Origin of the sequence: Nostoc sp., assembly GCF_041747015.1 — a bacterium.
In the GTDB taxonomy this organism is placed as follows: domain Bacteria; phylum Cyanobacteriota; class Cyanobacteriia; order Cyanobacteriales; family Nostocaceae; genus Nostoc.
Genome location: NZ_JBGTFY010000270.1, coordinates 1 through 57671 on the forward strand (window position 1 = coordinate 1; position 57671 = coordinate 57671).

Annotated in this window: 54 protein-coding genes and 3 pseudogenes (1 of these 57 running past the window's edge); 26 read left to right on the top strand and 31 right to left on the bottom strand. The window is 42.6% G+C overall.

Going from position 1 to position 57671, the window contains the following annotated elements; translation table 11 throughout:
- The 3 genes from ACEW80_RS22070 to ACEW80_RS22080 form a co-directional block, all read right to left on the bottom strand.
- On the bottom strand, positions 1-940 hold a 940-nt coding region (locus ACEW80_RS22070), incomplete at its 3' end, for a protein rep (protein WP_373528652.1).
- A gap of 172 nt (positions 941-1112) precedes the next feature.
- Positions 1113-1832 carry a response regulator transcription factor gene (locus tag ACEW80_RS22075; protein WP_373528722.1) on the bottom strand — a complete coding sequence of 240 codons (720 nt, stop codon included), beginning with the start codon at positions 1830-1832 and terminating at the stop codon, positions 1113-1115.
- 329 nt (positions 1833-2161) lie between these two features.
- Positions 2162-2302, bottom strand: a complete 141-nt coding sequence (locus tag ACEW80_RS22080) for a hypothetical protein (protein WP_373528653.1) — start codon at positions 2300-2302, stop codon at positions 2162-2164.
- A gap of 262 nt (positions 2303-2564) precedes the next feature.
- On the opposite strand from ACEW80_RS22080, the gene ACEW80_RS22085 reads away from it, so the two are divergent.
- From ACEW80_RS22085 to ACEW80_RS22095, 3 genes are all read left to right on the top strand, one after another.
- Positions 2565-3092 carry a CAP domain-containing protein gene (locus ACEW80_RS22085; protein ID WP_373528654.1) on the top strand — a complete coding sequence of 176 codons (528 nt, stop codon included), beginning with the start codon at positions 2565-2567 and terminating at the stop codon, positions 3090-3092.
- 303 nt (positions 3093-3395) lie between these two features.
- Positions 3396-3944 (top strand): CAP domain-containing protein, encoded by a 549-nt coding sequence (locus ACEW80_RS22090; RefSeq protein WP_373528655.1) that lies wholly within the window; start codon positions 3396-3398, stop codon positions 3942-3944.
- A gap of 89 nt (positions 3945-4033) precedes the next feature.
- Complete coding sequence (locus ACEW80_RS22095) at positions 4034-4663, top strand: ribonuclease H-like domain-containing protein (RefSeq protein ID WP_373528656.1); 630 nt, start codon at positions 4034-4036, stop codon at positions 4661-4663.
- Positions 4664-5126: 463 nt separating this feature from the next.
- On the opposite strand, the pseudogene ACEW80_RS22100 reads toward ACEW80_RS22095, so the two are convergent.
- Positions 5127-5567 (bottom strand): annotated as a pseudogene (locus ACEW80_RS22100) (rhodanese-like domain-containing protein); the annotation flags it as partial.
- Between the two features lie 365 nt (positions 5568-5932).
- On the opposite strand from ACEW80_RS22100, the gene ACEW80_RS22105 reads away from it, so the two are divergent.
- The 5 genes from ACEW80_RS22105 (at position 5933) to ACEW80_RS22125 (ending at position 8787) form a co-directional block, all read left to right on the top strand.
- Entirely contained in the window at positions 5933-6193 is a 261-nt protein-coding gene (locus ACEW80_RS22105; RefSeq protein ID WP_373528657.1) for a hypothetical protein, read from the top strand.
- A gap of 39 nt (positions 6194-6232) precedes the next feature.
- On the top strand, positions 6233-6550 hold the full coding sequence (locus tag ACEW80_RS22110) for a 2Fe-2S iron-sulfur cluster-binding protein (RefSeq protein WP_373528658.1): 318 nt from the start codon (positions 6233-6235) through the stop codon (positions 6548-6550).
- Positions 6551-6683: 133 nt separating this feature from the next.
- Positions 6684-6866: a hypothetical protein gene (locus ACEW80_RS22115; protein WP_373528659.1), complete on the top strand. Its 183-nt coding sequence runs from the start codon at positions 6684-6686 to the stop codon at positions 6864-6866.
- A gap of 205 nt (positions 6867-7071) precedes the next feature.
- Positions 7072-8136 carry a DUF3326 domain-containing protein gene (locus tag ACEW80_RS22120; protein WP_373528660.1) on the top strand — a complete coding sequence of 355 codons (1065 nt, stop codon included), beginning with the start codon at positions 7072-7074 and terminating at the stop codon, positions 8134-8136.
- 54 nt (positions 8137-8190) lie between these two features.
- On the top strand, positions 8191-8787 hold the full coding sequence (locus ACEW80_RS22125) for a CPBP family intramembrane glutamic endopeptidase (protein WP_373528661.1): 597 nt from the start codon (positions 8191-8193) through the stop codon (positions 8785-8787).
- Positions 8788-9222: 435 nt separating this feature from the next.
- On the opposite strand, the gene purN is transcribed toward ACEW80_RS22125, so the two are convergent.
- Positions 9223-9867 carry a phosphoribosylglycinamide formyltransferase gene (purN, locus tag ACEW80_RS22130; protein ID WP_373528662.1) on the bottom strand — a complete coding sequence of 215 codons (645 nt, stop codon included), beginning with the start codon at positions 9865-9867 and terminating at the stop codon, positions 9223-9225.
- 24 nt (positions 9868-9891) lie between these two features.
- On the opposite strand from purN, the gene ACEW80_RS22135 reads away from it, so the two are divergent.
- From ACEW80_RS22135 to ACEW80_RS22145, 3 genes are all read left to right on the top strand, one after another.
- A complete protein-coding gene (locus ACEW80_RS22135; RefSeq protein WP_373528663.1) occupies positions 9892-10773 on the top strand; it encodes a carbohydrate ABC transporter permease in 882 nt (293 codons plus the stop codon).
- A 241-nt stretch (positions 10774-11014) separates the two neighbouring features.
- On the top strand, positions 11015-13399 hold the full coding sequence (locus ACEW80_RS22140) for an SUMF1/EgtB/PvdO family nonheme iron enzyme (RefSeq protein ID WP_373528664.1): 2385 nt from the start codon (positions 11015-11017) through the stop codon (positions 13397-13399).
- Between the two features lie 641 nt (positions 13400-14040).
- Positions 14041-14250, top strand: coding sequence for a hypothetical protein (locus ACEW80_RS22145; RefSeq protein WP_373528665.1), 210 nt, complete (start codon positions 14041-14043; stop codon positions 14248-14250).
- A 145-nt stretch (positions 14251-14395) separates the two neighbouring features.
- Here the strand turns inward: ACEW80_RS22145 and ACEW80_RS22150 are convergent, their stop codons facing one another.
- Positions 14396-14671, bottom strand: coding sequence for a BrnA antitoxin family protein (locus tag ACEW80_RS22150; protein WP_373528666.1), 276 nt, complete (start codon positions 14669-14671; stop codon positions 14396-14398).
- A gap of 58 nt (positions 14672-14729) precedes the next feature.
- Positions 14730-16640 carry a DNA primase gene (gene dnaG, locus ACEW80_RS22155; protein WP_373528667.1) on the bottom strand — a complete coding sequence of 637 codons (1911 nt, stop codon included), beginning with the start codon at positions 16638-16640 and terminating at the stop codon, positions 14730-14732.
- A 158-nt stretch (positions 16641-16798) separates the two neighbouring features.
- Here dnaG and ACEW80_RS22160 point away from each other — a divergent pair, with 158 nt between their 5' ends.
- From ACEW80_RS22160 to ACEW80_RS22175, 4 genes are all read left to right on the top strand, one after another.
- Positions 16799-17125, top strand: a complete 327-nt coding sequence (locus tag ACEW80_RS22160) for a DUF433 domain-containing protein (RefSeq protein WP_373528668.1) — start codon at positions 16799-16801, stop codon at positions 17123-17125.
- 3 nt (positions 17126-17128) lie between these two features.
- Positions 17129-17470 carry a DUF5615 family PIN-like protein gene (locus ACEW80_RS22165; RefSeq protein ID WP_373528669.1) on the top strand — a complete coding sequence of 114 codons (342 nt, stop codon included), beginning with the start codon at positions 17129-17131 and terminating at the stop codon, positions 17468-17470.
- A gap of 258 nt (positions 17471-17728) precedes the next feature.
- Positions 17729-19078 (top strand): N-acetylmuramoyl-L-alanine amidase, encoded by a 1350-nt coding sequence (locus ACEW80_RS22170; protein WP_373528670.1) that lies wholly within the window; start codon positions 17729-17731, stop codon positions 19076-19078.
- A gap of 65 nt (positions 19079-19143) precedes the next feature.
- Positions 19144-21783, top strand: coding sequence for a BsuBI/PstI family type II restriction endonuclease (locus ACEW80_RS22175; RefSeq protein ID WP_373528671.1), 2640 nt, complete (start codon positions 19144-19146; stop codon positions 21781-21783).
- Positions 21784-21929: 146 nt separating this feature from the next.
- Here ACEW80_RS22175 and ACEW80_RS22180 read toward each other — a convergent pair whose 3' ends face one another.
- A complete protein-coding gene (locus tag ACEW80_RS22180; RefSeq protein WP_373528672.1) occupies positions 21930-22259 on the bottom strand; it encodes a hypothetical protein in 330 nt (109 codons plus the stop codon).
- Positions 22260-22406: 147 nt separating this feature from the next.
- Here ACEW80_RS22180 and ACEW80_RS22185 point away from each other — a divergent pair, with 147 nt between their 5' ends.
- On the top strand, positions 22407-23267 hold the full coding sequence (locus ACEW80_RS22185) for a DUF4394 domain-containing protein (RefSeq protein WP_373528673.1): 861 nt from the start codon (positions 22407-22409) through the stop codon (positions 23265-23267).
- A gap of 496 nt (positions 23268-23763) precedes the next feature.
- On the opposite strand, the gene ACEW80_RS22190 is transcribed toward ACEW80_RS22185, so the two are convergent.
- A complete protein-coding gene (locus ACEW80_RS22190; RefSeq protein ID WP_373528674.1) occupies positions 23764-25998 on the bottom strand; it encodes a glycoside hydrolase in 2235 nt (744 codons plus the stop codon).
- Positions 25999-26076: 78 nt separating this feature from the next.
- A complete protein-coding gene (locus ACEW80_RS22195; protein ID WP_196521529.1) occupies positions 26077-26307 on the bottom strand; it encodes a NifU family protein in 231 nt (76 codons plus the stop codon).
- A gap of 440 nt (positions 26308-26747) precedes the next feature.
- On the opposite strand from ACEW80_RS22195, the pseudogene ACEW80_RS22200 reads away from it, so the two are divergent.
- Positions 26748-26876 (top strand): annotated as a pseudogene (locus tag ACEW80_RS22200) (DUF2887 domain-containing protein); the annotation flags it as partial.
- Positions 26877-27036: 160 nt separating this feature from the next.
- Here ACEW80_RS22200 and ACEW80_RS22205 read toward each other — a convergent pair.
- Both ACEW80_RS22205 and ACEW80_RS22210 read right to left on the bottom strand, forming a co-directional pair.
- The gene (locus ACEW80_RS22205; protein WP_373528675.1) at positions 27037-28812 is read right to left on the bottom strand and encodes an ATP-binding protein; all 1776 of its coding nucleotides are present in this window, start codon (positions 28810-28812) and stop codon (positions 27037-27039) included.
- 149 nt (positions 28813-28961) lie between these two features.
- Complete coding sequence (locus tag ACEW80_RS22210) at positions 28962-29198, bottom strand: hypothetical protein (RefSeq protein ID WP_012408258.1); 237 nt, start codon at positions 29196-29198, stop codon at positions 28962-28964.
- 532 nt (positions 29199-29730) lie between these two features.
- Between ACEW80_RS22210 and lepA the strand changes: the two genes are divergently transcribed.
- Positions 29731-31542 (top strand): translation elongation factor 4, encoded by a 1812-nt coding sequence (gene lepA / locus ACEW80_RS22215; RefSeq protein WP_373528676.1) that lies wholly within the window; start codon positions 29731-29733, stop codon positions 31540-31542.
- A 268-nt stretch (positions 31543-31810) separates the two neighbouring features.
- Here lepA and ACEW80_RS22220 read toward each other — a convergent pair whose 3' ends face one another.
- From ACEW80_RS22220 to ACEW80_RS22235, 4 genes and pseudogenes are all read right to left on the bottom strand, one after another.
- Positions 31811-33097 (bottom strand): 2-dehydropantoate 2-reductase, encoded by a 1287-nt coding sequence (locus tag ACEW80_RS22220; protein ID WP_373528677.1) that lies wholly within the window; start codon positions 33095-33097, stop codon positions 31811-31813.
- 3 nt (positions 33098-33100) lie between these two features.
- Positions 33101-34648 (bottom strand): acyl--CoA ligase, encoded by a 1548-nt coding sequence (locus tag ACEW80_RS22225; RefSeq protein WP_373528678.1) that lies wholly within the window; start codon positions 34646-34648, stop codon positions 33101-33103.
- Between the two features lie 56 nt (positions 34649-34704).
- Positions 34705-34893, bottom strand: a pseudogene (locus tag ACEW80_RS22230) (transposase); the annotation flags it as partial.
- A 77-nt stretch (positions 34894-34970) separates the two neighbouring features.
- Positions 34971-35246 (bottom strand): hypothetical protein, encoded by a 276-nt coding sequence (locus ACEW80_RS22235; RefSeq protein WP_373528679.1) that lies wholly within the window; start codon positions 35244-35246, stop codon positions 34971-34973.
- A 453-nt stretch (positions 35247-35699) separates the two neighbouring features.
- Between ACEW80_RS22235 and ACEW80_RS22240 the strand changes: the two genes are divergently transcribed.
- Positions 35700-36710: an SDR family oxidoreductase gene (locus ACEW80_RS22240; RefSeq protein WP_373528680.1), complete on the top strand. Its 1011-nt coding sequence runs from the start codon at positions 35700-35702 to the stop codon at positions 36708-36710.
- Between the two features lie 28 nt (positions 36711-36738).
- On the opposite strand, the gene ACEW80_RS22245 is transcribed toward ACEW80_RS22240, so the two are convergent.
- The 3 genes from ACEW80_RS22245 to glsA all read right to left on the bottom strand — a co-directional run bounded on the left by ACEW80_RS22245 (position 36739) and on the right by glsA (position 41455).
- Positions 36739-38796 carry a protein kinase gene (locus ACEW80_RS22245; protein ID WP_373528681.1) on the bottom strand — a complete coding sequence of 686 codons (2058 nt, stop codon included), beginning with the start codon at positions 38794-38796 and terminating at the stop codon, positions 36739-36741.
- Between the two features lie 426 nt (positions 38797-39222).
- Positions 39223-40260: a protein kinase gene (locus ACEW80_RS22250; protein WP_373528682.1), complete on the bottom strand. Its 1038-nt coding sequence runs from the start codon at positions 40258-40260 to the stop codon at positions 39223-39225.
- 154 nt (positions 40261-40414) lie between these two features.
- On the bottom strand, positions 40415-41455 hold the full coding sequence (gene glsA, locus ACEW80_RS22255; RefSeq protein ID WP_373528683.1) for a glutaminase A: 1041 nt from the start codon (positions 41453-41455) through the stop codon (positions 40415-40417).
- A gap of 908 nt (positions 41456-42363) precedes the next feature.
- On the opposite strand from glsA, the gene ACEW80_RS22260 reads away from it, so the two are divergent.
- The 7 genes from ACEW80_RS22260 (at position 42364) to ACEW80_RS22290 (ending at position 51076) form a co-directional block, all read left to right on the top strand.
- Positions 42364-43470 carry a septal ring lytic transglycosylase RlpA family protein gene (locus ACEW80_RS22260; protein ID WP_373528684.1) on the top strand — a complete coding sequence of 369 codons (1107 nt, stop codon included), beginning with the start codon at positions 42364-42366 and terminating at the stop codon, positions 43468-43470.
- 177 nt (positions 43471-43647) lie between these two features.
- Positions 43648-45261 (top strand): bifunctional pantoate--beta-alanine ligase/(d)CMP kinase, encoded by a 1614-nt coding sequence (locus ACEW80_RS22265; protein ID WP_373528685.1) that lies wholly within the window; start codon positions 43648-43650, stop codon positions 45259-45261.
- A 323-nt stretch (positions 45262-45584) separates the two neighbouring features.
- Positions 45585-46187 carry a superoxide dismutase gene (locus ACEW80_RS22270; RefSeq protein ID WP_373528686.1) on the top strand — a complete coding sequence of 201 codons (603 nt, stop codon included), beginning with the start codon at positions 45585-45587 and terminating at the stop codon, positions 46185-46187.
- A gap of 338 nt (positions 46188-46525) precedes the next feature.
- Positions 46526-48622 carry a cytochrome-c peroxidase gene (locus ACEW80_RS22275; RefSeq protein ID WP_373528687.1) on the top strand — a complete coding sequence of 699 codons (2097 nt, stop codon included), beginning with the start codon at positions 46526-46528 and terminating at the stop codon, positions 48620-48622.
- A 135-nt stretch (positions 48623-48757) separates the two neighbouring features.
- The gene (locus ACEW80_RS22280) at positions 48758-48964 is read left to right on the top strand and encodes a hypothetical protein (protein WP_196520091.1); all 207 of its coding nucleotides are present in this window, start codon (positions 48758-48760) and stop codon (positions 48962-48964) included.
- 63 nt (positions 48965-49027) lie between these two features.
- Positions 49028-50056 (top strand): phosphoribosylformylglycinamidine cyclo-ligase, encoded by a 1029-nt coding sequence (gene purM, locus ACEW80_RS22285; protein WP_373528688.1) that lies wholly within the window; start codon positions 49028-49030, stop codon positions 50054-50056.
- 333 nt (positions 50057-50389) lie between these two features.
- Entirely contained in the window at positions 50390-51076 is a 687-nt protein-coding gene (locus ACEW80_RS22290) for a PHP domain-containing protein (RefSeq protein WP_373528689.1), read from the top strand.
- Positions 51077-51123: 47 nt separating this feature from the next.
- On the opposite strand, the gene arsH is transcribed toward ACEW80_RS22290, so the two are convergent.
- From arsH to cobG, 12 genes are all read right to left on the bottom strand, one after another.
- Entirely contained in the window at positions 51124-51759 is a 636-nt protein-coding gene (arsH, locus tag ACEW80_RS22295; RefSeq protein WP_373528690.1) for an arsenical resistance protein ArsH, read from the bottom strand.
- Positions 51756-52226: a dual specificity protein phosphatase family protein gene (locus tag ACEW80_RS22300; RefSeq protein ID WP_373528691.1), complete on the bottom strand. Its 471-nt coding sequence runs from the start codon at positions 52224-52226 to the stop codon at positions 51756-51758. Before ACEW80_RS22300 ends, arsH begins: the two co-directional genes overlap by 4 nt.
- A 56-nt stretch (positions 52227-52282) precedes the next feature.
- Positions 52283-52696, bottom strand: a complete 414-nt coding sequence (gene arsC, locus ACEW80_RS22305; protein WP_373528692.1) for an arsenate reductase, glutathione/glutaredoxin type — start codon at positions 52694-52696, stop codon at positions 52283-52285.
- Positions 52697-52730: 34 nt separating this feature from the next.
- Positions 52731-53792 carry an ACR3 family arsenite efflux transporter gene (arsB, locus tag ACEW80_RS22310; protein WP_373528693.1) on the bottom strand — a complete coding sequence of 354 codons (1062 nt, stop codon included), beginning with the start codon at positions 53790-53792 and terminating at the stop codon, positions 52731-52733.
- Between the two features lie 32 nt (positions 53793-53824).
- Positions 53825-54103 carry a hypothetical protein gene (locus ACEW80_RS22315; protein ID WP_373528694.1) on the bottom strand — a complete coding sequence of 93 codons (279 nt, stop codon included), beginning with the start codon at positions 54101-54103 and terminating at the stop codon, positions 53825-53827.
- Positions 54104-54222: 119 nt separating this feature from the next.
- Positions 54223-54549 carry an ArsR/SmtB family transcription factor gene (locus ACEW80_RS22320; protein WP_373528695.1) on the bottom strand — a complete coding sequence of 109 codons (327 nt, stop codon included), beginning with the start codon at positions 54547-54549 and terminating at the stop codon, positions 54223-54225.
- Between the two features lie 413 nt (positions 54550-54962).
- Positions 54963-55139: a bluetail domain-containing putative surface protein gene (locus tag ACEW80_RS22325; protein ID WP_373528696.1), complete on the bottom strand. Its 177-nt coding sequence runs from the start codon at positions 55137-55139 to the stop codon at positions 54963-54965.
- A gap of 84 nt (positions 55140-55223) precedes the next feature.
- The gene (locus ACEW80_RS22330) at positions 55224-55544 is read right to left on the bottom strand and encodes a type II toxin-antitoxin system HicB family antitoxin (protein ID WP_373528697.1); all 321 of its coding nucleotides are present in this window, start codon (positions 55542-55544) and stop codon (positions 55224-55226) included.
- Entirely contained in the window at positions 55534-55818 is a 285-nt protein-coding gene (locus ACEW80_RS22335) for a type II toxin-antitoxin system HicA family toxin (RefSeq protein ID WP_373528698.1), read from the bottom strand. The genes ACEW80_RS22330 and ACEW80_RS22335 overlap by 11 nt, the downstream gene beginning before the upstream one ends.
- 100 nt (positions 55819-55918) lie before the next feature.
- On the bottom strand, positions 55919-56623 hold the full coding sequence (locus tag ACEW80_RS22340) for a precorrin-2 C(20)-methyltransferase (protein WP_373528723.1): 705 nt from the start codon (positions 56621-56623) through the stop codon (positions 55919-55921).
- A 2-nt stretch (positions 56624-56625) separates the two neighbouring features.
- A complete protein-coding gene (locus ACEW80_RS22345; RefSeq protein WP_373528699.1) occupies positions 56626-57252 on the bottom strand; it encodes a precorrin-8X methylmutase in 627 nt (208 codons plus the stop codon).
- Between the two features lie 13 nt (positions 57253-57265).
- Positions 57266-57671: the end of a precorrin-3B synthase gene (gene cobG, locus ACEW80_RS22350; RefSeq protein ID WP_373528700.1), read on the bottom strand. Its footprint extends 1073 nt past the window's final position; 406 of the gene's 1479 nt are visible here — the last part of the coding sequence; the start codon falls outside the window, past its right edge; the stop codon is at positions 57266-57268.

Below are 57671 nucleotides of genomic sequence, written 5' to 3' on the forward strand. Positions count from 1 at the left end.
AACTTTCTCCATCCACCTCGTCTGTCTCTTCATTTTCATCAATGAGGTCTTGGTTTTTCTCCTCTAATTCGCGCATATACTGCCTGAGTATACCCCCAACAGCGATCGCTCTACTTTTATGCAGTTGACGGGTTAACTCTAGAAACCATTCTCTATCACCCACTAAATCTGACTCTTTCACCTGATACTTGAGAATTTCAGGGATGAGTAGTGAAGGATTATGATATTTTGCGATCGCGCTAGTATGAATAATTGGCTGGTAATCAATCCGTAAACACTGCTGCCACAACGTTACCCATTTGGTATGAGAAAGATAGCCATGACTGAAATATGAAGGCGGCACCATTACCAAAATATGTAAATGTGGGTGTGCTGAGACTCCATCTCTACCTTTAGTCACTTCTATGGATTTCACCCAGCCTTTCGCAGGCCATACTTTCAATTCAGTGAATCGCTTAAAAGCCTTATTCATCGAATCCAAGTTTTCCCTAAGTTCCTCAATCTGGCAATTCTTTACAGTCAAGGTAACAAATAGCCAACGGTGCTTGGGGTAATCAGTGACAACCTGTGGGAGAATTTTGTAAGCTCTTGCTTTCCACATGAGCGAGCGTCGCCACTGACAAACCGGACAATGACGAACCCTACAAAATCGCGCATCTAATAATTTTAACTTGAGAATACCTTCCGATTCGTCTGGCACTAATTGAAACTTCAGCAACTCGGAACACATTCTCATCCGCCAAGCATACTGCTGAAAATAATCTTCGTCTGCTTTAGCGTAATAATGCAAGACTTGATCAGTATTAGCTCTGTGCTTGTCCCAAATTTTACCTATAGGCGAAACTTCGGATAAACTCTGTACATTTAGATTTTGTTGAAACTTATCTTGAGACGATATATTAAAAGCAATAAGGTTACTGTCTGAGGCTTGAGCAGACACGAAATTACCAAATCAGTTTGTATTAACGTCCCAAATTAACGCAAGTTATACTGTCAAGCCTCAGTAAAAGTATTTAGGTAAATCAGATGTGATGATAATTCATAATTATTACCCCATCCCTAAATGAGATTTTTTGTCTCCATTAATAAACAACGATGCAAGTACTCATTAATTACGAATTAGTATTCTCGTCAGGCACTTCAAACTTATAACCATAGCCCCGCACAGTTTTAATAAACTCCGGTATGCTGGTATCAACTTCCATCTTCTTACGTAACTGACCAATATGCACATCAACCACCCGTCCATCTCCTGCATAGTCGCAACCCCAGATTTTTTGGATTAGCTGTGGGCGACTCCAAGCCTGATTAGGATGACTTGCCAAAAAATGTAAGATATTAAATTCCAATGCTGTTAATATCAGAGGCTTATCGTTAAGTGTTACCTCCCGACCTTCTGGGTTAATTGCTAGCTGCTTGAAGACAATACGTTGTGTTGGCGAGGGATTAATGTAGCGTATCCGCCTCAAAAGAGCTTCTACTCTCACTTCAACTTCTGCAAGACTAAATGGTTTAGTCATGAAATCGTCAGCACCTGCACCTAAGATTTTAATTTTATCAGCTTCGTCAGTCCTACTAGTTAGTATCAGCACTAAAACATTATTACGACTCTGCATTTCTTGGCAGAGGCTATAGCCATTAACATCCGGCAAATTCCAATCCAGAATCACTAAAGCTGGGTTGAATTGCTCAAACAACGATAAAGCAGTCTTACCATCTGCTGCCGACTCGATTTGATATTTCCGACTCAAAAAACGATAGACGAGATTTCGCACGCCGAAGTCATCGTCAACGATCAGAATTTTGGGAGTAGTAGCAGTAACCATGACCATAATGTTGCCTATTGTAGATTGGGCGATTCGCTGTTGCACCAATTTTGCTTTACGTGTTTCTGTTGAAAGTGTATTCACGCGCGTCTCTGCTGAGTGCGATCGCTACTGTAGTACTTGTATACAATTAATTTTCCATGAAGTTTATGAAAACTTCAGCCTTCATAACGCCGATAAAATGTATGAGTATTGTATGATTTTCATATCATTTTAGATTTTTACGATATATTTTTAAACTTACACATTTAAAGTCGAATCGCGCTACCAATTTTGTGAGAAATCCGGGTAGCGAGACTGGTAATATAAAATTGGACTTCATCGGTAGTTTTATTTTAATGCTGAATCGAACGCACTACCATTACTGCTGTTATCAGACCTGCCCACTGGTATTGTTGATGAAGTGCTGGTAGTTGTGACACTGAAACAGTATAACAGGTGCGGTTTTCTTTTTCTAACCGTTGACTAATACTCATGTCAATACCTTTAAATCCAAAGGACTATACTAAATCTTAGTCTTAGAGCGTGCAAATTGCGTAAGTACTGATAAAAAAATCATACTAATGGGAGAAGACAATTATCTATAGAGAACACAATTTCTCTGCAAAATTGAGAATTTAAAGGTTTGGTGGTAGTTTTTAAATAAAAAACGGCATAAACAGAGGTATATAGACTTATAACCAATTTGTCATATTGATATTAGTCTGGTAAAACTGTCTGGAACTTCACATTGAACAAATGATTAGAACAACAATTTCCAGTGTTGCTTTAGGCACTATCGTTCTCAGCAGTGCATCGATCGCTACACCTGCAACAAATCCAACTTTTACGCCGATATCTTCACATATATCAAGTCATACCGTTCAGATTGCACAATCTAGTATTAACACTGCTGCTCTAGAACAGTCGGTTTTCAACCAAATTAATAACTACAGAGTTTCCCAAAGACTACTAGCGCTGACTCGTAATTCTGCCATCGATAATCAAGCCAGGAATCATAGTCAGAACATGGCTAACGGTACAGTTGCCTTTGGACATACTGGATTTTCAGAACGTGTTAGAGCAACCGGTATTTCTTTTAGAACAGCTGGTGAAAATGTCGCTTACAACCGGGGATATAGTGACCCTGCCACAATAGCTGTTCAAGGCTGGCTCAACAGTTCAGGGCATCTTAACAATATTAGAGGTAATTATAATTTGACGGGAATCGGTGTCGCTGTCACCAGTACAGGCAGAGTTTACTTCACACAAATTTTTATTCGTTGACAAGTTTAGCAAAATTTAGGTTTTTCCTCGTTAGCTAATCTTTTGTCAAACGTTAAATAATGTAGTTTAAATGACATTTGTCTATTGAATACTACATTATTTTTTTAGTAATTCCGGAAAATTTTAAATTCTCAGCAAAAACAACCTGAATTATCGACAATTGAAAATGATTGTTTGGGTTCTTTGTAAGTGATATAGCCAAATTGCCGAAATTCATCAATCCTTAATAGTATCGTGGTATATATCGTCGGAACTATAAGGTAGAGTAGAAGTCTTATATCTCTACACATTACGCAATTCTCCATGTTCCGACAAACTGCTTTTGGCATCGCTTTAAGTGCGCTTGTCCTTGCTAGTGGATTAACGACTGTCCCGATACCAAATCATACTTCTACGAATACATCCACCCGTAATAAGCTGTTGTCGCTTTTTTCCAGTCAGGTTGCAATATCGACTCCTACTTTTAAAAATACTGAGTTAGAAAAATCAGTTTTTGACCAAATTAATCGATATCGGGCTTCTAAAGGGCTGCCAAAGTTGACCATAAATGCAAATATAACTCGACAGGCAAGAATTCACAGCCAAAACATGGCTAAAGGTAAAACCCCATTTAGCCATCAGGGATTTGAAGGGCGAGTCAAAGCTATCCCTATTCGCTACAACAGTGCAGCGGAAAATGTTGCTTTCAATTGGGGATATAGCAACCCCGTGGATGAAGCTGTTACTGGTTGGATCAAAAGTCCCGGACATCTAAAGAATCTTAAAGGAAATTACAACCTAACTGGAATTGGCGTTGCGACTAATAATCAAGGCGAAGTCTACCTTACACAAATGTTTTTTCGCACTAGGTAAATTTAATTTCTGATTTTTTTGCACAATAATAATGTAGTGTCTGACAAGACTTTTATCTGCTGGACACTGCTATTATTTTTGAACGTCTCATGATATTACAAGATTTTCAGGTGAGCGATCGCGACCTTAGTGACGCAGCCCTTGAACAGTATTTAGAATCTACAGCGATCGCAGTTGATACCGAAACGATGGGATTATTGCCCCTGCGCGATCGGTTGTGCCTTGTCCAGCTGTGTAACCCAGAGGGCAAAGTGACTGCAATCCGCATAGCCAAAGGACAAGTCGAATCGCCAAACTTAAAAAAACTCTTGGAAGCAGCGAATGTCCTAAAAGTGTTTCACTTTGCTCGTTTTGACCTTGCAACTTTGCGATCTAATCTAGGGATTCAGGTTAGCCCTGTTTTCTGCACCAAAATTGCCAGTAAGTTAGCCCGTACTTACACCAATCGCCACGGACTCAAAGATGTGGTGCAAGAGTTAGAACAAGTAGAGATGGATAAAAGCGCTCAAAGTTCTGATTGGGGTAATGCTACTAACTTATCTGAAGCTCAATTGAGTTATGCTGCCAATGATGTGCGCTACTTACTTAGTGTCCAGCAGAAGCTAACAGAAATGCTTAAACGAGAAGAACGTTGGGAACTTGCTTTAGAATGCTTCAATTTTTTACCAACAATAGTTTCTTTAGATTTGTTACAATTCAAGGATTTGTTTGAACATTGATAAAATATTGAAGAAGAATTCAGAATCAAGATATCGGGGACTACCCGTAGGGCACGGTATGCCGTGCCCCTACACCTTGGGATATAACGTTGTACCGCATCTGAATGGGAACCGCTATATCCATTCTGAATTCTGACTCCTGAATTCTGTTTTGATAAACCTCTTGCAAAATTTTATAATCTGGAGGACAAACTCCGAAAAGCTAGAATAGCTTGTCTCTTCAATTCTGGCTTTTATCCTGATCAGAAATCGATATTTTGCAAGAAGTCTATTAATGATTTTTTAGATTATTTCTGGACTAAGACCTATCGTCTGGATTTTTCAATTCGTTAATGCCTTCCTTGAGGTTGCTGGCTCCCTCTTGAATGCTCTCCTTAACATTACTAGCTCCCTCTTGAATGCCTTCTTTCAGGTTACTGGCTCCCTTTTTAATAGCTTCTACCGCGTTACCGCCTCCCTGTGGCTGATTTTCTTGGTGATCCTTTAACCGATCTACAACGTTATAATCACCTGCACCTGGGGGAGTTTTTGATTCAACAATGCCTTCTGTTGGCCCACCGATCGCCTTCCATGCAGCAAGACCACCTTTGAGTTGAGAGACATGCTCAAATCCATTAGAGCGCAGTTGTTGTGCGGCTTGGGCAGTTTCTTCTTCATTAGTACCGTAAACGTAAATATCACGGCTCTTATTCAAAGAAGATGCTGCACGCTCTACCAATTCATCTGCTGGCATCGGCATCGCTCCCATAATGTGACCTTGGTTGTAGGTCATGCGATCGCGCACATCCAATATTGTAAAAGCTGGTTCACCCCATTCCAGCCGGGACTTCAAAACATGAACATCAGATTGTGCTTCTATTGGTGGTTGTGGGGGAATGATACCGCCGACTAAATTATTATCCATATTTATTCCTTAACTGACGTAATCAATAGTAATTTACCAAAGCACACACATTTAATTGCTCTTTCTCTGGTGTGAATATTCTTAAACTCTCTCTTCCGATAGACTGTCTTAATCAAATAATTATTAGTAATTAGTAAAAATATAAAAATATAATAAAGTTTATATAAATTCATTTAATTGCTTAACTTTTCTTTGTTTAGGAAAAAAATACATACTTTCAAAACCGAGAATTAATATCAATTAAATATAAAGATGCACCACAATTAAAGTTCCCTGCAAGCTTTCTTTAAAACCTCGCAAAGAAATGCTATGAGATATTTACAGAAAGCTCTTGAATCATTTGAGAAATCAACCTTTTTATAGATATGACAACATCTAAAAATATTGCTAAATCCAAATTTTTAGGTTCTGTTACGAATGACGATCCTCTATCTAAGCTCGTTTTTTTTGAGTTTTGGACTGATCAGCGTCGGGCGATCGCTCTTTGGTGTAGGATAATATACGGTAACTTTTCGGTTGTCATGATGGCTTTCCAAAAAAGATATGAGGTAATTTGCAGTTTTACCCTTGGCAATAGCCAGCAAAAAACCATGCTGAATTTGGTTAGCCGCCTATTTATAAGATAATATAATTTATTTGACCGTAGTCACACACCTCTTTTGTATATGTCCAAAACTTACACCGTAGAAATTCATCACCAGGGCAAAATTCATACCTTGCAAGTTCCTGAAGATGAAACAATTTTATCAGTTGCCGATGTTGGTGGTTTGGATTTGCCAAGTTCTTGTCATGCAGGCGTTTGCACAACTTGCGCCGGTCAAATAACTGAGGGAACTGTCGATCAAACTGATGGTATGGGCGTTAGTCCAGATTTGCAAAAGCAGGGTTACGTATTGCTTTGTGTTGCCAAACCCCTTTCTGATTTGAAAATTCAAACGGAAAAAGAAGAAGTAGTCTATCAGTTGCAATTTGGTAAAGACTAATAAAATCAACAGTTATCAGTATCCAGTTTGATTATTGATAACTGCCACGCTCAAAGCTAATAAATAATATGAGTATTTTGTTGTACCTCAGATCAGCTATTATAGAAACTATAAATCAACAGGATTTACAACGATGACGACTCATTTCATTACCGCAGAAATTGATTTACAAGAAACTCCCGCAGAGTTACTAAAGGCAATTGAAACAGAGTTGAACAAACAGGGTGAACCCCTTCGTTGGGCAATTACCTCTGTGAACGTTGACCAAGAAAAAGCTACTGTTGAAGCTGTTGTTACAAAGAGTGCACAGTTATGAGTGCACAGTGATGAGTTGGGAGTTAACGCGCTGTGCGACTTATTATTGGAATACTTCTCCAAACCTCTCCCCCAAAGAGAAAAGAGAGGCTTTGATTCTTGCTCCTCTTTCTACAAGAGAAGGGGTTGGGGTTAGATTTGAGAGAAAGTCTTACACAGCGTGAGTTAGTATTTGATGGTTTCTGCTTCATAACTCAGGACTCAATATGCGTCCATACACTGTTGTCTTAATTATACCAACTGGCATTGGTGCTGCCATTGGGGGTTATGCTGGAGATGCTTTGCCTGTTGCCAAAGTTATCGCACAGGTTTGCGATCGCTTAATTACTCACCCCAATGTCCTTAATGGCGCTTCTTTATACTGGAATCTCCCAAACGCTTTTTATGTTGAAGGTTATGGACTTGACAAATTTGCTGCTGGATGCTGGGGTTTGCGTCCAGTCCGAACTAACAAAGTAGGTTTGCTTTTAGATCAAGGCATTGAGCCAGAGTTGAGACTACGACATATACAAGCAGCAGATGCAGTCAGAGCAACTTTGGGATTGACTTTAACAGATTATGTAATTACTGATGCACCGTTAAATGTGGAATTACAGACTGCATTATCGGGTTCTAGTTGGGGGACAATTGGTAATCCAGATAGCTTGTTACGGGCAGCTGAGATATTAATTAAAAAGGCGGGGGCAGAAGCGATCGCAGTTGTTGCCCGTTTCCCCGATAATCTGGATGAGGAAGCAGTACAGAAATACCGCCACGGTGAAGGCGTTGATCCTTTAGCGGGTGCAGAAGCCGTAATTAGCCATTTGCTAGTGCGAACTTTTCAAATTCCTTGCGCCCATTCTCCCGCCCTTTTGAGCGAATCCCCAGATCCTAATTTATCTCCACGTTCCGCCGCTGAAGAATTGGGTTATACCTTTTTGCCGTGCGTCCTTGTCGGTTTGAGTCGTGCCCCACAATTTATAGTGGAGAAAAAACGGGTAGCATCACAGCAAGAAGATATTTGGGCAGATCAAGTGGATGCTGCGATCGCACCTGCAACTGCTTGTGGTAGCAGTGCCTTACTTAGTTTAAGCCAAAAACGATGCCAAATAATTACAGTCGAAGAAAATAAAACTCTTATAAAAGTTCCTCCCCAACCCTTAGGGATCAAAGCTATAGAGGTAAACTCATATTTAGAAGCAGTGGGTGTATTAGCAGCACACAAAGCAGGCATCAATCCATCTGCTCTCCGTCTTAAATTATTGTCTTTGCAGTCAGTAGCTAGTAATTAAGAGTTAGGAGTTAGAACTTATTTCTCCCCCCACTCCCCACTCCCTTAAAAACCCGTGGTTGAACAACAAAAGCAAAAACCAGAAATTCCCTACCTGACACGCATCCAAGTACTTGGAGCGATGGGAGCGACTGCAATCATTTTATTGATAGTCGCTAAACTATCGCTGTACTTTGGCAACTTTTCCCTATTTTCCTGGAAGTTGAACCAAAGAGAGTTGCTGTTGGGTGTAGGGTTGGGGTTCGTCATCACCGCGTTAAGTGGCTTGGCTTATCGCCTTTGGACTGCCTACCGTAAAAGTGCAGATTATTATCTAGAAGTAGTACTAAAGCCCTTAGCTTTACCAGATTTAATTTGGCTGGGGTTACTACCGGGGTTAAGTGAAGAATTATTATTTAGAGGTGTGATATTGCCAGCTTTAGGTTCTGATCATCTGGCTGTCATTGTATCGAGTCTTTGCTTTGGTGTATTGCATTTTAGCGGTTCCCAACAATGGCCTTATGTAATTTGGGCAACGATTGTCGGAATGATCCTAGCATATAGCGCCTTGATTACTGGCAACTTATTAGTGCCGATTGTCGCCCACATCGTGACAAATTGGATTTCTAGTTATATGTGGAAAATGTGGCAATTGTCTGCAACTAAAAGTTAAAAATCTTTTTGTAGGGTGCGTTACGGCTTTAACTTAAGGCACCATGTTATGTAGCGGTGCTAGGCGATCATGTAATGTTTTTTGTGACAAATCATTTTAAAATATGCGCCTAATACACCTACAGTAATTTTACTTTTATTTGAGCAATGACTTTTTAGCGATCGCACACTATTGCCCACTATTAACCATAGATGAAGCTGTAATAACCACAGGTTCTATTTTGCTTATCACAACTGGTAAAGTATAAATATAAGACTTACGCATTGACAATAAATACCAAGCATGAGTAAAGGTAAAAACCACATCTTTCGTAGGGGTTTAGCATACTAAACCCCTACAGCATGGTCTAATTACGATCAAAAGATAATTAATAAAAGCCTGAAACAACCTAGTTCATGAATTGCCCCTAGAGCGTGTGGTTTTGCCTAAGTCCTATTACTTTGACAAGTTGGCTGCTAAAGCGATCGCCTGTGGTAAAATTCGATGTTCTTGAATTTGAATCCTGGCGTGGAGTGTTTCTGGTGTATCATCCGCCAGCACTGGGACTGCGGCTTGCATCAATATTGGGCCACTGTCCATTTCTAAACAAGCTATATGCACAGTACAGCCGGTGATTTTTACCCCAGATGCCAAAGCTTGCTCTACGGCATGAATTCCCTTGAAACTAGGTAACAAACTAGGATGTATATTGATAATTCTGTCAGCAAAAGCATCAATTAATACTGATGTTACCAGTCGCATCCAACCTGCCATAATTACCCATCCTACATTGTAATCTTGCAATGTCTGCACAACTTTCTCGTCAAACTCTTCGCGGCTTTCATAGTTGCGGTGATTTAACAAAACAGCTTCTACACCTCTATTAGCTGCTTTTACGGCTGCTTGAGCCGAGGGGTTATTGTAAATTAAAACTTGAATTTGGGCATTTAGCTGTCCATCTTGGATAGCTTGGGCAACTATATCAAAATTGCTGCCATTCCCAGAAGCCATAATGCCCAGTTTTAAAGGAGCGACTTGTGGGCAGACATTGCTAATACTAGGAGAAACCAAGCTAGGGGTAGAATCAGGACGGAGGGTCATAACAGCAAAAAGGGAAAATTATAAATGCCAAAAATATATACTAAATCATGGTTGGATAATGATACAGTAGCAGCCTGGATTTTTCTCACACCAGCACTGATTTTACTTGGTATTTTTATCATTTGGCCGATCGCCTATTTGCTTTACCTCAGTTTTACGGCTGGTAGTTTTACTTTAAAAGGTATTTATTGGGTCGGCTTAAAAAATTATTGGCGGTTGCTACTTAACCCAGACTTTTGGCAAGTTCTGGGTAACACCTTTTATTTTACTGCTGCTACGATCATTCCCAGTTTAGTCATACCTTTGGGATTAGCAGTGCTATTAAACCGCTCCATTCCCTTGCGGGGCGTCCTGCGAAGTGCTTATTTTCTACCTTCAATTATCTCAGTTGTAGCGGCTGGTTTGGGATTTCGCTGGCTGTTTCAAACATCGGGGCCAGTTAACGGACTTTTAGATTTTTTTGGGATTCCAGCTATACCCTGGCTAGGAGAAACATTTTGGGCTATGCCAGTGCTGATTTTAATGAGTATTTGGAAACAACTGGGTTTCAATATGGTGGTGTTTTTAGCGGGGTTGCAAGCAATTCCTTCCAGTCGTTACGAAGCCGCAGATTTAGATGGGGCAAATGCTTGGCAACAATTTTGGTATATTACTCTGCCCGGATTACGTCCTACTATTATATTTGCAACAATTACTACGGCGATTTTTACGTTGCGGAGTTTTGAGCAAGTTTATGTGATGACTGGTGGTGGTCCGCTGAATTCGACTAATTTATTGGTTTACTATATTTATCAAGAGGCATTTGGTCAATTTGATTTTGGTTATGCAGCGGCGGCGGCGACAATGCTGTTAGCAGGGACGTTGGTATTGGTGTATTTGCAGTTGCAAACTTGGGGGGAGGAGTAGGGGGGTTTGTTGATGATATTTTTCACGCAGAGGCGCAGAGGCGCAGAGAGAATAAGGAGTTTTACGTTTGATTAATGTCTGCTTCTATGTTGCGATGTCTACGACGGGCTACGCCTACGCTTGATGAAGTTTTGCTGTAAAGATTTAAACATCGTCCAATGGATATAGGTGATATTCTAAAACAGGGAAGAATACGGAGATTAAAGCCGCAGAGGATTTGATTGCAGCACAGGTGAGTTAAATGGCGAAGGTAGCGTTGCTGGTTGGGGTGAGTGAGTATGAGCCAGGGCTGAATCCGTTGCCCAGTGCGGTTAGAGATGTGGAAGCAGTGTACGAGGTACTGCTGCATCCAGAGATGGGCGGGTTTGCTGTGTCAGATATTATCTTGCTCAAAAATCCTGAACGACAAGTTGTGGAAATGGCGATCGAAACGCTGTTTTCCGGGCGGCACAAGGATGATTTGCTGCTGCTGTACTTTTCGGGACACGGTATCAAAGACGATCGCGGTAGGCTGTATCTGGCAACTCGCAATACCAGTAAGACGCAGCAGGGTGAATTGATTCGCTCAACGTCGGTGTCTGCAAATTTTATTCACGATCGCATGAGCGAAAGTCGCTCTCGGCGGCAGGTGGTGATTCTGGATAGCTGCTTTAGTGGCGCGTTTGCTGAGGGGATGTCTGCTAAAGATGACGGCACAATTGACATCCGGGAGCAGTTGGGCGGTGAAGGACGAGCTGTGTTGACTTCTTCTACTTCGACTCAATATTCTTTTGAGGAGCAGGGGCAAGATTTATCAATTTATACTCGTTTTTTGATTGAAGGTATCAAGTCGGGAGAAGCCGATCGCGATCAAGATGAGTTTATCTCTATTGATGAACTTCATGAATACGCCAGTCAGAAGGTGCGAGAACTTCAGCCGGCAATGAAGCCGGAAATCTATGCAATTCGAGAAGGCTTTAAGATTCGACTGACAAAGGTGGCTCCGGGTGATCCTAGACAGCGATACCGTAAAGAGGTAGCGCGATTTATTCATCGAGGCGAAATTTCCTTTGTCGGTCGTCGTACATTAGATGTACTGAGGACTCGCTTGGGATTGGAGACAACTGAGGCGAAGGCGATCGAAGATCAGGTGTTGGAACCCTACCGCAATAAGTTCCGCGAAAAGCTTCAACAGTATCAGCAGGTGTTCACCGAACTACTGGAGCGAGACGAGACAATTACCGATGGCGATCGCCACGATCTGCAAAATCTCCAGCAAATTTTGGGGCTGCGGAATGAAGACACGATGCCGATTGAGGCACTAGTGACTGCACGGTTTAAAACGCATCAGCAAAACCTGCAAACTTATGAACAGGCGTTTACAACGGCACTGCGACAGGAGTTTCCTTTGAGTGCAGCCAGCCGCGATCGCTTACGGCAAACCCAGCAGCAATTAGAGCTTGCAAATGGGGATATTGCGGCAATTGAATCTGAGATTACGGCTGAGGTGGAGGCATATCACCAGAAACTCCATGATTACGAACGGCTGTTTTCTACTACCATGCAGCAGGAATATCCTTTCAGCGAGGCAACCCGGAATGATTTACGTCAACAGCAGCAGCGCTTGGGACTGACGGATGTGGATGTTGCACCAATAAAAGCGCAAATTACAACACAGATTGAAAGTTATCATCAAAAACTCCAGCAGTATGAGCAAGCGTTTGTGAAGGCGACGCAACGCCAGCATTATCCAGATGAGGTGACGCGGAAGCAGTTGCAGCAAACTTGGCAGACGTTGGGGTTGAGTGAAGGGGATGTGGGAGCGATCGAGCGGCGGATTAATAGGGAGATTGAAACATATCAAGCAAACTTGCGGCAATATGAGCAGGAGTTTACAGAAGGTGTTCAGCAAGAATATCCGCTTAGTGCTTTCAAACGCTCTCAACTAACGCAACGTCATCAAGGGTTGAATCTGACTGCTGAGGATGTGACTGCGATTGAAAATCAAATTGTGGTGGCGATCGAGGAACATCGGCAAAAGCTTCAGCAGTATGAAGAGGTGTTTAGAGAGTCGATGCAGTTTGAATATCCTCTTAGTGATGCTACTCGTGAAGAACTTCAACGTTTTCAACGAATTTTAGAACTAAATGATGCGGAAACATCTGCGATCGAAGCAATTATTATTCAATCATCTTCAGAAGGTGAATACCGGAAAGAACAAGAGAGAATCAGACAGCAACAAGAAGAAACAGTACGATTAACGACACCATTTCACTTTGGCGAGACGATTACGACTGAGTTAGCCAACTATGATGGGAGTTACACCTACGCTTCTGCACCAAAAGGAAAATCTCGTCAAGAAACAACAGAAGTAGGAAGTTTTCCACCCAACGCCTTTGGATTATACGATATGCACGGGAATGTGTGGGAGTGGTGTCAAGATACTTGGCATGACAACTATAAAGGAGCGCCTAGTGATGGAAGTGCATGGATAAATAATGATAGTCAATATCAAGTGGTGCGGGGCGGTTCCTGGTACAGCTTTCCTGGACCCTGCCGTTCCGCGTCCCGCTACGGCAGCACGCGCGACTTCCACACCTCCTATATTGGTTTTCGTATTGTTTGCGGCGTTGGGAGGACTCTTTAGCCCTTTATACTTTAGCTCTTTTGCCCTCTGCCCTTCTTTCCTTTACCCTTTTTGAGTGTAGCGGAGCGGAACGATCTAATTTTTTTTAGCGTTGCTGATTAGATGTATGAATCTTAGTGTAGAGACGCGTTAGCGTTCCCGTAGCGTCTCTAAGAGTTGCGGGACGTTAGCGTAACGGGGGCGTACCCCTGCTCTTACAGCTATTTTCAGGTAAATAGACCACGCGGTAAGGGTACAGAAAAAGCTCATTGGTGTCAACTTCAGCTCAAATGCATGGCTCACAGGCGTTTTACCCCCCTTAATCCCCCCTTTCTAAGGGGGGAAAAAGAAATGCAGTTCCCTCCCCTTTGCAAGGGGAGGGTTAGGGTGGGGTGACGCGGATCGTGGAAGCCACAGAACATTGATGCTCTCCACGTTGCTTGTGCCGAAACTTCTCAAAGTGATTATTTTATCACTCGTGATAAAAGATTAAATAATTCGTAATTCGTAATTAAGTTTTGTAATGGGGATTTAACCCCAACACAAAACTTGCTTTTTTATTGAACCGGGGGACTTAAACCCACGGAACTTGTTAATCAATCCCTGTCAAGGCTTAACACTCAAAGCAATCAACCCGACTGATTTTATTTTGGAGATGGAAGATGACAATTAAAGTTATTAACGAACAGCAAAATTTACAAGAAGTAATGCAGGTACTTTTCACACATTTAGAGCCATCCAAGGTGATGAAATTTTGGGCAGCTTGTAAATTAGGCGAAGGTGATTATTTACAACTAAAAGAAAAACTATTTGCTCAAGAGAACGTTGATAGTTTGTATGAAAAAATCCAAGCCTATGAAGACATAGACTGAAACTTGAAGAGGAATTCAGAAGTCAGAATGAGCTAAACGCTCCGCCTCCGGTCAGAATCAAGCCAACTAAAGATAATTATGAACCAAGAGCTTACCCAAGCGATCGCCTCAAAAGTTCAGCTATTCCACAGCATCGCTTTACTGGCTATCGATGAGCTTCCATATATGCTCGCAGTAAGGTATTGATCTGCGTTTGATAACCCCGTCCTTGCGACTTAAACCACTCTAATACATCGCTGTCAATGCGTAACGTCACCTGTGCTTTATTTTTTGCCGCAGGTAAACCCCGTCGAACTGTAGCCTTGGCAAAGAGTTCTGGTGTAATTTCCGGGGAATCTGATAAATCAATGTCTTCATCGCTCATCGCATCTAGCCGTTGCCAATCAGTCTGAGAATTGCTCGAAATAGATTCGTTGCTCATATTTGGTTGCCTTTCTTGCAGAAATAATGCGCTTAAATCGGCGATCGCAAATGACAAGTTACAACAACTCTGTAATGGAAAATAACCGTTGTCGGTCTATTTTCTGAAGCTTGATTTTTGCAGCGTAGAAAGCCTGATAATAAAATTGATATTTCTCTGGTTCAGCTTCGGGATCGGTTTGCTGCCATAGTTCTAAAAAGTGACGATAGCGTTTTTCAAGCATTACCAAGTCCATGCAAGCGATCGCAGCTTGAACCACTTGCGGAGTCCGAGGTATTTCTATCTTCCATTTCTCGTTCAAATGAAACAGATGCGACACTAATTCCAAGTCTTCTGATAATTCTAAATATATGTTTTCCAGAGTTGAAATTAAATCTACCTGTTCCACTGCTGTATCTAAAATCTGTTGCCATAAAAATCGGTGGTGGGAAAGGCTAAATTGCAAATCTCGTTCTTCTAGTTCGTGAATAATCGCTTGACGCTGTTCAGGACAATGCAAGTAAATCCTTAGTAACAAGCCTTCTGCGTGTTCTAAAAGACTGCGATCTATGGGGGGTGGGGAAAGTTTATTATCTCCCCATGCTTTCTTTGCTGACACTGGCTTAGAATATGTAGCCGCAGCCGGAGCAATTTGAGTTAACAGATTTTCGACTCGTAGAGGTATAAGTCTGGTATCTCCCAAGCTGAGTATTTCCGCACAATAAGAAACATAATAATTTCGTGTATCGCTGTTAACTATATTTTTAAGTAATTTGACTAATTGCTGAGTTGCTTGCTGAAAATCAGTAGCCTGTCTCAAGTCGCGGTTTTGAATAGTTTGCTGAATCTGCCAATCTAACCAAAGCGGTGCATTCGCTAGCAGTTCTCCATACTCTTCTGATGTGTGAGTATACAAATATTCATCAGCATCTTTGCCATCGGGTAAATTAAGAATTTTTAACTGGACTTCGCCCTTGTATGCCAGTTCGGCAATTTCACCGATCGCACGTTCTGCGGCATTCGTTCCGGCTTTATCAGCATCAAAGTTAAATACTAATTGTTTTGATTCGGTGTAGCGTAATATTAACCGGACTTGTTCTAAACTTAAGGCTGTACCAAGGGAAGCGACGGCGTTGTTAATACCAACAGCGTGGAGAGCGATCGCATCAAAATATCCCTCTACCACCACCGCTTGATCGAGTTGAGAAATCCCACTTTTAGCTTGATCAAGGGCAAATAATGTTTTACCTTTACTAAAAAGTTCCGTTTCTGGTGAATTTAGATATTTGGGTTGCTCATCGGTGAGAGTTCTACCACCAAAAGCAATGACGCGCCCTTGGACATCGCGGATCGGAATCATCAAGCGATCGCGGAACACGTCATAATAACCGCCCCCTTCCTTGCGTGGTTTAATCAATCCCGCTTTTTCCAGCAGTTGCGCGGGCAAACGTTTATCTTCCACTAGATAGCGATGCAGCGTTTCCCAGCCGGCGGGAGCATAACCTAAACCAAACTGCTGTATTGTTTCTTCTTTGAGTTGGCGGTTAGATTGCAAATACTGAATTGCCTTTTGCCCTTGGGATTGTCTGAGGGCGTGTTGATAAAACTGGGCGGACATTGCCAGAACTTCATATAATTGTTCACGCAAAGATAGCTGACGCTGTAACTCTTGGCGTTGTTCGGGTTCCAGAGTTTGTACAGGTACTTGGTAACGTCGTGCTAAATCCAGCACAACCTCAGCAAAAGAGCGCTTTCCCAAATCCATCACAAACTTGATGGCATTTCCCCCAGCTAGACAGCCGAAGCAATAGTACATTTGCTTGGTCTGGCTAACAGTAAAACTGGGACTTTTCTCATCGTGGAAGGGACACAAACCGACAAAATCCTTTCCGCGTTTGCGTAAAACTACGTGTTCGGAGACAACATCGACAATATCAGCTCGGAGTTTAACTTCCTCAATTGTGTCTGGGTGCAAGCGGGGGATTTGCATATTTAGTCATTATTCATAATTGATTATATTTTGCTTTTCCGGGTTTATTCGGTTAGGTGCAAGATATGAGTCAAGCTATTCGGATGGTAACTCGAATAAACCTAGCAATTGATAAAATTGTATATGTAGCCTGAGAAAACATTAGAGGATTTACGTCCGTGACACTCAAAGAGTTAAAACAACAACTTCTTGCCCTTAGTCCTAGTGAAAAAGTGCAGGCTATACAGTTACTTGCTCAAAGTCTTGGCAGCAATTGGCAAGGAATCGAGAAAACTCCTAGAGTCTGTGGTGGAGAAGCTCGCATCGCTAAAACTCGTATTCCCATCTGGGTACTTGTGGAAGCTCGCCGTCTTGGATATAGTGATGCTGACCTTTTGATGAGCTATCCAACCATTACAGCTACAGATTTAGCTAATGCTTGGATATATGCAGAAGCTAACCCCGATGAAATCGAATTGGCAATTGAGTGTAATGAGGTAGCCTAGTCGATGGCACGGTTTTACGCAGACGAGCAGTTTCCGTTTCCAGTTGTAAAGTTATTACGTACTTTGGGACATGATGTTTTGACAGTCCAAGAAGCTGGAAATGCAGATCAAGGTATACCTGATGACGCAGTGCTGGCATTTGCTACAAGTCAAAAACGCTCGATATTAACTATCAACAGAAATGATTTTATCCGTTTGCATCGTCGTGATTCTAATCACTTCGGTATTATTGTTTGCACGAACAATCGTAATTGGGAAGAATTTGCAGCACGGATAGATGAGGCAGTGCCAGCAGAAGAACCGTTGCAAGGAAAACTAATTCGTGTGGTACGTCCAGTCACTTAAAAAGATTTCGATGGAACGCGCAAACTTGAGATATTAAAGTGCGATCGCACTAACGGCATTGAGCAGCAGTAGATTGCCTTTTCAACCATACCAGAATCTTTGGGTTAGTACTGATTGTGCCGTACTAATACTTAGTCCCTAGTCCCCAAGTTTGGAGAAATAACAAAGGACTTCTGATCGCTATTATATTCTTGTTGTTAGACCAAGAATGATGTATACAATTGCTGACGCTGAGTTTTACCAGAGGAAATACTAAATATGGGGCGTATTTTTATATCAGCCGCTCACGGTGGCAAAGAAGCCGGAGGAATCGATCCTGGGGCGATCGCGGGTGGTACAACTGAAGCTAAAGAGATGATTCTGTTGCGGGATTTGATTGTCACGGAACTCAGAGCGCGGAATGTGGAAATTTTAGCAGTCCCCGATGACTTGAGCGCCGCTCAAACTATCACCTGGATCAATTCTCGTGGCCGTCGGGGTGATGTCGCCCTAGAAATTCAATCTGACACAGCTAACAGCCCTTCTGTGCGTGGGGCTAGTGTCTTTTATATTGTTAACAATAGCGATCGCCGGAGCAATGCTGAACAGGTGCTACTGGGGTTGTTGCGCCGTGTACCTCAATTACCAAATCGGGGAGTCAAACCAGATACAGATAGTGGATTGGGTAAGTTAGCATTCTGTCGCCAGACAACGCTTCCAGCTTTGTTAATGCAAGTAGGGTTTCTCAGCAATCCAGAGGATCGGGCTTTGCTGCAAACTCGCCGCCGCGATTTTGCTTTAGGAATTGTCGATGGATTGGTATCTTGGAGTCGTGTAATTGACCCCACTGGAACTCCGGCAGAAGCAAATTATCCACCAATTAATATTAACATCAATGGGCAAAATTACTCAGAGCAAGGAGTGTTGGTTAATGGGAATGCTTACATCCCCATTGATTTAGTAGACCGTCTGCGGATTGACTTGACAAAAGCAGCTAATGTCAATCGGATTACCTATCGCAAAATAGTTTATATCAAAGCAATCGAACTGCGGGATTTTAATGTTGCCGTCACTTGGGATGCTTCAACTCGTACTGTCACCTTGCGCTCGAATTTGATTGTTTGCTCTGGTCAAATTGACCGGATCATATCGAATGGTAATACCTCAGAAGTGCAGTTACAATTATTCCTCAGAAACAATAATGAAAATGCTTTAGTAAAGTTTCCTGACATCCCAAAACTTTATCAAGGAGAAGCACGTACAGAAGGAGTAAACTACGATATTGCCTTTTGCCAAATGTGTGTAGAAACTGGATTTTTACGGTTTGGTGGCGATATTAGACCTGAGCAAAATAACTTTGCCGGCTTAGGTGCGATCGGTGGCGGTTCGGCGGCTGCATCTTTTCCCAGTGCCACAATTGGGGTGAGGGCGCACATCCAACATTTGAAAGCTTACGCTAATTTAGAACCCTTGGTAGGAGAAGAAGTAGATCCAAGGTTTCGCTTTGTCACACGTGGGATTGCGCCATTAATTGATCAGCTATCCGGGAGGTGGTCAGCAGATTTGGATTATGGTGCAAGGATTACAGCAATGATCAAACGACTATATGAGTCAGCAGGACTTCTGTGAGTTTTGAGTAAATTTTTCTAGCAATTTTTAGGGCGTTAAGTAAGTGGAGAAGAATAAATCAAACTATGTTACGCAATATAAAATTAAATAAATCGGCTCTTAATACAAATCTTCCATCAAGAAGTAGAGCGTTAGTAGCAACTCATAACAGTAGTTTGGAGTTTACCAGCCTCGCAAAACTATCAAGTGGAAACTTGCTTGCAGAAGTGGATCTGCATCGGGCTGTAGCAAGTTTAAAGCTAAGGCAAGACAAAAAAGCGTCAATGGGTCAGTTTCTGACTCCCGCCTCAGTAGCCCAATTGATGGCTGAGATGTTTAATAGGCTGGATTTGCCTGAAATATCCTTGCTTGATGCTGGAGCCGGAATCGGTTCATTACTAGCCGCTTTTGTGGCAAAAGTATGCCAGCATCCACAACGCACCACAAGTTTGCGCGTTGTAGCCTATGAAATTGACCCTTTTTTAATTGGATATTTGCATCAGACTTTAGAGCTATGTAAGAAAGAATGTGAATATGTGGGTATTTCCTTCAATTACGAAATTCGTGAGACTGATTTTATCGAAGATGCAGTCAGGCTGCAAAAGCTTAGTTTATTGAATAGTGCGATGCCTACGGCGGTAAACTACGCAACAGAATTTACCCATGCTATCCTCAACCCGCCTTATTTGAAAATCAATGCTCATTCCAAAGTGCGCGAATTGCTGCGTTCCATCGGTTTGGAGACTAGCAATCTTTATACTGGTTTTATGGCTGCTACAGCGCAACTTCTAAAACCAAGTGGAGAGTTTGTCGCAATTACCCCGCGCAGTTTTTGTAATGGGCCTTATTTCCGTGACTTTCGCAAGATGTTTTTAGAGATGATGGCTTTACAGCAAGTACATCTTTTTGAGTCGCGGCAACAAGCATTTAGTGATGATGATGTTCTGCAGGAAACTATCATCATTCAAGCTACAAAACAAAAGCAAAAGTCTAGCAATGTAATCATCAATACCAGTTCTGGTGCTAGTGATGACTTGATCATGTCACACTCTGTACCATATTTAGACTTAGTTCACCCGGATGATCTAGAGCAATTCATTCATATTCTTCCAGATAAAATTAGCCAGCAAATTGTACAGCGAATGGCGCTTTTTACCTGTACGTTGAAAGATTTAGGGCTAACAGTTTCAACCGGACGGGTAGTAGATTTCCGAGCAAAAGATTACTTAAGGGCAAATCCAGAAGACAATAGTGTTCCTTTAATTTATCCGGTGAATTTATCGAATGGATATGTAGACTATCCAAAAATAACCAAAAAGCCCCAAGCGATAGTCTATATAGAAGAAACAGCAAATCTTCTGATCCCAAATGAGCATTACGTCCTATGCAAAAGATTCTCGTCGAAAGAAGAGAAAAGGCGTATTGTTGCGGTCGTTTATGATGCCGGCCAATTTAATTATGCCTATGTCGGCTTTGAAAATCACTTAAATTACTTTCATAAAGATGGGCGTGGACTTAGCCTTACCTTGGCTCGTGGGCTTGCTGTTTATCTCAATTCAACCCTAGTTGATGCTTTTTTTCGGTTGTTCAATGGGCATACTCAGGTTAATGCAACAGATTTGCGAAAATTAAAGTACCCTAATTTGTCACAGCTATTGTCGTTAGGGACGGGGATTAAAGAGCAGTTTCCTTCTTTGCAGGAAATTGATCAACTTATCGAAAAGAAGCTGCTGAATATGTCGAATCTGCCAGAAAATAATCCAATTGCAACTAAGTCTCGAATTGATGAAGCCCTGCAAATCTTGACACAATTGGGCTTTCCAAGAGCACAGATGAACGAACGTTCAGCTTTAACTCTTCTGGCATTGCTTGACTTAAAACCGACAGACTCTTGGCAATTAGCAACTTCCCCTTTTATGGGAATTACGCCAATGATGGACTTTATGGCTCAACATTATGGCAAAACCTATAAGCCCAACACACGAGAAACAGTTCGCCGCCAGACAGTGCATCAATTTCTGGTTGCAGCTTTGATAGTTGCTAATCCAGATGATTTAAGCCGCCCTATCAACAGTCCCAAAACTGTATACCAAATTGAAACCAGTGCGCTCGAACTATTAAGAACTTACGCCACTGACAAATGGGAAAAGAGCATTATCACCTACCTTGCTTCGGTAGAAACTCTGAAAAAACGGTATGCTCAAGAGCGCGAAATGTCTCGTATTCCGATAGTAATTAATGGGGAAATTAAAACTTTATCGCCAGGTGGTCAGAATATTCTGATTGAAAAAATTATCAATGATTTCGCCCCTCGTTTTACTCCTAGTGGAAAGCTCGTCTATATTGGCGATACAGATGAAAAATTTGCCCACTTTGATGAAGCAGCATTGACAGATTTGGGCGTTAACATCGATTTCCACGGCAAAATGCCAGATGTGATCATTCACTTCACAAAAAATAATTGGTTGGTGCTGATTGAAGCTGTAACCTCACATGGCCCAATTAATCCTAAACGGAAGAAGGAACTTGAAGTCTTATTCAGAAGTGTCCAAATACCTCTGGTGATGGTAACAACATTTCTTAGTCGTAAGGCAATGGTGGCATATTTGGCAGAGATTGCTTGGGAAACAGATGTTTGGGTTGCTGAAGATGCAACTCACCTAATTCATTTCAATGGTGAATATCTATTGCAGGCTTACCAAATAGAAAAGAAGAAAAATTTCTAAATCTAGTTTATCTACTTTCTTGTTTGCAAGCAAAAGCAATTATGACCATAACCAGCCACGAAGACTTATTTAATTAAGGCTGCTAAATTCACTACACATTCAGAAAATCGTATTTCCGGTGACAAATTACGGTTTTTACTATTGAGTTATCCGTGTGAAACAAATCTTGCTAACAACTCTTCACGAGATAAACTAGACAATTCTAGTAAAACTCTCGCAAAGTCATCTGGTGGTAACTGCAACAAACTATCAACGGCTCTCGACAATTCCTCGTCTACAGAACCAAACCTTAATCTCAACAAGTTTCCTACAACTTGTCGTTGCCCTTGCTGTACTCCTTCTTGTACTGCTTGCGCTCTTGCTTCCTGATAAGCTTCTGTTAAATTCATAATCAACTCCTGGTCATCCTCAGTTAAATCTGAAAGTAGCTCCTCCAAAAACTGCTTTGCGAATTTGTCGTGAGGTTGTCGAATCATGTTATCAGTACGAACTGAACTTGCTCTCAAAGTGAAAGTGCAACTCTGTTGTCTATACTCGCTTCTTGTGCCGTCTGAGTAATCCGATCCAAATAGTAGCGATTCCATATTATTTGAATGATTTTCGGCAGACTATTCCCGCTAAACGTGACCAAAAAGAAATTGCGCGATCGCTTCAATATACCATTCACTTATATTGCCAGCTTCGCCAAGGCGTCGGCAGTTAGTCTAGTAGGACTAACTGAAGACAACAATTTAGTTCTTTTTGATTCCAGCAATCCCACCATTACTAGTACTGTCTCAGTCACTGGCATCGAGGGTACTTTGTTGGGCATTGACCGTCGCCCAGCGAACAATCTGATTTATGGTCTAACGACTAACAACAAGATATACACCATTAACCCGTTCACTGGTGCTGGTTCTTTTGTAAGTACCCTCTCCGTAGCTTTCGACGGCGGGACTATTTCTGGAGTAGACTTCAACCCAGTACCTGATCGTCTACGGGTCGTTGGCGTCAATGACCAAAACTACCGCATCAACGTAGAGACTGGTGCGGTTCTTGTTGATGGGACATTGAACCCAGGAGATCCCAGCATCACTGCTGCGGCATACGCCAATGCTGACAATGATCCGGCAACTGGAACCACATTGTACACCGTTGACTACATCACCGACGCATTGTACACACAAGCCCCTCCAAATGATGGGACTCAGGTACTAATAGGTTCCCTTGGTCTCGACATTGCTTCGGCAGCAGGGTTTGACATTTTCACAGACAACGGGGTGAATACTGCCTTCTTGGCAGCCACTCCAACCTCTGCATCTGGCTCCAATCTATATACCATCAACTTGGCTACAGGTGCTGCTACCTCAGTAGGCAGCATCAGTAGCGGTAAGCGTCTTATCGGACTGACAGCTGTTGTCCCGGAGCCTAGCGTTAGTCTTAGCGCTTTACTCGGTGTTGGTGTTTTTGCTCTATTAGGTCGTCGCCTCAAGTTGGTCAGATAGTCAGACTTCCGATGTTTTTAGAGATTATGCCGAGAGCTTTTAGTGGTTTTGTGCAAGCAAACTGAAAAAATACTCAGCATAGCTAATTGTGTATAGATGGTGTGAGGTTATAGACTTTGCACCAGCTATTCAATTAATACAATTTCACGAAATTTTTGCTAGATATGCATGGATAGGGGCGTACACCTGTCATAGGTGTCAACTTAAGCCTAGAAATGGCTTAACTGTTGGCTCCCTCACCCGCCTGGAACTAAAGCTCAAGGCTAATAGCTAAAGTCTACTGAAGTAGACTAAAGATTTTTGACTATATTTAGTCATCTTTCAGATGACTTTAGCTATTAGCAAGGAACTTCAGTTCCTTGCGGGACATGACTTTTACGTTAAGTTGACACCAATGTACACCTGTACGCTCCTACACCCAATTTATTAGTTGCAAATATTTTTGAAATTGGTATAGAGAATCATCTTCGTAAACTTCCGCATCTGTTACCTGAATTTACGGCACTTCAATCGGAATCAAAGCATTTTCTGGCAAGTGGTTGGAAAAACGCCCTTCATCTGCAAGCACCAAAATCAGGCGCAGGGAATAATCTGGCGGAACTTGCAAGTCTGCCCAAGGTACTGCTAACTCTAAACAACTATTTATTGCTACTTGAGCGCGACTGAAACGGGGATGCCATTGATGATTGTCTCCAGCTTCCCGAAACTGAATCGATTGCGTCAGTAAATTAATTTCTAGAAGATGGTGAAAAAGGTAATTAAGTGGGGCTGCATCTGGTACATCTGCCAAAGGAACTGGGCTATTGACCATTGTTTTTTCTGGATAGAACCAGAGCAAATTTAACTCTGTTGGCAAATCCCGCCCTGGTGCAGCCCCACTTTTAAAGTCCAGCCGCAAATAGAAATTGAGGTGATCCACTCCATACCAAAGTCGCTGGATGACACTGCTATTATGCATTGTGCCCCGCGATCCGCCGATTTCTATGCGTCCAGCTTTATCCCAGTCTTGTTCATCACCCTTACCATCAATGATGGGATGAATAAAACCTTGTGGGGTGTGGTTTGTCTGTGCTTCGTGGATTTCTACTGGTTGATTGAGATAGGGCGGTACAGGTTCATTTAATGCTTTGTAAATGCCAAACAGATGTTCTCGAAACAACCGATCAAAGATAGCATCTTGATTTGAGGAGTGTCCTGCACCAAACCACCAAAACCAGTCGGAACCCTCTGCGGCATACAATGCTTCCCACGCTTCGGGGTTGTTTTCTTCCGTCGCTTCGGGATGACTTGCGAGCATAACTCTTGCTGCTGTTAGATAATCCCAAGCACGATTTTTGGCGGGATCGCCGATCCAAGTGGTAAAACTGCCATCTACCCAAGAACCGCTATGTAATTGCTCTCCGGGGATGGTGGCTGTGGCGGGAAATTCTTCGAGAAATTCGGAGACGGTGACGAGTTTGAGGTGGGGTTCATCGCTCAAACTTTGATACAAAGCTTCTAGAAAGGGTTTGCCGTCTTGGGGATAAAATTCCCAGCAATTCTCTCCATCTAAGGCGATGGTAACTAACCAAGGTTGTTCACTAAGGCTTTCTCTTTGCATTTTAGCGATCGCTTGCAAATGTCCTACTAAGTCTGCTGCTGCTTGTTTTGCTGGCATTGCACTGTAGGTAAAGCCAATTAAATCTGATAATCTGTGGTCACGAAATACAATGGACACGTCACCCTCTGCGGTTTGCAGCCGATAGGGTCGGTACAGCAGTTCTGGTTGCTCCACATTCCCCGCCCCATCCCGATGAAAAAAGTGTTTCAGCGTCCATCCTAAGACGGCTTCATCTGAGCATATCCACTTAAAACCTTGGTTAATAATATGTGGAAGTACAGCCGGACTTACTGACTGTTCCGAAGGCCACAAACCACGAGGTATCTGTCCAAAACGGTCTTTATAAAAGTTCCAAGCTTTCCGCAAGTGGCGGGGAATGTCTTCTGCCCACTGAAATCGTTGCTCAGGTAGTGTCATATTTGGCACAGCTACCCGACCAGAGTTAGTATCAGCTAACAAGGGTAAAATTGGGTGGGTGTAAGGCGTAGTGGTAACTTCTAGCTGCCCCGCCTCCTGCATTTTCCGATGTTGAGGGATGATGCGGCTGAGAATTTCTCGCTGTTTGGAATAAATGCGCTGGCGATCGCTTAAAGTAAAATTTCGTCCCTGTTTTAACCAAGTAGCAATTTCCGGGTCATCCCAAAACAGCGGATCGATCCAAGCCAAATTGTGCCAAGCTAGCAAATCGCCATAATCAGGCAATTGCCAATTTGCCAAACACCAAGCTTGCCCTTTCTCCTGTCTTTGGTAGTATAACTCGGCATAGCGCGGATGGGGGTCAATTAGGGTATGGTGATTGGCATCGAAAAAGTGTTGGATAATGAATTCACGTTGTTGCTGGGTGAGTTGTTCATCTGGTGTCAAGCTGGCTGTGAGGTAAGGGTCAAAAGCAGTGCCAGCAATATAATCTTCGAGTTGTAATATCAGCGATGGTACTAAATTCACCGTTTGGTGTAACTTAGGATACCGTTCTAAAATTAATATCAAATCCAAATAATCTTTAGTCCCATGCAAACGTACCCAAGGTAGACGGTACTGCTGACTAGGAGATAGCGAAACGCCGCTGCCAGGAGATTTGTACAGCGGCTGATGTTGATGCCAGATAAAAGCAATGTACAGAGGATGAGACATAAGAATAGTTAGCAGTTAAGAATGAGGAGTTAGGAGTTGATTCAAAACTCATAATTCCTAACTCCTAACTCCTAACTTTTACACCACTTGCTCAATTTCTGCAATTTCGGGAATCATTTCCTTGAGGCGGCGTTCAATACCCATCCTTAGAGTCATTGCAGAACTGGGGCAAGAACCACAGGCACCTTGCAATCTCAGTTTTACAACAGGCCCATCGAGTTCTACGAGTTCCACGTTGCCGCCATCAGACATAAGATAAGGGCGCAATTCATCTAAGACTGTTTCAACGTTGTCAATTGTGAGTTCCATAGTTTTAGACCTGGTAAGTTAATGATGGGCATTGGGAATGGGGCATTGGGTATTGGTGAATGATAACTGGTAATCTGAGAACTTCCATCACCTATTCTCCGTTGCCCCAAAATTTTATTTTCTAGCTTTGTTAAAACGATCCTAGACGCAATTGCAGCTAGTTTGTCAGTTCTTTAGTTGGCATTTGCCATTTGTCAGTCGTCTGTTATCTATATTTTAATGACTTTTGACTAGGCATTGGGAATCTTTCTGCCCTATTCCCTATTTACACGCAGTCCAATTTTCCTCAATAACAGACCTTACAGCCTAGTTGGGAACAAGCGATGTTTTGGGTATTACTGGTTTATTTGCGATCGCATAGCAACCTTATATGGGCGATCGGCATAACGTAAAATAAAATGTATCGCAGATTTAACAAATAAGTTAACGTAGAATGCTTCATGCGGCGAGACTCAATTTTTTACAAACTTTTCCAACAATCCCCCACTTTGCTATTTGAACTATTGACAAATTCTCCATTAAATGCAAAGGCTTATCGATTTGATTCGGTAGCTGTTAAATCTTGCAAGCAATCAAATTTTTGTGGCTTTTCATGGTGTACTTGTATCCGCCGTTGTGTACTAACCACTACGGTCAATTATGCCCGTCGATCTCACGTTTATTAAATAATAAATGCTCAAATAATTTAAAGTTAAAAATTCAAAACCAAGTATTGCCAAGTATCCAAACTCAGCACTCACAACTGTTTATTGAGTCGCTATCACTAGATGAAACCATGACTGGTTGTTGATATAGTGGCACTGTAAATGTGACTGTTGAGCCAAGTCCTTCGCCCAAACTATAAAAATGTACCTCGCCGCCCATTGCCTCCACGAGCTTCTGGGATATTGCCAGTCCTAAACCTGTACCACCATACTGGCGAGTGCGGGAGCCATCCACCTGAGAGAATAATTGAAATAGTTTATCTTGTTTGTCCAAGGAAACACCGATGCCAGTGTCTGCCACACGTACTCTCACCATGCCAGGAAATTGCTGACCTTGAAAGTTCGCCTTCGCTTTTTTAAGTACTAAATCGGCGCTGACAGTTACGCCGCCTTCATGGGTAAATTTGATGGCGTTACCTAACAAATTCAGCATAACTTGTAGCAACCGTTGATAGTTGCTTTGGACAATAATTTCATCAGAGGTAGCAGGCATCTGCATCCGAAAGCTGAGGTTTCTCATTTCTGCTTGGGGACGCATAAAATTTTCTACATCACTGAATAGCTCATCTAGCTTGACTGGAGCATAAACTAGCTCCATTTTGCCAGCTTCGATTTTGGCAATGTCCAAAATATCATTGATGATATTCAGTAGATGTATAGATAAGTGGTGAGCTTCTGTCAAAAATTGGTTTTGTTCTTCTGGGTCATCTGCCATCCCTTCTAAAATCAGCTTCAAGAAGCCAATCATCCCGTTGAGGGGGGTACGAATTTCATGGGATACATTAGCCAGAAACTCGCTCTTCAGGCGGGAAGCTTCTTCAGCTTTTTGACGGGCTGCTTCTAATTCTTTATATAAAGTAGCATGTGCGATCGCAGTTCCCAACTGATCTGCTGCTTCTTTTGCGAGTTCTAGTTCCGATTCTGTTAATGTGTAGCATTCATCCTGCCAAGTCAAGGCAACTAATCCATTGGCTTGGTCTTGATAACAAGTCGCAACCACCAAAGTTTTCTGCCGCCCAGACTCAGTGTATCCAGGCACTTCTATCACAACTGGTTCTAGGGTTGCTAATGCCTGAGCAAAGGCAGGCTCAGAATCTATATCTATTTCTTGTGAGCCAAGCATTGAGGTAAGTTCTGGCTGGTGATACTCAGCCATCACTTTCACTTTTGAGCTACAGGGTTGGTAGGGACGACAAATAATGCAGCGTTCTAGTCCTAGTGCTTTCCCTAAACTGTCAACTGTTTGTTGCCAAATGATATCTAAATCCAACGTCCTGCGGATATTTCTGGTAATCCGATTTACCAGTTTTTGGTGTTGCTGTGAACGCAAAACCAACTCTATTTGTGTGGGCTTTCTTGATGTCACACGCACTTGTTTTTTGTTGAGTGTGGCTTGCAGTAACCGTCCCATGACTAAAACTGTCGTGGCAGCCGTTCCCAAGCTTGGCATAATCGGACTAATTACCAACTCCAACTCAAATAATTCTTGGTGGTAGCTAAACCAACACTGAAACCTTTCTGGCATCAAACTTGTCAAAATTCGGTGCAATCGTTCCAAATAGGTAACCTTATCCACTGGCGCAAAGGTTTGGGCTTGGTTCAGTTCGTCAACTATTTTTTCAGTATTTAACCCCAGCAGGTCGTTGTACTGCCAACAAAAGGTCAGATAGCGCCCTGCCGCATCTTGGGTGTACACCAACTCCGCTCCTAGAGTTGGTAATGAGCCATCAGTCCTACTGGTAATAGATTCCAGATTTGGGGAAAATACATTCGCTAATTGGGAATTGGCAATAATAGTCATTAATTGAGTTGGATAGACAAAGGGTATCCGACCGTAATTTTACTAAAGCTGCTCCAAATTTTGCATAAATTTTTACAGCTTTTTCGTTTCTATTGGGTATTTCTTGGTGTTCTGAAATCCAGATTGGCAAACTTCACTTTTTTATAGTGTCAATCGTTCCATTCACCGCGAGGAGGAACGGGGGTACGCACAGGGGTACGCGTCAGTTCATCATCTCTGAGGATTTCACCCCGTAACCACTGGCGAATTGCCACTTCAATCACTTTACTTGGGTCATTGGTGAGATGCTGAATTTGCTCTAGTAACTCGGAGTCTAGGCGGACAGCAATTTCTACCTTATCGGCTCGTGTGTTTTCCGCTTCGGTAGTTTTCTCTTGCATATTCATAGGTTTGACATACTGTGAATTGGTTTTGTCTAAAGCTTTGTAAAGTAGTTATATTCATCATTTGGGCTAATTCACTGAAAAAATCTTCAAGGGCGCAGTTACATAGTTCCCCGAAATAGCACCAAAGTAACAGCTTAAGTTTCAAATCGCATTTTTCATATAACTAACTAGACAATAGCTTTCTAGAACTTTTGTCGGGAAATCAGTGATTCTGGGCGATTACGGCTGATAATTGCCCATGATCCCTACATGATCCCTACACGTACTTATTTACATTTATTGTACGCTCCTAGCTGTTGAATACTAGCAACGACAAATAGACTTTCATAATATTCTTAAAAGTTCACCTATTTAGATCGAAAGTTAAAGATGGGGTGAAGGGAGGGCAGGGGGGAAATAAAACTCCTAACTCAGCACTCCTAACTCAGCACTCAGCACTAAAAACCAAGCAGCGTCTTGGCTAAGAAAGCATTAAAATACATTAAGTAAATTGCTTTTTTAACTTTGGTTGCTGCTAAGGCAAAGATAGTATATGACTGACGTTCCCGCAGTTCGCATTCGCAATTTTTGTATTATTGCTCACATCGACCACGGGAAATCAACCCTCGCCGATCGCTTGCTGCAAGCCACTGGCACTGTTGAAGACCGACAGATGAAGGAACAGTTTCTCGACAATATGGACTTAGAACGGGAGCGCGGCATTACAATTAAGCTGCAAGCTGCCCGGATGAACTACACAGCCAAGGATGGTCAGCAATATGTGCTGAACCTAATTGACACTCCGGGTCATGTGGATTTTTCTTATGAGGTGTCGCGCTCTCTTGTTGCTTGTGAAGGAGCGCTATTGGTAGTAGATGCGTCCCAAGGTGTAGAGGCGCAAACTTTGGCAAATGTATATTTAGCGTTAGAGAGTAACCTGGAAATTATCCCGGTTTTGAATAAAATTGATTTACCTGGGGCTGAACCGGAACGGGTAATTGGCGAAATTGAAGAAATTATCGGTCTAGATTGCAGTGGTGCGATACTTGCTTCTGCTAAAGAAGGAATTGGTATTGATCAGATTTTAGAAGCAGTTGTCGAGCGGATACCGCCACCGCCCAATACGATCAATGAACGCTTACGGGCGTTAATATTTGATAGTTATTACGACAGCTACCGGGGAGTAATTGTGTATTTCCGGGTGATGGATGGCACCGTTAAAAAAGGCGATCGCATCCATTTAATGGCATCTGGTAAAGAATTTGAAATTGATGAGTTGGGCATCCTTTCTCCGACTCAAAAGCAAGTTGATGAACTACACGCTGGCGAAGTAGGCTATTTGGGAGCATCAATTAGAGCTGTAGCTGATGCCCGGGTAGGAGACACAATTACCCTAAGTAAGGCGAAAGCAGAGACACCCTTACCAGGCTACGCAGAAGCGAACCCGATGGTTTATTGCGGGATGTTCCCCATTGATGCTGACCAATTTGAAGACTTGCGGGAAGCCTTGGAAAAGCTCGAACTCAACGATGCGGCGCTACACTACGAACCAGAAACTTCGAGCGCGATGGGGTTTGGCTTCCGTTGCGGATTCTTGGGTTTACTGCACATGGAAATTGTCCAGGAACGCCTAGAGCGGGAGTATAACTTAGATTTAATCATTACAGCCCCCTCAGTGGTTTATAAGGTGATTACCCTGAAAGGTGAGGAACTGTACATCGATAATCCCAGTCGCTTACCTTCTCCCAACGATCGCCAAAGAATTGAAGAACCCTACGTCAAAGTAGAAATGATTACGCCGGAAACCTACGTCGGCGCTTTGATGGAATTGTCACAAAATCGCCGTGGCATCTTCAAGGATATGAGATATCTCACCCAAGGACGAACTACCCTTACTTACGAGTTACCCTTGGCGGAAGTTGTGACTGACTTTTTTGACCAGATGAAATCGCGATCGCGCGGTTATGCCAGCATGGAATATCATCTCATTGGCTACCGTGAAAATCCTCTGGTGAAGCTAGATATTATGATCAACGGCGATCCGGTAGATTCTTTGGCGATGATTGTCCACCGAGATAAAGCTTACAACGTCGGGCGATCGATGGCAGAAAAACTCAAAGAACTGATTCCCCGCCATCAATTTAAGGTGCCAATTCAAGCGTCTATTGGTAGTAAAGTTATCGCCAGTGAAAACATTCCCGCATTGCGGAAGGATGTACTAGCCAAGTGTTACGGTGGTGACATCAGCCGTAAAAAGAAACTCTTACAGAAGCAAGCAAAAGGTAAAAAGCGGATGAAATCTGTAGGTACAGTAGATGTACCCCAAGAAGCCTTTATGGCAGTACTGCGCTTAGATCAAAACTAACTTAAGAACACTAAATACAGCTTTGCGTATCCTTTGCGCTTCCCTCTGCGTCGGCAGTCACTCATGGGGGAAACCCCCTTCTCTACGAGACGCTCCGCGAAGGCGCTAGCCTCTCCCTTTGGGAGAAGACCGCGATGCCTCCCCTTAAAAAAGGGGGCAACCTCTCTCAAAGTCCCCCTTCTTTAAGGGGGATTTAGGGGGATCTCAAAGTATTTGCTACCAAGAAGACGACTTGTTCATTCATCCTCTTAGGGACTTCTCTCTAAATTTATTTATGTGGATTTTGAATTGGGAGCGACGCGACTTTGGTCGCCTCCAGCAGCTTAACGCTGGCATAGATAGCATCAATATAAGGTGTAGGAATTTGAGTTAGTTTTCCCAATTCTGCTACCGCCCCGACAATAGCATCTATTTCCGTGGGTCGTCCGGCTTCAATATCTTGTAGCATTGAGGTTTTGTGGGCACCAACGTTTTCTGCCCCATTAATTCGCTGTTCTAAAGTAATGCCAAACTTAATACCCAAGTTTTGAGCGATCGCCTGAGCTTCGGTCATCATTTGCCGTGCTAGTTTACGGGTAAGAGGATACTGACAAATACTTTCTAGCGTCGCACCAGTTAAGGCACTGATGGGATTAAACGCCACATTCCCCCACAATTTGATCCAAATTTCAGTGCGAATTTGATTGCGAATTGGTGCTTTGAATCCTGCTTTTTTTAAAATCTGTGCTAAGGACTGGATGCGATCGCTCTTAGTGCCGTCGATTTCACCCAAAGTCAAGCGATCGCCTTCAATATGCTTGATCACACCAGGTTCAACTATCTCAGTTGCCGGGTAAACAACACAACCAATAACGCGGTTAGCACCAATATTAGCTTCAATGATTCCATCTGGGTCAACAGATTGAATGCGCGTACCTTCATACTCACCACCATGCTGACGGAAGTACCACCAAGGAACGCCATTTTGGGCTGTTACCACCATCGTCTGAGAATCATAGAGTGCAGAAAGAGCAGGTGCGATCGCAGATACACTGTGAGCTTTAACAGTGAGAATTACTACATCTTGTGTCCCCACCTCCTGAATATCGCTAGTTACCAGAGATGGACTGACAATTTGGCTAGAACCATCCGCCATAATCAGCTTCAGTCCATTTTTTTGAATTGCTTCTAAATGAGAACCACGAGCAATCAGCGTCACAGCTTCACCTGCCAGTGCCAGTTTTGCTCCTAAATATCCACCGATTGCACCCGCGCCAACAATACAGATTTTCATTTTGTCATTCGTCAAAGAGTTAACTTCCGAGTTCAGAGGCTCAACTTCCGAGTTCAGAGGCTCAACTTCCGAGTTCAAAGGCTCAACTTTCGAGTTCAGAGGCTCAACGTCCGAGTTCAGAGGCTCAACTTCCGAGTTCAGAGGCTCAACTTCCGAGTTCAGAACCTCAACTTCCGAGTTCAAAGGCTCAACTTCCGAGTTCAGAACCTCAACTTCCGAGTTCAAAGGCTCAACTTCCGACCTCAAAGGCTCAACCGTTTCCTCATCTACCCCACTTCCCACTTCTTACTCCCCACTCCCCACTAAATTAAGCAATTTCGCCATAGCCAGCCGTTGTAATTTCCCAGTAGCACCACGAGGCAGCTGATCCAAAATGTGAACTTGCTTGGGAACTTTAAAATCTGCCAGCATGGTTGAACAGTGAGCTAAAAGTTCTTTTTCACCGATTTCTGCCTTGAGGACAACAGCTGCATGAATATCTTCCCCTAAAGATTTATGGGGGACGGCAAAAGCTAGAGCTTCAACCACAGCGGGATGGCGTAACAAAACATCATCCACTTCTAAAGGAGAAATTTTTTCCCCACCCCGGTTAATTAATTCTTTAATCCGTCCAGTCAAGCGGAGGTAGCCGTCTTCATCTAGTGTGCCTTGATCGCCTGTGCGGAGCCAACCGTTAATAAAAGCCGTAGCATTAGCTTCTGGGTTGTTTTCGTAGCCATCAATGACATTGGGTGCTTTTACCACCACCTCGCCCAAACTTCCTTGGGGAAGTAGGTTGCCTTCTGAGTCCATAATGCCGACTTCTACACCGAAACCGTAACCTACAGTCCCTGGTTTCCGAACTTTTGGCGGTAGGGGGTTAGTGGTCATTAAATGGGATGCTTCAGTCATGCTGTAAGATTCCACCACCGGAGCATTGAGGGTTGTTTCCAACTGTTCAATGATAATTGGGGGCAAAGGAGCGCTACTAGAGCGAATGAAACGGAAGCGGTTAGCTTTGACAATTTCTGTGTTGCGGCTAGCGCGTGCCAGAATTGTTTGATGCATGGTTGGGGCTGCGGAATACCAAGTGGGTTTGTAGGTTTCTACCAGTTTCCAAAACTCCAGAGCATTAAAACCATTAGGACAAACCAGCGTCCCACCCGATGCCAGAGTTGCCAGCAAACAGCCCACTAATCCATGAATATGGAACAGCGGCATTAGGCAAAGTGTAGTATCATCTGCTGTGAGTGAGTAAGCACCAATGATATTTTTTGCTGAGGCAATCAAGTTGCGATGACGAATAGGAACACGTTTGGGACGACTTGTGGTTCCGCTGGTGTGAAGAATCACTGCTACATTGTCAGACGAAGGCAAGGGAGCAGGGAGCAGAGAAAAGTCTAATGGGGTATTCAGAACTTTGGAGGAGCAGGGGGGAAGTTTCTCCTTGACTAATTCAAAACTCAATGTACCGTCGGTGTTCACCTTGACATTGATTAATATCATTTCTGGTGTGACGGCGGCAATGGCTGCTTCTATGCCCTCAGACAGTGTTGTAATCAGTGCTTTTGCCTGAGTATCTTCATAATAGAAAGCAAATTCTTCTTGTTTATATTTGGGATTCAAAGGTGCAGCAGTGCCACATAAAGCAGCAGCTAAAAAGGTAATAGCCATTGGTGAACCATTAGTCATAGCAATGGCAATGCGTTCTTCCTCTTGCAATCCAAAGCTGCTGAGTTGGGATACCAGTTCCATAACGTTCTTGCGTAATTGCTTATAGGTTAGCGAGCGATCGTCAGCCGTGATTAAGCTTGGATGATGGTCTTCCCCTGCTAAAAGCTCAAATAAGTTCATTAGTTTTTCTTGTCGGTCAAAAGATGATTGAGTCAGCTCTAAAGAATGCAGTATACTAATAATTTATTACCCCATTGTTGGGGAATAGATATAAGCTGTAAAATCAGATAAGCTATCAAACTGACATAAATTTGTATATTAATACCATTAACATTTTTGGTAATTAATTTATCAAGTTTTAGATGCATCTTTAAAAAGTTCCATAGCAACTCAACTCCCCAACGTAATCGATAAATATCCCTAATTTGTATCCCCTCAATATTTCGGGGAAAGGAGTTATTCGGGCATAGATGAGTAAACCAAGGGATTAAGAACAGATTTTTCAAGAATAATATAATATGTTTTGAACGATTACTTCTTCATATCCTTTGAATTGTGCATCTGCTGGCAGCAGTTCTAGGGGATATTCTAGTATTTCTTCTCGGTCTATTTTAATGCTTTCATTTTTGCTGCCCTTGGAGTGCTTCTTTGGCCTTTGTCGTTCTTTCTCTGATGAGTGGTCGCCGAGTTCGCCTTTCTTGTTTTTGGCCTTTATGTCTGGCTGACCAAGTTCTCCCTTCAGGGGGTTTGTAACAGAAATAGATATGTGATGAATCATAGTTAAACCTCATATCCCATAATCATGATGGGGTTTATAAACTTCTTGTTTTGTGGAGTACTTATCTTCCACGAGTAGCTCTATTAGTTTTCACCGCATTGCTATCAATTTATGCAGAGAGTAAAACAAAGGGCGCAAAAATCAGGAAAGGAAGAAATGAATGAGTTGGTTTATCGGTTGCAGGTCAAGAATATTAGCAAGTTGTATTTTGTAATCCCCAAGTATAAACGCCAGCTAATCTAGTCAGGATGATAATTGATGCTAATAGTCAAAAGTCGTCCGATGGTTGTAAAACAACTCCTCATGGTCTGCAAAGATTCTATAACTCATGAAAGATTCAGAGTTGTTAAGAATTTTATAGTATTAGGTAATATCTGAAAAATAATGCTTACAGATAATTTCAGATTCCCAAAAGATAGAAAGCGGCAAATTTAACACTTAATAGTAGCACTTATGCAATTAAAACCAATCAATCAGCAGGTAGTTTCGGTCGTTGGAGCCTCCAGCGGTATCGGACGGGTGACAGCTCTTGAGTTTGCTAGACGCGGGGCAAAAGTGGTTGTTTCGGCTCGCAGTGAGTCAAAGCTAAAGTCTTTAGTAGAGGAAATTCAGAGCTTTGGCGGCGAGGCAACTTTTTTAGTAGCGGATGTGGAGGTATTTGAGCAAGTTAAGGCGATCGCAGATAAAACTGTAGAGGTGTACGGGCGACTCGATACGTGGGTACACGTCGCCGCTATTGGCATCTTTGCCACTGTCGATAATATAACACCAGAAGAATTTCAGCACGTAATTAATGTCAACCTCATGGGGCAAGTGTATGGTGCAATGGCAGCCCTACCCCATCTCAAGTGTGAGGGACGGGGGGCACTGATCCACGTCTCTTCAATGGAAGGTAGGCGATCGCTTCCATACCAAAGTGCTTACTCGGCATCCAAACATGGGGTCGAGGGCTTTATCGAAGCCATGCGCGTTGAGTTGCAACATGAAAAATGGCCGATCAGCGTTACGAGTGTGAAGCCAGCGGTGATTAACACCCCCTTCTGGAACAATGGTTTGACGAAATTAGGCGTAAAGCCAGCCGGCATACCACCCTACTACGACCCTAAACTTGTAGCTGATGCCATCCTCTATGCAGCCGAACACCCAACTCGTGACTTCTTGGTTGGGGATGTCGCTAAAATATTAGATTTGGTACAGCGCGTCTCACCGTCATTAGTAGATTCACTGTTACTGCTCGTCGGTTTCGATTTACAGCATAGTTCTGAGCCGAAGTCTGAAGATGCACCAAATAATTTTTACCAATCTGTTCCCGAAGACGACCGAGTGGATGGGGACTATAGTAACTTGGTTGTACCCAGCATTTCCGACTGGCTAGATAAAAATCCGCTTTTCCAGTTGGGTGCGATCGCTGGTACAGCAGCATTAGCGTTGCTGTTAGCACAAGTATTTAATCCGAAAGAGTAAATTTCTCAGTAGTGATTTAGAAAAAACCTTACTGAGATAACCGCCAAATCTTAATAGTGTTGTCTTCACTACCACTAACAAGGTTTTGTCCATCGGGACTGAATGTAACGGATGTTACGGTTTTAGTGTGTGCCGCCAATGTCAGTATTTCCTCTCCTGTGGCTACATTCCACAATTTTATCGTGCGATCGCGGCTGCCACTAGCAAGAATTTTACCATCGGCACTGAAGGCAACGGTTGTTACTGTGTTGCCATGTCCCGCCAGTGTCTGAATTTCTTTTCCAGTAGCGAGATTCCAAAGTTTGATGGTGCGTTGGCGTAGCCCGTCGTAGACATCGCGGCTACCACTTGCTAAAATTTTACCATCGGGGCTAATAGCCACAGTTGTTACTGTTTGAGAATTTCCTTCTAGTGTGCGGATTGGGTATCCCTTTGTTAGATTCCAGATTTTGATGGTCTTGTCAAAACTACCACTGGCAAGAATCACGCCATCGGGGCTGATGGCTAGCGATCGCACCCAGAATCTATGCCCTGTCAGCGTCCTAATTTCCTCTCCTGTTGCTAAATCCCAGATTTTGATGGTGTTGTCATCACTACCAGTAACTAGGGTCTGACTATCAGCGCTGATGGCTAGGGCATGAACTGAGTCAGAATGTCCTGTAAGAGTACGAATTTGCTTTCGCGTTGCTAGATTCCAGATTTTGATGGTGTTGTCATCACTAGCACTAACTAAAGTTTTGCCATCTGGGCTGATCACCACGACATTCACCAGAGCAGAATGTCCATTGAGTATGGAGATTTGTTTTCCGGTTGCGAGATCCCAAAGTTTGATGGTGCGATTGTCGCCACTACTGACAATAGTCTTGCCATCGGGGCTGATGGCAATAGATAAAACCGAGTTTTTATGTCCTTGCAGGGTATTAACTAATGAAACCTTTCCCAAAATAATCTTTGGCAATTGACCTAAAACCGTGTCATTTTTACCAGGACTATTGTGCTGACTCAGCCTAGAGGACAAACTGGTTTGAATCTGGCGAAAATGTTTATACCAAGATTCTCCAAATCCGAACAACAAAATCAAAGCACTTACCAAAATTAAAATTCTCAGTAAGGTATAATTTTTTGGGGAATATGGGGCTTTAGTTGGTGGTATTTTCCCAGATGATTTTCCGGCTGGAGGTAGTGCCAGTAATTGTTTTGGAGTCAAGTCTCTGAGAACTTCATCGGCTGACTGGTAACGTTCTTGGATGTCTTTTTTCAAAAGCTTGTCGATCACAAAATCCAATTCAGGATTTAATGGACTCCGTAAATATTGCCGCCAATTACTCACCCAAGCATACCCAGATTCCATCCATAGATCAAAGGGAGAACTTCCCGTTAGTAGATGAAAACAGGTAGCCCCCAAACCGAACAAGTCACTGGCAAGAAAAGCTTTACCATCTCTAATCTGTTCTAGGGGAGAATAACCATGTGAACCAATGGATGTGCCGGTTTTCTGCTGAACCCTCGCTGTGAATTGCTTTGAGGAGCCAAAATCAATCAGGCTTAATCGCCCATCACTTTTATGCCGGATAATATTTTCTGGCTTGATATCCCGATGAATGACTTTGCGATCGTGGATAAACTTGAGGATGGGGAGTAAATCTAGCAAAATAGATTCAATTTCTTTAGCACTATACGCCTTACGCTGTTGTAACTCCTTTAACAAATTTTCTCCATTAATAAACTGCTGCACTAAATACAAGCAGCCGTCTTGCTCAAAGTAAGCTAGCAGAGTCGGAATTCGGGGATGTTCTCCGAGTTCTTGTAGTCGCTGCGCTTCTTCAGCAAACAACTCCATCGCCTTTTTTTGCGACCAAGTTCCTTGGAATTTTGGAGCTAATTGCTTGATGACACAACGTTCATTGAGTTTATCTACATCTTCTGATAGATAGGTTCTGCCAAATCCCCCCTCATCTGAAAGGACTCGGATGACACGGAAGCGATTTCTTAAAAGTGACACCAGCGGGGTGCTGCAACTTTGGCAAAACTTTTTTCCATTGGGATTCAGGGGATTTAGGCAATCGGGATTTAAGCAGCAGATCATGATCTGACAGGCGCGACTGCATGACAACTTAGGCTAAGTTTGTCCCGAATTTTCCCTTAAGATAATTGACTCTCGCTTACTTGTGGTAGAAAACCCTGTACTGGGGATTGGGGAATTACTTATATAGTTAACTTTGTAAATAGTAGTTAGTCTTCCTCATCTGTGGAAAACTACGAGAGTCATAAGATTAATTATTTTACCAATTATATAAGAATCTGAATAGAAATTTTTTCTAAACTGCTAGCCCTAGTAATTTTGCTTGTATATTGGCAAGCAAAATTGGCTAAGTATTAAGTGAAACTCTTCATTAATTAACTATTACTGACTATAAAATGAAGTCAAAATGGTTACAAAATTTGTTTTGGATATTTGAAATCGCTGATTAATAATTGTTCATTTGATACTTTAAGCAAATAAAACTTCAACTTAACTCTGCAATTTTGCTTCATTGAGCCTTGTTCTCCATTTGCGAATGGCACTAGCAGTTCTAGCTACAGGTGGCACATATACATCAGAATTGTCGTGTTGTGTAATACTTTTATTGTTTAATTTTTGGTTAGTTAAACAGTCAGCCAAAGCAGGCAAATAGCTTTGATTCCCTAAAGCTTTCATCACTTCATTAGCAGTTTTAAATCGCTCATCTAAAGTAATTTTCACCATTTTTCCTAAAACCTGGGCAAAACTGTCGCTGATATTTACCTCTTTTTGCCAACATATTTCACCAGTGTTCAGGTCATAGTCAAATTCTAAAGGACTTTTGCCAGTCAACATATAAATACAAGTTATACCCAGTGCATAAATATCACTGGCATAAACTGGATGTAGAGAAAACTGTTCTGGTGGTGCAAATCCCCTAGTGCCGATAAAATTGGTGTTTGCAACTTGGTTAACTAATTGCTCTTTTACTGCACCAAAATCAATCAACACTACTCGCCCGTCATCTTCACACCGCAATAAATTTTGGGGCTTAATATCCCGATGAATTACACAATGTTTATGAAGATACTGTAATACTGGTAATAATTCCTGCAAAAATTGTTTAACTGTGGCTTCACTTTTGGGGCCAGTTCGCCGCACTTCTCGTGCCAAAGTCAAACCCCGGACGTACTCTTGAACTAAATAAAACTCCCCTTTCGCCTGAAAGTAGTCTAGTAGCATGGGAATTTGAGAATGACTACCGAGTTGGGCTAAGGTTTTTGCTTCTTTTTCAAAGCGCATACAAGCCCTTTGCCAACTTTGAGGATTAATCGTTTTCGGACAAAGCTGTTTAATGACACAGAGAGGAGTCCCTGGTAATAGGGCATTTTTGGCTAAAAACGTAACGCCAAAACCACCTCTACCCAAAATTTGGAGTATTTCATAGCGGTCGCAAAATAACTGCTTGGAACCACATATCTGACCAAGCTGAGTCTGTTGTGAAATACTCTCTTGAGAATCCGTTACTTTCTGAGAAAAGCAATTCATCTAAAATATAAAATATTTATTCTTAAATGTCTTTAATCTTACTATAGATATTCCGATAAAAGCAGTAATATTACGGGAGCTTTACAAAATCATTACTACTCTGCCATTAAAAATTCCAAATAAATCTCTGTAAGACTAGTCTTTTGAGAGTGCGTTAGTTTTCTATGTTTTTTAGACTAAAATCTGATTCTGTTTGATTATTGAGATAATTTGGCTCCTTATTTCCACCTTTTCCTTGACACTCAAATAGATGTAGACCTAAGCGTTGAGAAAGTTCTTCACACACTTTTACCCCGCGCACACTGTTACCACGCACATCCAGCAGCGGCGAAAAAACTCCAATGCCCATTTTATGCGGTACAACGGCGATAATCCCACCACAAATACCGCTTTTGGCCGGCAGACCAATTTTGTAAGCCCACTCACCTGCAAAGTTGTACATCCCACAGGTATACATAACACTCAGAATATCTTTGATGTAACGCTTATCTACCGCCTGTTCTTTTTTGATGGGGTTAATACCTCTGTTAGCCAGGGTAGCCGCCATCACTGCTAAGTCTTGGCAATTCACCATCACAGCACATTGCTGGAAATATAAATCTAGTGCTTCTTCAATGTTCCGGTCAATCATGCCAAAGTTGAGCATCAGATGCGCCATTGCGCGGTTGCGATGTCCCGTACTGCGTTCTGAGGTAAAAACTGAAATGTCAACGAACACATCGCGGCCAATATATCGCCGGAACATATCCAGCATTCGGTTGAGGCGTTCGGTTGGGCCTGCTCCTTTAATTAAGCTAGTGGTAGCAATCGCGCCTGCGTTTACCATTGGGTTATAGGGTCGCTTTGATTGCTCATCTAAAATAATCGCATTGAATGCATCCCCTGTCGGTTCTACACCAACTCTAGTCAAAACGTAATCCAGTCCATGATCTTCTAAGGCAAGTCCATAAGCAAACACCTTGGAAATTGACTGAATGGTAAAAAGTTGCTCATAGTCTCCAACTTTGTAAACCTGACCATCTACTGTCACAATGCAAATGCTGAACAAGTCCGGGTTTGCCTTGGCCAATTCTGGAATGTAGTTCGCTACTACACCATCCCGCAGTGGTTTGTACCGGGAATGCAACTCGTTGAGAACTTCTAATAATGGTGATGGGTCTATTCCTAAATCTCCTTGATTTGCTTGGTTTGTCATTAGGCAGATTGCATTTCATAAAATACATACTATATATAGTAGGGGTGTACAGTTTCCCTATAACCGATTTATTTCTTGCAAAGACTTTTGAAAATGAAATCTTGCTCTCAAAAATCATCTTTGAGTAAGTACTTAGAGCAAAAAACACCTGTTGTATTTTTTGATACAAATAAATTCTTTTTTACCAGCGATCGCCAAGTTTTCCTAATTTTTTTATCATTAATTGCAAAAAATATTAGCTTGAGTATCTTCCTTTTTTTTATACTCAGCAATACTGTTACGGTAAGTTATATATATCACTATTTTATGTCTAGTTAAGAACGATACAAGTCATGGTGAATTTAGCTAGGAAAAACTTGAAAAAAAGATCGTAAATTCAACCTAATTTGCATAATAATCTTATATGTAACACCTATGACAACTTATTCATAGAAAAATTTAAAGATTTTATTAAACAACTAATTTTGAGTATTCTTGCCGATGCTATTTAATAAAAGTTATATTAAATACGTACAAAAATGCGTCTAATCATTGTCATCTAAAATACACGGGTAATTGCAGCCCTTTAGAACCGACTTGAACAAGGTTTCGTCACTCTGGCATCCAATCAACGTAAAGTTTTTTAAGAAATTTTTGACTTGCCGAAAAAAAACGTTACACAGCCAAGAACCTGATTTGAGAAAGGTTTCGCCCTTGAAATTGGAATTTTAATTTGATCAAGTTGCCGAGAATTACGCTAAAACCCTGATCCCCATGCCAAAAGGTTCATGCTAGTCTGTTGCAGTTATAAATAACAAAACTGAAAGCGAAACGAGTTCGAGTTTTCCGGGAGGGAAATCACTCTCACTAGTGAAAAATCCCACGAATCATAAAACTTAAGTTCTACAGTCGCTTTAAAAATTGGACGCATGAATCAAAGACATTTTTGGCCTATTGTCACCCTGTTTGTGACTGTTTTGGGGATACCCACAGTCGGTTGCACTCAAACCACTAAGGGAAATGTGCTAGCTTCTCAAAAATCACCTGCCCCTGATGTGGTGAAAGTGGGAGAGTACCAATCAACAGCAGGGAAACAAACCTTGGATGCTGTGATTACACAAATTCATCCTCACAACATTGGAGGACGTAAAGCGGCAACCCTTTTTATCAAAAATATACCTGTTCTCACCTTTTTGAGTTCTGTAGCAGATACGAGTCTTAAAACTAAAAAAGTTGGTGCAATTGGAAATTCTGGGGGCGTACAATCGTATGCCCTTATTGCTAGCAACTCACTAAATACTGAAAGTGCTGGGAACGTAACGGGTGTAAATAACCAGATTAGCTCTGTTGATAATGACCCGGTTCAGATAGCTGGTATAATAGCAGCTAAAATCAACCAATTGAACCGGGAAAATGTAGACGGGAGCAAGATTACGGTAAGTTGGAAAGCCGGGGGAAAATCTACACTTGCTAATCAAACGCAAAACAAAAGTACCCCTATCCAGCAAAATGGCGATCGCTATACAATCAAAATTAATGGCGAAGAATTGGTTGAAATCAATGAAGGGACACGACTAGCAGATACTACTAACAATCTGGCGCAAGATGCATTGCAAGCAACCAATCGCCTGCGGAGACTGTTAGGCAATGCATCTCCCCTAAGAGAGATTGCAAATTTACCAATGCGTCTGCCAATATCGATACCTAAATTGCCCCAAAAGATTGCCGTCGGAGTCGTGCGAATTAGCTTCAAAGGCATGGCTTCTTTTTACGGCTATGATGGTTCTGGCAATCGTACTGCTAGCGGTCAAAGGTTCAATCCAGAAGGAATGACCGCCGCTCATCGCAGTTTACCCTTTGGTACGCAAGTCCGTGTAACCAACACCCGCAACGGTCGTTCTGTAGTGTTGCGGATTAATGACCGAGGGCCATTCATTCGGGGTAGAATCATTGACGTGTCTGCTGGTGCGGCTCGGATTTTGGGAATGATGGGTAGTGGTGTGGCGCTAGTACAGATTGAAGTTTTGGGGAAATAATTATTAGGGAGTAGGGAGTAGGGAATAGGGAGTAGGGAATAGGGAATAGGGAATAGGGAAGAAACTTAATTACTACTGCCTAATGCCTAATGCCCAATCCCTAGTTCAAACATCTCTTCCTTGTATTTCAGATATAAACTAACGGGGGAGGGATCGATAAGAACTAGGGGTATTTTTGTGCGCCTGCTCACAACAGTCGCAGCTTTACGCTGCTATTTAACTAAACGCTGCTCAGAAAACAAGCTGATTGCAGCTAGTGAGAATCTGCTAGTAGATGAGATGACTGATTGGCATCAGACGGCACTCGGTCTGGTGCCGACAATGGGGAGTTTGCATCAAGGTCATTTAAGCTTGATTCAACGAGCGCGCCAAGAAAATTCTACGGTGATTGTTAGTATTTTTGTCAATCCTCTGCAATTTGCTCCCAACGAGGATTATCAAAGCTACCCCCGCACTTTAGAGCAAGACCAACAACTTTGCGAACAAGCTGGGGTAGATGCAATTTTTGCGCCGACTCCGGGAGAAATCGCAGTTCCTCAGAAGAGCATACAAGAACAAGAGTCAACGGTTACACAAGTTATCCCCCCATCTGCTATGATAACAAACTTGTGTGGTCATTCTCGGCTAGGTCACTTTCAGGGTGTCGCTACGATTATTACCAAGCTTTTCAACTTGGTACAGCCTGACCGAGCCTACTTTGGCCAAAAGGATAGTCAGCAACTGGCAATTATTAAACGGCTAGTAGCTGACTTAAATTTGCCAGTAGAAATTGTTGCTTGTCCAACAGTACGAGAAGCGTCGGGTCTGGCTTTGAGTTCTCGTAATCAATATTTGACTGCAACGGCAAAAGAGCAAGCAGCGGTGCTATATCGCGGTTTGCAACGAGCTGAAGCTGCTTTTCAGGCTGGCGATCGCGATCGCAGCAAGTTAATTGCAGTGGTACAGCAAGAAGTGGCAATGGTCAGTACGGTCTTAGTGGAATATATTGAATTGGTTGAACCGACTACGTTGATGTCTTTAGAAAAAGTTGAGGAGGAAGGAATGGTGGCGATCGCAGCTCGTCTGGGTTCTACACGTTTGATTGACAATACGATATTGCGCGATCGTCAACCCATTATCGCCATTGATGGTCCAGCTGGGGCTGGGAAATCCACAGTGGCGCGTCAAGTGGCAGCAAACTTGAATTTGGTGTATCTGGATTCAGGAGCGATGTACCGGGCTGTGACTTGGTTAGTGTTGCAAATGAACATTGCTATTGACGATGAGTGTGCGATCGCTGAATTAACTAGCCAGTGTAAAATTGAACTCAGTCCCACCCAGGATTTACAATCGACTGTGCGGGTTTGGATTAATGGCACTGATGTTACCCAGGCAATTCGCACGATTGAGGTAACATCTAAAGTGTCGGCGATCGCAGCCCAAAGCGCTGTCCGTCAAGCACTAGTTAAACAACAGCAAAGCTGGGGTAAAAAAGGTGGGTTAGTCGCTGAAGGGCGAGACATCGGTACTCATGTATTCCCCGATGCCGAAGTGAAAATCTTCTTAACCGCTTCTGTGAGTGAACGTGCCCGTCGCCGCCAGCAAGACTTTAACAAACAAGGTCAACCCGAAGTGAGTCTAGAGCAGATGGAACGGGATATTGCCGAACGTGACTGGAAAGATAGTACACGGAAAGTCTCTCCTTTGCAAAAAGCAGCGGATGCGATCGAAGTTCAAACCGATGGTCTGAACGTATTTGAAGTTACGGCACAAATTGTTAACTACTACCAGCAGCGTTTATCTCAGTGGTAATCATCACAATTTGCTGTTAGTTTTTTAATTCAAAAGGGTGGTATAGCTTTTCCTAATCAAATGAGGTACATCATAGCCCCCTCATCGCTTGCGGGGAGGGGGTTGGGGGTGGGGTTCTTATACCTTAATCACTAGTATTTTTATTTATAATTTAAGTACTTTTTTGTCTCTTCACTTGATCTTCACTTTAGTAGTAGAATGACGATGTTAAGTTTTATGTTCCATGATTAAGGAAATAAAACTGCCAAAAACAAAAGCTGTTAATTTTCTAAGCTTCTGCAATAGTTTAAGACTGGAAACCGATAAAGAGAGGATTTCACACAATGGCATTTGTACAAGAACCACTACCCTTTGACATTAATGCTCTAGAGCCACATGGCATGAAAGCTGAGACTTTCGAGTATCACTATGGCAAACATCACAAAGCTTATGTAGACAACCTCAACAAGCTCGTTGAAGGTACGGAACTTGCTAATAAGTCTCTGGAAGAGGTGATCAAAATTTCCTTCAAAGACTCCTCTAAAGTAGGAATCTTCAACAATGCTGCCCAAGTTTGGAACCACACCTTCTTCTGGAATTCCCTGAAGCCAGCAGGTGGCGGTGCACCCACCGGTGAACTTGCAGCCAAGATTGATAAAGATTTTGGTAGCTTAGACAAATTCAAAGAAGAGTTCTCTAACGCCGCCGCAACTCAGTTCGGCAGTGGATGGTCTTGGCTGATTGATGATAGTGGTACGCTGAAGGTGATTAAAACACCAAATGCAGAAAACCCTTTAGCTCATGGTCAGAAGGCACTCCTAACCTTAGATGTCTGGGAACACGCTTACTACATTGACTACAAAAACGCCCGTCCGGCGTTCATTAAGAATTACCTAGAACAGTTGGTTAACTGGGACTTCGCTGCTGAAAACTTAGCCAAAGCTTAATTAACTACTAGTTTTGAACTGGTTGTAACAGTGGCTTTTAACAGCTATGTAAAGCGGAGACAACCAGTTAGTTAATTTAGTAATAGTTACTAACAGTCACGAGTGCTATCGTGGCTGTTTTTATTTTGGCTGGAGAATATTGTAAAGATATTGTATGGTCATATAGCCATAACCGAAACAATACTGAGCTTTTGGTGAGGTTTTTGTAAAGTTAAGTTAATTAAGTTTAAAAAAACTCATAATTAAGTACGTGTAGTGAAATACAACAATATTTCCGAGTAGAAGGTGGAGCCGTAATGCTTCAACCTTTGAGAAAATTGGCAATTTTAATATAAAACATGAAGAAAATCAAACTTAGCGCCATTTTTGTGGCTGCTGTGTTAGGTAGGATGACTGATTTGGCATCAAGGTTGTCAAGGAAAATGAAAAGCAGTGTGACGATCGCGGTACTCGTTGCGATCGCAGTGCTAGCCGGACATACTGTATCGGCACAGATAACACCGCCCTCCCAGCCACTAGCTTCGCTAAAAACTGTGCCGATTCCAGGGCCAGACTATACAGGCTACGTAACCGATAAGAGCAAAGCGATCGCTCTAGGAAAGGCTCTTTTTTGGGATATGCAGGTCGGCAGCGATGGTCTTCAGTCCTGTGCTAGTTGTCACTTCAAAGCCGGAGTGGACAACAGGGCTAAAAACCAGCTTAATCCAGGGATTTTGCGTGTGGATGCAATCGGCGAGCCGGCTCCCGATACTACTTTCAGTCTCGGAGGGCCAAACTACACGCTAAAGGCTAGAGATTTCCCATTCCATAAACTGACAGATGTAAACAACCGTAACTCTACTGTTATTTCTGACATTGACGATGTTGCCTCTTCCCAAGGAGTCTTCAATACCAAGTTCGTGAGTATTACTCCTGGTAATCCGAAAGACAATGTGACTCAAATCGACGATCCAACCTTCAATGTGAACAACATCGAAACCCGTCAGGTAGAACCGCGCAACACACCAACTATGATTAATGCGGTGTTCAATTTCCGCAACTTTTGGGATGGACGAGCTCAGAACTACTTCAATGGGGTTAATCCGTTTGGATTAAGAGACCCCAACGCTAAACTTTACAAAGCAGCAAATTCTCTAACCACACCACAACAAGTCAGTATTAAACTCAAGAATTCATCTCTTGCTTCGCAGGCAGTGGGGCCACCGATTAGCTCATTTGAGATGTCTGCTGACGGTCGCACGTTTCAGGATGTCGGTAACAAAGTGGTTGGGAAAAATCTTTTAAAGAAACGTCGTGCGGGACTAAAGCTACCAAGGAAAACTGGTAAAAAATTACTTTCCACGAGTCTGAAACCACTCGCAGGACAGAGGGTGGCTGTTGACGACAGTACCTTAGGTATTTACAGAGCGCCCAATGGAAAGGGACTGAATAAGAACTACAACCAACTGATTAAGGATGCCTTCGAGCCAGAGTGGTGGAATTCCCCCTGGTCAATTCAGGTTGATAAAACTGACGGTAGTCGGCAACCCGTCCTCTTGAGCGCGGGGAGTATTGTCGAGCCAAATAAAGAGGCATACACGCTGATGGAGTACAACTTTTCGCTTTTCTTCGGGCTAGCGATTCAACTGTACGAGTCCACATTAGTATCTGACAATGCACCTATCGACCAGTACTTTGATGGCAACAAAAACGCCTTAACTGGTCAGCAATTGAGGGGTAAACAGCTTTTCGAGGGATCTGCTAAATGCATCAACTGTCATGGTGGGGCAGAATTCACCAATGCTTCCGTGAAAAACGTGCGGGATCAACGACTCGAACGCATGATCATGGGGGATGGAGAACAAGCCGTCTATGACAACGGCTTTTACAACATTGGTGTCAGACCCACTACAGACGACTTAGGTGTGGGTGATAAAGACCCGTTTGGGAATCCGCTCTCAGAGTCACGAGTAGCTCAACTAGGGAAATTCAAGCAGCTTCTTGGCGAAGACCCCAATATCACGGTCAGCCCTGACCAGAGAATAGCCGCAGACGGAGCCTTCAAAACGTCCACACTTCGGAATGTGGAACTCACCGCACCGTACTTCCACAATGGAGGGACGTTGACCCTCAAACAAGTGGTTGAGTTTTACAATCGCGGTGGTGACTTCCATGAGCAGAACATCAAAAATCTGGATGCGGATATCGAGAACCTTAACCTGAGCGATCAGAATAAAGATGATCTGGTAGCTTTTCTGAAGGCGCTCACTGACGAGCGAGTTCGTTACGATAAAGCGCCCTTCGACCATCCACAGTTGTTCATCCCTAATGGACATCCAGGAAGCGAAATTTCTGTTACCGACGACGGTACTGGGAAAGCTACCGATGCCTTATTGGAGATCCCGGCTGTTGGCCGTAATGGTGGTAGTAGTACTCCCAACTTTCTTGCGCCCTAAACAGTAGAGGTAAATTCTATCCATAAGAGGGTGTTGTAAACACCCTCTTATTTGCCAACTACTTTCCCTGATCGCCTTTGGTTGCTCTGAACTGCCTCCTGTATATTAAAAGTAGTAATATTAAAATCGAAATATATGGATAGCAAAGAACTAGCACAATACATCGAAGCAACAAATAGCATCACTAAACCTTGGCTATTAGCACAACTACGGCTCAAGAAACTGCAAGAACGTCGAGCTATGCTTACAGACGATGTTTATACTAAAGAATTAGAAGATATTTACCAAGATTTGATGAATTTAGGAGAATGGTGGCGTGGTATTGAAGATGAAGTATTTTAAAGTTAGGAGTTAAGAGTTAGGAGTTTTGACTTCTAATTTAAATTAATCAGGGTGTAGTAGGGAATGGATTATCGGGATGCAGGAGTTGATGTTGAGGCTGGTCGGGGCTTTGTAGATCAAATTCGCAATTTGGTTCACAGCACTTTCAGACCGGAAGTAATTGGCGGATTGGGTGGCTTTGGCGGCTGCTTTCAACTACCAGGAGGTTTCAAGGAACCAGTTTTGGTTTCCGGTACTGATGGTGTGGGTACAAAGCTAAAAATAGCTCACATTCTCAATCACCATGACACTGTTGGCATTGATTTGGTAGCGATGTGTGTTAACGATGTGTTGACATCTGGCGCGGAACCTCTGTTTTTTTTAGATTATGTGGCAACCGGTAAGCTAGACAAAGAACAACTAACTGACGTGGTTGCGGGTATAGCCTCTGGATGTAAACAAGCTGGTTGTGCCTTATTAGGAGGAGAAACAGCAGAAATGCCTGGTTTCTACCAAGTGGGTGAGTATGACTTAGCTGGGTTTTGTGTAGGAATTGTCGAAAAAAGCAAGATGCTAGACGGTTCCCAGGTACAAATAGGGGATGTAGCGATCGCACTTGCTAGTACTGGTGTACACAGTAATGGTTTAAGCTTAGTACGAAAGATTGTTAACGATGGCGGCTTTACGTGGAGCGATGCGCCAGACTTGTTAAGTAGTGAAACTCTGGGAGAAACTTTCCTGAAACCTACTCGGATTTATGTTAAACCCGTTTTAGCCGCGCTGCAAGCAGGTTTGTCAATTCATGGTATGGCTCACATTACAGGTGGCGGATTGCCAGAAAACTTGCCTAGATGCTTAGGTCAAGGTCAAGCGATTAAAATTGACCCCAGCAGATGGAATATCCCCCCTGTATTTCAATGGCTAGCTGAAGCAGGAGAGGTCAGCCCTCAAGCTATGTACAATACGTTTAATATGGGGATTGGATTTGTCCTGCTAGTTCCACCCGATCAGATTGAGCAGACAATTACCCATTTTCAATCACAAGATATTCCCACTTATGCGATCGGTAAAGTTATTGCTGGTTCGGGGGAATTAGTAGGATTAACGATATAAATAAAAGTTTTTATACACTGACTAAAAGTCTGTTTCAGGCTTAGGAGAGAGAGTTATTTTACCGAACCTCATTATACCAATTCATTTGCTCCAAATGCTATAGCCGTATTTATCATATATTATATGTATTATTTTTTATACTTATATAAAAAGTAATAAAAAATACTCACGCCTACTAACGTTGAGATTTGCTAACGTAGTCTTAACATATTGAAAAATTTGCTAATTAAAGCTGAGTAAATAACTGCCAACACTAATTAACGGTGCTGGATGTTTCTCATCTGTAAGTGTGGCGTTTTAATGTGTGAAAAATATATTTGTTCCGAGGGGGTTATGGTTGTAAATTTTGCCCGAACGACTGCTTCGACAGAACTTTTGAAGCAAGTATTCCAAAACATTGATGCATATAGTTGTCCGAAGTTATTCAACTTTCACATGCATACTATCTACTCGGATGGGAGGTTGCAACCGAGTGAATTGATGGAGCAAGCGATCGCTATTGGGCTAAAAGGGTTGGCTATCACCGATCATCATAGTATTAACGGCTATCAAGCATCACTTGCTTGGTTAGAAGACTGGAAGTGGATTAATCCTGATGCAAGCACTCCTCACCTGTGGAGTGGCGTAGAAATCAATGCGAACCTTTTGGATATAGAAGTTCACATTTTAGCTTACGCTTTTGGGACAGAACACCCTAGTATGAAACCCTATCTGCAAAGAAGGGCGACTATAGGCAAAGAATATCAGGCAAGTAACGTGATTGCCGCTATTCATGAAGCTGGGGGATTGGCGGTTCTGGCTCATCCGGCTCGTTACAAGCGATCGCATTTCGACTTGATTCCGGCTGCTGCTCAAAAGGGTATCGATGGTGTGGAAACTTTCTATGCTTACAATAACCCCAACCCTTGGAAACCCAGCACCTTAGAATCAGAACAAGTGCAAAAGTTAGCTGATGAATACTTTCTTCTCAATACCTGTGGTACTGATAGCCACGGTTTGAGCTTGCTACAACGCTTGTAAAGATGAATCCATTTGTTTTTATACCCCTGGTTCAAGCAGCCAGGAGGTTATTTTTTGATCATGATTGTCTCTTTAGCAGCTTTTTCCTTACGTTCACTGTAGCGGTCTGTAAGATAATCAACTTTGTCACGCAATAGCAAGGTAAACTTGTGAAGTTCTTCCATAACGTCTACAACGCGATCGCGGTAGGGCGAATCCTTCATAGTGCCGTCTTCGTTAAACTCCTGATATGCTTTAGCCACTGAGGATTGATTGGGGATAGTGAACATTCGCATCCAGCGCCCAAGAATTCTTAATGTGTTAAGGGCGTTGAAAGACTGCGATCCACCGCTCACCTGCATGAGCGCCAAAGTTCTGCCTTGAGTCGGGCGCATCGCTCCCATAGTCAGGGGAATCCAATCGATCTGGTTTTTCATAATACCAGAAATTTGACCGTGCAGTTCTGGGCTAGACCAAACTTGTCCTTCTGACCACAAGCTTAATTCGCGCAACTCCTGCACCTTTGGGTGAGTGTCAGGTACGCTGCCGTATATTGGCAGTTCAAGTGGATCGAAAAACTTCACCTCTGCCCCAAATTCTTCAATGATGCGTGCTGCTTCCTCTGCCAAGAGACGGCTATAGGAACGCTCACGCAGGGAGCCATACAAAAATAAAATTCTAGGGGGATGATCGAATGTCGTCATGGTAATTGCTTATTTTCCTCCAACTCTCGCAAAAAGGTGCTTTGGCTTTCTCGCAATTCGACATCAGGATTTGCGTAGTGGATTTTGTGTATTGCGTCCTTATAAGACAATCCAGTGTAAATCAGGTAAGAAGCCAGTATGGTTCCCGTTCTACGCCTTCCACTGGTGCAATGAACTGCAACAGCGTTGCCAATGCCTTTTTGACTGTCAATGAAGTTTTGTAATTGCTGAAGTTGCTCTAAGCTGGGTGCAGTGCCACCTTTGATTGGCAACCAGAGATGAGGAATGTTGGCCTTTTGATACAAATCTAGGTTAGAGGGGTCATCCATAACAGAGACGATCGCACCAATACCAGTAGCCTGTAACTCTGTCAACTCCTCTGCCATTGGCTTACGAACACCTGCTAGTTTCCCTGGAATCACCCACCACAGGTTCTCTGAAATTAGTTGAATTGTTTCTTGCTCCATTGGTTCGTGCCTTAGTCTAATCCCAGTACTACAATTTGATTTAAACGTTGCAATCGTTATCGAGCAGGTGTAAATTCTTTATTCACAGATTCAATCAATTGAGTCACCCGTTCTTTGATTTCATCACGGACTCTTGGAAAAATTTCCGGTTGTTCTGCTGGATCATCTAACTGCCAGTCTTCAAATACTTCCCGCACAACCCACTCCGGCGGTAAATTCACGCCACAACCACACAAAGAAATCACTACATCAAAGTCTTCGGCTTTAAAGTCACTCAGAGGTTTGGAATATTGATCGGTAATGTCGATACCAATTTCTTTCATGGTGGCGATTGCTTCTGGTCTGATAAGACTTGCTTCTAATCCAGAGCTAATCACTTCAATCTTTCCTTTACCAAGGGTTTTAGCAAAACCTTCCGCCATTTGGGAACGGGCAGAATTCTTTTTGCAGACAAACATCACACGTTTCATGGTTCAACTTTTCCAAATAATTTGACTAAATTTATTAGGTTCTCGATTCAGGTGTTAGGAAATAACGTTTTTCCAACCAGAAAGCAACATTAACAAGACCAATCAATACAGGCACTTCCACTAGAGGGCCAACAACAGCAGCAAAAGCAACACCCGAATTAATGCCAAACACTGCGATCGCAACTGCGATCGCTAATTCAAAATTATTTCCGGCTGATGTAAACGCTACACTTGCCGCTCTAGAATAATCTGTCTTAATCCGCCAAGCCATATAAAAGCTAACTAGAAACATGATCACGAAGTAGATGATCATCGGAATTGCAATCTTCACCACATCTAAAGGTATCTGAACGATCAAATTACCTTTCAAGCTGAACATAACTACGATTGTAAATAACAGAGCAATCAGCGTAATGGGGCTGATTTTAGGCACAAATTTGTCGTGATACCACTGCCTACTTTTCACCTTTACTAAGAAGTAACGAGTGAAAAATCCAGCTAAAAAAGGAATACCGAGATAGATAAATACACTTTGGGCAATCTCGGCAATGCTGACATTAACAACACTGCCTTGTAACCCAAAGAGTGGCGGCAGTACAGTGATAAAGAACCATGCATAAGGACTATAAAATATGACCTGAAAGATGCTGTTGAAAGCAACCAATCCAGCCGTGTATTCTGTATTACCTCGTGCCAAGTCACTCCACACAACTACCATTGCAATACATCGGGCTAATCCAATCAGAATCAATCCCGTCATATATTCTGGATAACCATGTAAAAAGGTAGCCGCCAGAGCAAACATCAAAATTGGCCCAATGATCCAATTCTGAATTAGTGACACACCAAGAATTTTTCCGTTGCGAAATACATCCCCTAACTCTTCGTATCGCACCTTAGCTAGGGGTGGGTACATCATTAGAATTAATCCAATGGCAATTGGGATATTGGTTGTTCCTACCTGAAACTGATTGATAAACGCTTCTATTCCAGGAAAGAAATAGCCCAGAGCAACGCCAATAGCCATTGCTAAAAAAATCCACAAGGTCAGGAATCGGTCAAGAAAGGAAAGGCGTTTTGAAGTCTTTTTGTTCATTACAGGGTTCACAATACTTGCATTCTAAAGTTTCAGTGGCAACAAGTTGGTGGGTTAGCTTGATAGTCTTTGGCGTAGGCGTAGCCCGCCGCAGGCATCGCCTTTGTAATCGGATAGACTGTGCTGGAACCATTAATTTTAATTGTTGTTGCAACCTTACTAGAATCTCTTACCCCAGTTACCTTCTGTGACTGCTGAATTTGAGCGGATGTGTTGGATACTACTGTGCAACTGGTTTTCAGAGCCAACATTCCCTGTGCCGCAGCTACGCCCACCGCAGGCATCGCCAATTTCTTGGCTGTTGTCTTCATTGACCCCACCTCTGCGAGTTATATCAAGAGTATATCTCTATCATTTCAAAAAAAATTGATTTGTCAATACCTATAGAATTATAAGGAAACAAAATATTACAAAAAAAATTGATGAATTTTTAAGGCTCGCAGGATGGACGAATAGGTAATATTGGGCTAAAGCGGCGGAATTCTGCTAAATACTGCTCTAGGGCAACAAATTGTGGCAGATTGAGGCTGTAGTAAATCCAGCGACCTTCTTGACGAGCGCGAACTAACCCAGCTTCTTTCAGGGTTTTGAGGTGAAAAGACAGTTTAGACTGAGTGGTTCCCAGGTGGTTGCACAGGTCACATACGCATAGTTCTTGAGAGCGCAGCAGTTCTAATACCTGAATCCGTAGGGGGTCAGACAGGGCATGAAAGCCAGCAGCGATCGTATTAGGAGTGAAGGTGCTATTAGAAGCCATCAAATTTTATTGAAGTATTTCTTTATAGTAAAGTCTATATAAATTATGAATTTTTAACCCACATTCCGCAGGTTAGTTTGAAAATCATGGTTTTTTATATAAACCAACTTTAACAATAGTTTTAGGCATTGAACCTCTATTCTACACCTCTGTGATCGCCTGACTCGATCCCTCACTGCTTAGAAGCAGTCCCAGTCATTGCGATCGCTTCATAAATTTTCGTTAAAATTAAATGCGATGTGCAACTTAATATTCTGATCTCACTCCCAATACTAGGGAAGGTGGCTGGAGGTTAGGTCTGAGTAAAAGTTGCATACGGCGTAAATTAATTCAATACTCACTAATCCAGCATATTTTCAGGATGATTAATTGACAAAAATGATTTTGTCTTAATCTCTTACGAATGGTGCTAACTAAACAAAGAAACTGCTCACTGCAATATTTCCAAACGCCGGTAAAGTACCCGTTAATCCTGTTAAATTGACTAACAAATCACTACTCGACTGAAAACCAGCAGTGCTATTGTTGATCGCTAAATAAGTTCCCGCGATCGCTCCACTTGTTACTTTGACTAAGGCTTCACTATTCACCCCTAAAGCTTGATTTCCGGCTGAGGCTCCATTAGCTTGTAGAGAGCGTCATTGCAAATCGGTTTAACTAACTAACTAGCTAACTTAACTAGCGTACAGGCGCAAGCTTTTTTCGACCAACGAGTTAAGGCTTTGTCCCTCTTTCTTTGCTTTAACTACAATTTTTTTGTGTAAATCAGGGTCAATTCTTACCATGAATTTACCTGAGAATGGCTTATCAGCCTCCTGCCCACGTTGTCTACAAAAATCTAAATAATCATCCACTGAATCAGAAAAAGCTTGTTTTAGTTCGTCTACGCTACTACCTTGAAAAGTAATCACGTCCCGAATATTAATTACTTCACCGTGAAAAATTTCTGCCTCAGCATCAAATTCTACAGATGCTTCATATCCTTTATATTTCATCGTTTTCAGTCACTGCTTCTTTAATCCCCGCTTCTGTCAAGAACCGCCGCATCGATTTAACAGCACCTTTGTCAGTTTCTTTTTCAGGGTGTGGTCTGTGAAATGTAGCTCTTATGTCATTAAGAGCAAATCTGACTCTTGACCCTCTTCCTTGTGATACCTCAGCACCCAGAGCAGCTAATAGAGACTCTATATCACTCCAGGAAATATTTGATCTGATGGGGTTTTGAAAAAGAGCATCAAGAGTTTTTTGGTGTTTAGTGTTAAGTTCCATTCTTATAGTATCATATAGTGATACTATGATGATTTTTTAGATTACTTAACCTACTTTGATTTATTCTCATCTACTTACGAATCACAAATTATTTTAAGGTCTATAGTCGATTTTTGGTGGGAATCACAATCATCGAGAAATAGGGGACTTCGGCTGGATCAACTTCATCTAGAGGTACAATGCGTTGCTGTGACGTTGATGCCCGCTCAATATATCTTGCCCGTGATGCTAACCCTAATTTATGTAGGATATCCCGTACTTTGGTAAAATGACGACCTAACTTCATAATTGCGGCGGCATCGGTCATTAGCAGATGTGTAGTCAGTTCTTCTGCTGGCAATGGGGCGGGTAGGACTGTGAGGATATCGGTGTAGTAGGTGAAAGGTACACCCAAGGCTACCGGACAAGCCATTAGTGAGGAAACTCCAGGGACAACTTCTGTTTGGTACTGGTCAGATAACCGTGTGAACAGGTACATGAATGAGCCATAGAAAAATGGATCACCCTCGCACAACACCACGACATCTCGACCGGCTGCTAAATGGTCGGCGATTGGTTCAATTTCCTTGTCATAAATAGACTTTGCCTTTTCTGGCTCCAAAGCGCGGGGGAGGTGAAATAGAACCTCGATTTGATTGCCAGGAAGATACTGTGCGACGATCGCTCTAGCAATACTCTGTTTATCTATTGCTGATTGATAGGCAATCACGGGAGCCGCACGTAATAACCGCAATGCCTTCAGTGTCAATAGTTCTGGATCGCCTGGTCCGACACCAATTCCATAAAGACGACCTTTGTTTTTGATCATTATTCTTCCTCCGTTGCCAAGGCGTTAACTGCTGCTGCCGCGATCGCACTTCCACCGCGCCGACCATGTAAGGTCAAAAATGGGACATTTCGGCTGTCTGCTGCCAATGCGGCTTTCGATTCTGCTGCACCGACAAACCCCACTGGAAAGCCTAAAATTATAGCAGGTTTATGAGCTACTTCATCAAGCATTTCTAATAGCCGGAATAGTGCTGTGGGTGCATTACCAATGGCGATCACTGCTCCTTCGAGGTGCGATCGCCATAATTCCAGGGCTGCCGCTGACCTTGTAGTACCCAAACGCTGGGCAATATCCGGCACTTCTGGAGAGTTTAGCGTACAGATAACTTGATTGTTTGCAGACAATCGCCGCCTAGTAACGCCTTCGGCAACCATCCGGCAATCGCACAAAATTGGCGCTCCTGCTGCCAGTGCCGCCCTTGCGGATTGCACCGCTGTTGGTGAATATCCCAGGTCAGTGATAATATCCGTCATTCCACAGGCATGAATCAGACGCACAGCAACTTTTGCTACATCTGGTGGCAGCACATCTAAGTTTGCTTCTGACCGGATGATTGCAAAGGAATTACGGTAAATTTCGTTGGCATCTCGAATATAGTCGGGCATTCAATTTTGGATTTTAAATTTTAGATTTTGGATTGTTATTAAATAATTGATGTAATTGGGCGATCGCATACCGATTAGTAAATTCCCCAAAGGACTCATTGGAATTTAGGCGTTGAATTTTATACACCTGTAGCATCTGTTCTATTAATGTAGGAAGTTCGGCAAAAGTCACATATTTATATAGTTCACGCCCGAATTTTTGCTTGTTGTCACCTACATAAACGTGATAGCCTTCCACAGTTTCATTGTCAGCCTCAATGCTGACACCAAGCAGAGTAATATCACTTTTGCTATGCTGGGCACAGGATTTTTCGCAGCCGCTGAAGTGGATATTAACTGGGTGTTCCAGAGTTACACGAGTTTCAAGATACTTTGCTAATGCCAACGCATGACCCTTAGTATCCGTGGCAGAAGCGGCG

Excerpts from the sequence above, each read along its gene's own strand:
- ACEW80_RS22225 (WP_373528678.1), bottom strand. The coding sequence starts at position 34,648 with ATGAACTTATTTGAGCTTTTAGCAGGGGAAGACCATCATCCAAGCTTA.
- ACEW80_RS22115 (WP_373528659.1), top strand. The coding sequence starts at position 6,684 with ATGACGACTCATTTCATTACCGCAGAAATTGATTTACAAGAAACTCCC.
- ACEW80_RS22180 (WP_373528672.1), bottom strand. The coding sequence starts at position 22,259 with ATGATTCGACAACCTCACGACAAATTCGCAAAGCAGTTTTTGGAGGAG.
- dnaG (WP_373528667.1), bottom strand. The coding sequence starts at position 16,640 with ATGCAAATCCCCCGCTTGCACCCAGACACAATTGAGGAAGTTAAACTC.
- ACEW80_RS22195 (WP_196521529.1), bottom strand. The coding sequence starts at position 26,307 with ATGGAACTCACAATTGACAACGTTGAAACAGTCTTAGATGAATTGCGC.
- ACEW80_RS22170 (WP_373528670.1), top strand. The coding sequence starts at position 17,729 with ATGGGGCGTATTTTTATATCAGCCGCTCACGGTGGCAAAGAAGCCGGA.
- arsB (WP_373528693.1), bottom strand. The coding sequence starts at position 53,792 with ATGAACAAAAAGACTTCAAAACGCCTTTCCTTTCTTGACCGATTCCTG.
- purN (WP_373528662.1), bottom strand. The coding sequence starts at position 9,867 with ATGACCCTCCGTCCTGATTCTACCCCTAGCTTGGTTTCTCCTAGTATT.
- arsC (WP_373528692.1), bottom strand. The coding sequence starts at position 52,696 with ATGAAACGTGTGATGTTTGTCTGCAAAAAGAATTCTGCCCGTTCCCAA.
- ACEW80_RS22150 (WP_373528666.1), bottom strand. The coding sequence starts at position 14,671 with ATGAGCAACGAATCTATTTCGAGCAATTCTCAGACTGATTGGCAACGG.
- glsA (WP_373528683.1), bottom strand. The coding sequence starts at position 41,455 with ATGACAAACCAAGCAAATCAAGGAGATTTAGGAATAGACCCATCACCA.
- ACEW80_RS22080 (WP_373528653.1), bottom strand. The coding sequence starts at position 2,302 with ATGAGTATTAGTCAACGGTTAGAAAAAGAAAACCGCACCTGTTATACT.
- ACEW80_RS22275 (WP_373528687.1), top strand. The coding sequence starts at position 46,526 with ATGAAGAAAATCAAACTTAGCGCCATTTTTGTGGCTGCTGTGTTAGGT.
- ACEW80_RS22175 (WP_373528671.1), top strand. The coding sequence starts at position 19,144 with ATGTTACGCAATATAAAATTAAATAAATCGGCTCTTAATACAAATCTT.
- ACEW80_RS22120 (WP_373528660.1), top strand. The coding sequence starts at position 7,072 with ATGCGTCCATACACTGTTGTCTTAATTATACCAACTGGCATTGGTGCT.
- ACEW80_RS22345 (WP_373528699.1), bottom strand. The coding sequence starts at position 57,252 with ATGCCCGACTATATTCGAGATGCCAACGAAATTTACCGTAATTCCTTT.
- ACEW80_RS22205 (WP_373528675.1), bottom strand. The coding sequence starts at position 28,812 with ATGACTATTATTGCCAATTCCCAATTAGCGAATGTATTTTCCCCAAAT.
- ACEW80_RS22335 (WP_373528698.1), bottom strand. The coding sequence starts at position 55,818 with ATGGAACTTAACACTAAACACCAAAAAACTCTTGATGCTCTTTTTCAA.
- lepA (WP_373528676.1), top strand. The coding sequence starts at position 29,731 with ATGACTGACGTTCCCGCAGTTCGCATTCGCAATTTTTGTATTATTGCT.
- ACEW80_RS22270 (WP_373528686.1), top strand. The coding sequence starts at position 45,585 with ATGGCATTTGTACAAGAACCACTACCCTTTGACATTAATGCTCTAGAG.
- ACEW80_RS22250 (WP_373528682.1), bottom strand. The coding sequence starts at position 40,260 with ATGAATTGCTTTTCTCAGAAAGTAACGGATTCTCAAGAGAGTATTTCA.
- ACEW80_RS22290 (WP_373528689.1), top strand. The coding sequence starts at position 50,390 with ATGGTTGTAAATTTTGCCCGAACGACTGCTTCGACAGAACTTTTGAAG.
- arsH (WP_373528690.1), bottom strand. The coding sequence starts at position 51,759 with ATGACGACATTCGATCATCCCCCTAGAATTTTATTTTTGTATGGCTCC.
- ACEW80_RS22110 (WP_373528658.1), top strand. The coding sequence starts at position 6,233 with ATGTCCAAAACTTACACCGTAGAAATTCATCACCAGGGCAAAATTCAT.
- ACEW80_RS22145 (WP_373528665.1), top strand. The coding sequence starts at position 14,041 with ATGACAATTAAAGTTATTAACGAACAGCAAAATTTACAAGAAGTAATG.
- ACEW80_RS22085 (WP_373528654.1), top strand. The coding sequence starts at position 2,565 with ATGATTAGAACAACAATTTCCAGTGTTGCTTTAGGCACTATCGTTCTC.
- ACEW80_RS22135 (WP_373528663.1), top strand. The coding sequence starts at position 9,892 with ATGCCAAAAATATATACTAAATCATGGTTGGATAATGATACAGTAGCA.
- ACEW80_RS22210 (WP_012408258.1), bottom strand. The coding sequence starts at position 29,198 with ATGAATATGCAAGAGAAAACTACCGAAGCGGAAAACACACGAGCCGAT.
- ACEW80_RS22330 (WP_373528697.1), bottom strand. The coding sequence starts at position 55,544 with ATGAAATATAAAGGATATGAAGCATCTGTAGAATTTGATGCTGAGGCA.
- ACEW80_RS22260 (WP_373528684.1), top strand. The coding sequence starts at position 42,364 with ATGAATCAAAGACATTTTTGGCCTATTGTCACCCTGTTTGTGACTGTT.
- ACEW80_RS22240 (WP_373528680.1), top strand. The coding sequence starts at position 35,700 with ATGCAATTAAAACCAATCAATCAGCAGGTAGTTTCGGTCGTTGGAGCC.
- ACEW80_RS22095 (WP_373528656.1), top strand. The coding sequence starts at position 4,034 with ATGATATTACAAGATTTTCAGGTGAGCGATCGCGACCTTAGTGACGCA.
- ACEW80_RS22280 (WP_196520091.1), top strand. The coding sequence starts at position 48,758 with ATGGATAGCAAAGAACTAGCACAATACATCGAAGCAACAAATAGCATC.
- ACEW80_RS22235 (WP_373528679.1), bottom strand. The coding sequence starts at position 35,246 with ATGATTCATCACATATCTATTTCTGTTACAAACCCCCTGAAGGGAGAA.
- ACEW80_RS22320 (WP_373528695.1), bottom strand. The coding sequence starts at position 54,549 with ATGGCTTCTAATAGCACCTTCACTCCTAATACGATCGCTGCTGGCTTT.
- purM (WP_373528688.1), top strand. The coding sequence starts at position 49,028 with ATGGATTATCGGGATGCAGGAGTTGATGTTGAGGCTGGTCGGGGCTTT.
- ACEW80_RS22165 (WP_373528669.1), top strand. The coding sequence starts at position 17,129 with ATGGCACGGTTTTACGCAGACGAGCAGTTTCCGTTTCCAGTTGTAAAG.
- ACEW80_RS22140 (WP_373528664.1), top strand. The coding sequence starts at position 11,015 with ATGGCGAAGGTAGCGTTGCTGGTTGGGGTGAGTGAGTATGAGCCAGGG.
- ACEW80_RS22105 (WP_373528657.1), top strand. The coding sequence starts at position 5,933 with ATGACAACATCTAAAAATATTGCTAAATCCAAATTTTTAGGTTCTGTT.
- ACEW80_RS22090 (WP_373528655.1), top strand. The coding sequence starts at position 3,396 with ATGTTCCGACAAACTGCTTTTGGCATCGCTTTAAGTGCGCTTGTCCTT.
- ACEW80_RS22300 (WP_373528691.1), bottom strand. The coding sequence starts at position 52,226 with ATGGAGCAAGAAACAATTCAACTAATTTCAGAGAACCTGTGGTGGGTG.
- ACEW80_RS22190 (WP_373528674.1), bottom strand. The coding sequence starts at position 25,998 with ATGTCTCATCCTCTGTACATTGCTTTTATCTGGCATCAACATCAGCCG.
- ACEW80_RS22315 (WP_373528694.1), bottom strand. The coding sequence starts at position 54,103 with ATGAAGACAACAGCCAAGAAATTGGCGATGCCTGCGGTGGGCGTAGCT.
- ACEW80_RS22075 (WP_373528722.1), bottom strand. The coding sequence starts at position 1,832 with ATGGTCATGGTTACTGCTACTACTCCCAAAATTCTGATCGTTGACGAT.
- ACEW80_RS22245 (WP_373528681.1), bottom strand. The coding sequence starts at position 38,796 with ATGATCTGCTGCTTAAATCCCGATTGCCTAAATCCCCTGAATCCCAAT.